The 47,948-nt window shown below is 64.9% G+C and carries 39 protein-coding genes and 1 tRNA gene; 26 read left to right on the forward strand and 14 right to left on the reverse strand.

Annotated features, from left to right (window positions below):
* Positions 1-165, reverse strand: a 165-nt coding sequence (locus tag IM784_RS16080; RefSeq protein WP_199556229.1) for a transposase, incomplete at its 3' end; no start/stop codon positions are given.
* Between IM784_RS16080 and IM784_RS16085 the strand changes: the two genes are divergently transcribed.
* Entirely contained in the window at positions 104-700 is a 597-nt protein-coding gene (locus IM784_RS16085) for a recombinase family protein (protein ID WP_199556368.1), read from the forward strand. The two genes, IM784_RS16080 and IM784_RS16085, sit on opposite strands and share 62 nt — an antisense overlap.
* 53 nt (positions 701-753) lie before the next feature.
* Here IM784_RS16085 and IM784_RS16090 read toward each other — a convergent pair whose 3' ends face one another.
* Positions 754-1,686, reverse strand: coding sequence for an AlbA family DNA-binding domain-containing protein (locus tag IM784_RS16090; protein ID WP_199556369.1), 933 nt, complete (start codon positions 1,684-1,686; stop codon positions 754-756).
* A 333-nt stretch (positions 1,687-2,019) separates the two neighbouring features.
* Positions 2,020-2,994, reverse strand: a complete 975-nt coding sequence (locus IM784_RS16095; RefSeq protein WP_199556370.1) for an NADPH:quinone oxidoreductase family protein — start codon at positions 2,992-2,994, stop codon at positions 2,020-2,022.
* A 166-nt stretch (positions 2,995-3,160) separates the two neighbouring features.
* Here IM784_RS16095 and IM784_RS16100 point away from each other — a divergent pair, with 166 nt between their 5' ends.
* Positions 3,161-3,775 carry a murein L,D-transpeptidase catalytic domain family protein gene (locus IM784_RS16100; RefSeq protein WP_199556371.1) on the forward strand — a complete coding sequence of 205 codons (615 nt, stop codon included), beginning with the start codon at positions 3,161-3,163 and terminating at the stop codon, positions 3,773-3,775.
* An 88-nt stretch (positions 3,776-3,863) separates the two neighbouring features.
* On the opposite strand, the gene IM784_RS16105 is transcribed toward IM784_RS16100, so the two are convergent.
* The 3 genes from IM784_RS16105 to mutS all read right to left on the reverse strand — a co-directional run bounded on the left by IM784_RS16105 (position 3,864) and on the right by mutS (position 8,416).
* Positions 3,864-4,615, reverse strand: a protein-coding gene (locus IM784_RS16105) for an IS5 family transposase (protein WP_199556372.1) whose coding sequence is annotated in 2 segments (ribosomal slippage) — positions 3,864-4,285 and positions 4,285-4,615 — 753 coding nt in all. Because the reading frame shifts where the segments join, the coding sequence is not laid out codon by codon here.
* A gap of 54 nt (positions 4,616-4,669) precedes the next feature.
* Positions 4,670-5,872, reverse strand: coding sequence for a L,D-transpeptidase family protein (locus tag IM784_RS16110; RefSeq protein WP_199556373.1), 1,203 nt, complete (start codon positions 5,870-5,872; stop codon positions 4,670-4,672).
* A gap of 6 nt (positions 5,873-5,878) precedes the next feature.
* Positions 5,879-8,416 carry a DNA mismatch repair protein MutS gene (gene mutS, locus IM784_RS16115; protein ID WP_199556374.1) on the reverse strand — a complete coding sequence of 846 codons (2,538 nt, stop codon included), beginning with the start codon at positions 8,414-8,416 and terminating at the stop codon, positions 5,879-5,881.
* 82 nt (positions 8,417-8,498) lie between these two features.
* Between mutS and IM784_RS16120 the strand changes: the two genes are divergently transcribed.
* The 3 genes from IM784_RS16120 to IM784_RS16130 all read left to right on the forward strand — a co-directional run bounded on the left by IM784_RS16120 (position 8,499) and on the right by IM784_RS16130 (position 12,830).
* Positions 8,499-10,775 carry an NADP-dependent malic enzyme gene (locus IM784_RS16120; RefSeq protein ID WP_199556403.1) on the forward strand — a complete coding sequence of 759 codons (2,277 nt, stop codon included), beginning with the start codon at positions 8,499-8,501 and terminating at the stop codon, positions 10,773-10,775.
* Between the two features lie 13 nt (positions 10,776-10,788).
* Positions 10,789-11,562 (forward strand): alpha/beta hydrolase, encoded by a 774-nt coding sequence (locus IM784_RS16125; protein WP_235977442.1) that lies wholly within the window; start codon positions 10,789-10,791, stop codon positions 11,560-11,562.
* A gap of 92 nt (positions 11,563-11,654) precedes the next feature.
* Positions 11,655-12,830: a pyridoxal phosphate-dependent aminotransferase gene (locus IM784_RS16130; RefSeq protein WP_235977439.1), complete on the forward strand. Its 1,176-nt coding sequence runs from the start codon at positions 11,655-11,657 to the stop codon at positions 12,828-12,830.
* A gap of 1,377 nt (positions 12,831-14,207) precedes the next feature.
* Here IM784_RS16130 and trmFO read toward each other — a convergent pair.
* Entirely contained in the window at positions 14,208-15,563 is a 1,356-nt protein-coding gene (gene trmFO, locus IM784_RS16135; protein WP_199556376.1) for a methylenetetrahydrofolate--tRNA-(uracil(54)-C(5))-methyltransferase (FADH(2)-oxidizing) TrmFO, read from the reverse strand.
* A gap of 274 nt (positions 15,564-15,837) precedes the next feature.
* Between trmFO and IM784_RS16140 the strand changes: the two genes are divergently transcribed.
* The 7 genes from IM784_RS16140 (at position 15,838) to IM784_RS16170 (ending at position 25,732) form a co-directional block, all read left to right on the forward strand.
* Positions 15,838-16,758 carry a sulfite exporter TauE/SafE family protein gene (locus tag IM784_RS16140; RefSeq protein ID WP_199556377.1) on the forward strand — a complete coding sequence of 307 codons (921 nt, stop codon included), beginning with the start codon at positions 15,838-15,840 and terminating at the stop codon, positions 16,756-16,758.
* Complete coding sequence (locus IM784_RS16145; RefSeq protein ID WP_199556378.1) at positions 16,755-17,513, forward strand: TIGR02186 family protein; 759 nt, start codon at positions 16,755-16,757, stop codon at positions 17,511-17,513. Before IM784_RS16140 ends, IM784_RS16145 begins: the two co-directional genes overlap by 4 nt.
* 41 nt (positions 17,514-17,554) lie before the next feature.
* Positions 17,555-20,131 (forward strand): aminopeptidase N, encoded by a 2,577-nt coding sequence (gene pepN / locus IM784_RS16150; RefSeq protein ID WP_199556379.1) that lies wholly within the window; start codon positions 17,555-17,557, stop codon positions 20,129-20,131.
* On the forward strand, positions 20,128-22,941 hold the full coding sequence (locus IM784_RS16155) for a M16 family metallopeptidase (protein ID WP_199556380.1): 2,814 nt from the start codon (positions 20,128-20,130) through the stop codon (positions 22,939-22,941). Before pepN ends, IM784_RS16155 begins: the two co-directional genes overlap by 4 nt.
* Positions 22,942-23,026: 85 nt before the next feature.
* On the forward strand, positions 23,027-24,916 hold the full coding sequence (locus IM784_RS16160) for a flavin-containing monooxygenase (protein ID WP_199556381.1): 1,890 nt from the start codon (positions 23,027-23,029) through the stop codon (positions 24,914-24,916).
* A gap of 265 nt (positions 24,917-25,181) precedes the next feature.
* A complete protein-coding gene (locus tag IM784_RS16165) occupies positions 25,182-25,439 on the forward strand; it encodes a type II toxin-antitoxin system ParD family antitoxin (RefSeq protein ID WP_199556382.1) in 258 nt (85 codons plus the stop codon).
* Positions 25,436-25,732, forward strand: a complete 297-nt coding sequence (locus IM784_RS16170; RefSeq protein WP_199556383.1) for a type II toxin-antitoxin system RelE/ParE family toxin — start codon at positions 25,436-25,438, stop codon at positions 25,730-25,732. The genes IM784_RS16165 and IM784_RS16170 overlap by 4 nt, the downstream gene beginning before the upstream one ends.
* A gap of 149 nt (positions 25,733-25,881) precedes the next feature.
* On the opposite strand, the gene IM784_RS16175 is transcribed toward IM784_RS16170, so the two are convergent.
* The gene (locus tag IM784_RS16175; RefSeq protein ID WP_199556384.1) at positions 25,882-28,596 is read right to left on the reverse strand and encodes a TonB-dependent receptor; all 2,715 of its coding nucleotides are present in this window, start codon (positions 28,594-28,596) and stop codon (positions 25,882-25,884) included.
* 286 nt (positions 28,597-28,882) lie between these two features.
* Between IM784_RS16175 and IM784_RS16180 the strand changes: the two genes are divergently transcribed.
* The gene (locus IM784_RS16180) at positions 28,883-29,674 is read left to right on the forward strand and encodes an SDR family oxidoreductase (RefSeq protein ID WP_199556385.1); all 792 of its coding nucleotides are present in this window, start codon (positions 28,883-28,885) and stop codon (positions 29,672-29,674) included.
* A gap of 58 nt (positions 29,675-29,732) precedes the next feature.
* Complete coding sequence (locus IM784_RS16185; RefSeq protein ID WP_199556386.1) at positions 29,733-30,245, forward strand: hypothetical protein; 513 nt, start codon at positions 29,733-29,735, stop codon at positions 30,243-30,245.
* Positions 30,246-30,330: 85 nt separating this feature from the next.
* Here the strand turns inward: IM784_RS16185 and IM784_RS16190 are convergent, their stop codons facing one another.
* Together IM784_RS16190 and IM784_RS16195 are read right to left on the reverse strand one after the other, a co-directional pair.
* On the reverse strand, positions 30,331-31,944 hold the full coding sequence (locus tag IM784_RS16190; protein ID WP_235977443.1) for an MFS transporter: 1,614 nt from the start codon (positions 31,942-31,944) through the stop codon (positions 30,331-30,333).
* Positions 31,945-32,035: 91 nt separating this feature from the next.
* Positions 32,036-33,358, reverse strand: coding sequence for an amidohydrolase family protein (locus IM784_RS16195; protein WP_235977440.1), 1,323 nt, complete (start codon positions 33,356-33,358; stop codon positions 32,036-32,038).
* 102 nt (positions 33,359-33,460) lie between these two features.
* Between IM784_RS16195 and acs the strand changes: the two genes are divergently transcribed.
* From acs to IM784_RS16210, 3 genes are all read left to right on the forward strand, one after another.
* Positions 33,461-35,401 (forward strand): acetate--CoA ligase, encoded by a 1,941-nt coding sequence (gene acs, locus IM784_RS16200; RefSeq protein WP_199556389.1) that lies wholly within the window; start codon positions 33,461-33,463, stop codon positions 35,399-35,401.
* Between the two features lie 157 nt (positions 35,402-35,558).
* Complete coding sequence (locus IM784_RS16205; protein ID WP_199556390.1) at positions 35,559-35,780, forward strand: hypothetical protein; 222 nt, start codon at positions 35,559-35,561, stop codon at positions 35,778-35,780.
* A 10-nt stretch (positions 35,781-35,790) separates the two neighbouring features.
* On the forward strand, positions 35,791-36,039 hold the full coding sequence (locus tag IM784_RS16210; protein ID WP_199556391.1) for a hypothetical protein: 249 nt from the start codon (positions 35,791-35,793) through the stop codon (positions 36,037-36,039).
* A gap of 24 nt (positions 36,040-36,063) precedes the next feature.
* On the opposite strand, the gene IM784_RS16215 is transcribed toward IM784_RS16210, so the two are convergent.
* Together IM784_RS16215 and IM784_RS16220 are read right to left on the reverse strand one after the other, a co-directional pair.
* Positions 36,064-37,179: an alcohol dehydrogenase catalytic domain-containing protein gene (locus tag IM784_RS16215; protein WP_199556392.1), complete on the reverse strand. Its 1,116-nt coding sequence runs from the start codon at positions 37,177-37,179 to the stop codon at positions 36,064-36,066.
* Positions 37,180-37,247: 68 nt separating this feature from the next.
* Positions 37,248-37,943, reverse strand: coding sequence for a glutathione S-transferase N-terminal domain-containing protein (locus IM784_RS16220; RefSeq protein WP_199556393.1), 696 nt, complete (start codon positions 37,941-37,943; stop codon positions 37,248-37,250).
* A gap of 106 nt (positions 37,944-38,049) precedes the next feature.
* On the opposite strand from IM784_RS16220, the gene IM784_RS16225 reads away from it, so the two are divergent.
* Positions 38,050-39,321: an MFS transporter gene (locus IM784_RS16225; protein ID WP_235977441.1), complete on the forward strand. Its 1,272-nt coding sequence runs from the start codon at positions 38,050-38,052 to the stop codon at positions 39,319-39,321.
* Here IM784_RS16225 and IM784_RS16230 read toward each other — a convergent pair.
* Both IM784_RS16230 and IM784_RS16235 read right to left on the reverse strand, forming a co-directional pair.
* Complete coding sequence (locus IM784_RS16230; protein WP_199556395.1) at positions 39,318-40,529, reverse strand: hydrolase; 1,212 nt, start codon at positions 40,527-40,529, stop codon at positions 39,318-39,320. The genes IM784_RS16225 and IM784_RS16230 overlap by 4 nt on opposite strands.
* Positions 40,526-42,148 (reverse strand): thiamine pyrophosphate-dependent enzyme, encoded by a 1,623-nt coding sequence (locus IM784_RS16235; RefSeq protein ID WP_199556396.1) that lies wholly within the window; start codon positions 42,146-42,148, stop codon positions 40,526-40,528. Before IM784_RS16235 ends, IM784_RS16230 begins: the two co-directional genes overlap by 4 nt.
* An 86-nt stretch (positions 42,149-42,234) precedes the next feature.
* Here IM784_RS16235 and IM784_RS16240 point away from each other — a divergent pair.
* The 8 genes from IM784_RS16240 to IM784_RS16275 form a co-directional block, all read left to right on the forward strand.
* Positions 42,235-42,325, forward strand: a tRNA-Ser gene (locus IM784_RS16240).
* 141 nt (positions 42,326-42,466) lie between these two features.
* Positions 42,467-43,690: a tyrosine-type recombinase/integrase gene (locus IM784_RS16245; RefSeq protein WP_199556397.1), complete on the forward strand. Its 1,224-nt coding sequence runs from the start codon at positions 42,467-42,469 to the stop codon at positions 43,688-43,690.
* Positions 43,691-44,286: 596 nt separating this feature from the next.
* Positions 44,287-44,469 (forward strand): helix-turn-helix domain-containing protein, encoded by a 183-nt coding sequence (locus IM784_RS16250; RefSeq protein ID WP_199556398.1) that lies wholly within the window; start codon positions 44,287-44,289, stop codon positions 44,467-44,469.
* A 94-nt stretch (positions 44,470-44,563) separates the two neighbouring features.
* Positions 44,564-45,226 carry a hypothetical protein gene (locus tag IM784_RS16255; RefSeq protein ID WP_199556399.1) on the forward strand — a complete coding sequence of 221 codons (663 nt, stop codon included), beginning with the start codon at positions 44,564-44,566 and terminating at the stop codon, positions 45,224-45,226.
* 322 nt (positions 45,227-45,548) lie between these two features.
* Positions 45,549-45,728, forward strand: coding sequence for a hypothetical protein (locus IM784_RS16260; protein WP_199556400.1), 180 nt, complete (start codon positions 45,549-45,551; stop codon positions 45,726-45,728).
* 121 nt (positions 45,729-45,849) lie between these two features.
* Positions 45,850-46,248, forward strand: coding sequence for an HK97 gp10 family phage protein (locus IM784_RS16265; RefSeq protein ID WP_199556401.1), 399 nt, complete (start codon positions 45,850-45,852; stop codon positions 46,246-46,248).
* The gene (locus tag IM784_RS16270) at positions 46,245-47,324 is read left to right on the forward strand and encodes a phage minor head protein (protein ID WP_199556402.1); all 1,080 of its coding nucleotides are present in this window, start codon (positions 46,245-46,247) and stop codon (positions 47,322-47,324) included. The genes IM784_RS16265 and IM784_RS16270 overlap by 4 nt, the downstream gene beginning before the upstream one ends.
* Positions 47,325-47,783: 459 nt before the next feature.
* Positions 47,784-47,948, forward strand: a 165-nt coding sequence (locus IM784_RS16275) for a transposase (RefSeq protein ID WP_199556405.1), incomplete at its 3' end; no start/stop codon positions are given.

Raw genomic sequence — 47,948 nt, forward strand, 5'->3', positions numbered from 1 at the left:
GCGCTCAGGCAGGTCGCACCAATGCGCTCCAGATCTCAGAACCCACAAACATCCGTTCACAAACAATCGGTTATCCGACCCCGTCCGTCCAGGATCCCCCGCCTTGCCCGGCAGCAGCAGCGCGATCCTCGCCCACTGCGCATCGTTCAACTCGTACCGCTTGATCCCCATCGTCCGCTCCGCGTTCAACACGGAGCCCTATGAATCAGCGATCAACCCGTTTGGAAATCCTGAATGTCGATCCCGCCTAGACAGGCTTTCCCGCGATGCGGAGTTCCTGCTGAGGCTCCAGAGCAGCCGCCAGCGCTTCATCGCCGCCGACAACCCCGACGTGAACGAAATGACGGTCGGCCTTCTCGCCGTCATCGCGCAGGAGGAGCGCAAGGCCATCGCCAAGCGGACGAAGGAAGCGTTGGCGGCCGCCAAGGCCCGAGGGGTGCGGCTGGGCAACCCAAGGGGTGCGGAAGTGCTGCGGAAGGCAGGGAGCGGTTACCGCAAGGGCGTGGAGAGCATCAAGACAGCCGCCGACGTCTATGCCGCCGAGCTGGCCCCCATCATCGCAGAACTTCGCGCCGACGGCTTCACATCGCTGGAGCGCCTGGCAACGGAACTGAGCGCCCGGTCAATCCAGACCCCGAGGGGCGGGCGCTGGCATGCTAGCTCCGTCCGCAACCTGCTGGCTCGGCTAGAGCGTGCCTGAAAACACTGCGCCGTCGCTTTCCCCGCGCCTCCCCGACGCCCTGCTTTGTTTTGTCACCGCATTACCTCTGACACGCGGTCTACAAAATCATCCCGCGCAAGCATGCTTCCGTAGGGCAGTTCAAAATCTTCTGTAATGCCAACCTCTGTTGCCATGCGAACCTTCAGCGAAAGCGGGGCTACCATATTATTGAAATCGTGAAGAACTTGTATAGGCCTGCCCTTAACGCCTTCTAGCGTCAAACCAATGATTATCTGACTTAGGCGCGCATCCCCCGGCAATATAGTGCGGTCGCCAATTTCAATTCCCGACGGAACTAATGTTTGAACGCTACGCTCAATTGCGGTGTCGCCCCCAAGGTTGGCATACAGAAGTGTTCTCCAATGATAAGCGGGCGCGCGACCCTCGTTAGAAATCTTGATATGGAGCCTCAGCGATATCACCGCCGCATCACCGCGCATCTCCACCCGCTCGATATCGCATAGGTGGCCGACGACCGAGAGCATAGGGCCTGTCAATCTGTTCCGAAGCAGCTCAAGGTAAAAGTGGCGCGCCGGCTGCGATTGCCCGCCAACTCGATGGTAGTAGATGCCATCACGCGCTTGGTGTGGCGCGGCTTGACTGTCACCGACGTCAATGACGCAGACAACTCTATCCAAGGGTATTTTGCTATCGACCGCTCGCGCTACGGTATGGACTCGGAAATTGGACAGAGGATAGCTTAGAAGGTCAGGAATTTTGTTTTCGAGCCAATCCTTGGTCAATTGCCTTCCCCAGCGCTCAGGAAGGCCGGTTAGTTCTCCGTCGTCCTCAGCCCCTAGAATTATGTGGCCGCCTCCAGAGTTCGCCATCGCCGACAGAATTTTCGAAAGAAAGTGAAGGTCACCCCCCTTGTCCAAGCTACGGCCGCTTTTCCTATCGAAAGCATCCGACTCCTCCAAGGATAGTGCCAGAACATCCGCCTCGGTCCAGCATTCCCTTTTCATCAACTTCTCCGCAAACGCCTGCCTTAGAACACACTCGCGCGCCCTGCTCGCATAGTCATAGCTGAACCTGCCACGAGGTCTTCTAGAGTCGTCTGCTATAAGGATTGCAGAGAGCATGAAGCGGTACGTCGCACAAACTGTTTGAGTGAGCAACCGATCGGTGCTACACAAATGTCCGCAACGAACTCGATTAAGAATTGAATTATAACGATTAAATCTCAGGAAAAAGTAGCCCGTCCCTGGGCACCATTTTCCTTCTTGTTGGCGGACTTCGCCCGCAGTTCGCGCCATTGGGCGCGGCGCGCGGTCGCGCTTGCGGCGCTTCGCGCCGTTTCAGGTCACTTTCAGAACTACCTTGCCGCGACCTTTGCCGGAGATGGCGTCTAGCAGGGCCGGGCCGAAATCCTCGAATGCGTAGACCTTGCCCAGCGGCGGATTGATCTTTCCGTTTTCCGCCAGGTCGGCCAGCGCTTTCAGGTCGGCGGGCACGCGGGCGCCTTCGAACAGGATATACTGCCGCACATCCACTCCCAGCAGGGCTGAGCCCTTCATCAGCGTTAGGTTGGCGGGCAGTGCCGGGATGGGGCCGCCGACGAAGCCCACCACCAGATGCCGGCCGCGCCAGGCCAGCGAGCGGAACGCCGGTTCGAACAGCGGGCCGCAGACGGGGTCGAAAATGACGTTCGGGCCCTTGCCGCCGGTCAGCGCCTTCAGCCGGTCGCGCCAGCCTTCCGGGTTGGTGTCGATCGCTGCGTCGGCGCCCTGTTCCCGTGCGAAGGCGCGCTTTTCCTCGGTGGACGCGGCAGCGATCACCTGCGCCCCCAGCGCCTTTGCCAGCTGCACCGCCGCCGAGCCGACGCCGCCTGCTGCGCCGAACACCAGCACCGTCTCTCCGGCTTGCAGCGCCCCACGGTCTTTCAGGCCGTGCCAGACGGTCAGGTAGTTAAGTGGCAGGCTCGCGGCTGCTTCGAAGCCCATGGACGCCGGAATGCGCACCGTCAGCGCCGCAGGCGCCACCGCCAGTTCGGCGAAGCCGCGCGCCCCCATCGCCATCACCCGGTCGCCCGGTGCCAGCCCCTGCACATTGGCGCCTGCCGCCTCCACCACACCGGAAACCTCCTGCCCCGGTACATGCGGCAGCGGCGGCTTCACCTGATAGCGGCCCAGCGCGACAAGCGAATCGACATAGCCCACCCCACAGGCGGCAACGCGGATCAGCACGCCGTCCGGCCCCGGCTCCGGCGCGGGCACATCCGTCATCCGATAACTTTCAAGGCTTTCCAGCGTATCGGCGACAATGGCTTTCATGAGTCTTTTTCCTGACCTGCTGTTGCGCGGCGCAGCCTAGAGACTGGCAACTCCGCTGCCGCCTGCCAAAAGTTCCATGGCCTGGGCTCGGTTCACCGAAATTGGCCCACGCCCTGCCGCTGGGGGGCTGTGGATAAATGAAAGCCGTTCCTATCCTGCAGGCCCAATGACTGGTCGCACCCTATCCGCCCTTGCCCTCAGCCGCCGCAGCCTGATCGCCGGCGCCGCAACGCTTGCCGCCGCACCGGCGCTGGCGTCGTCTCGGTCGCCGGCCGATGTCGCACGCGAGGGGTTGTTCAGGGCAGGCAACGCCATTTCCCATCGCGATGTCGTGGGCGTGGCGGATTTTACCGCGCCTTCGCGGGCGCCGCGCTTCTTCCTGGTCGATCTGGCCAGCGGCCGGACGACGACGCATTTGGTCTCGCACGGACGCGGCTCCGATCCCGATCATTCCGGCTATGTCGAGCGCTTCTCCAACGACGAGGGCTCCAACGCGTCTTCCGCCGGCACCTATCGCACGGAAGACTATTATGTCGGCAAGCACGGCCGATCGCAGCGGCTGGAAGGGCTGGAGCCGGGCAACAGCAACGCGCTGGCCCGGGCCATCGTCATCCACGGCGCCTGGTATGTCTCCGACGCGATAGCCGCGCAGCATGGCAAGATCGGCCGCTCCGAGGGCTGCTTTGCCTTCGATGAAACCAATGGCAGCCTGGACGAAGTGCTGACACGGCTGGGGCCGGGGCGGCTGTTGTATGCTGGACGGTTTGGCCTGAGCGTTTAGCCCCCCGGGCGAAGCCCGCAAGCGCGACTGCGCGCCCGCGCAATGCGCGGAACCGGCCGGAGGCCGGCCAACTAAGGCCTGTGGGGATTCATCGTGAATTGATGACGGCCGCGGCGAGGTAGATGATAGCTTCGAAGCTGCGGTCGGTTTTGCATGCGCGCATGGCGATGCGCTTGAACTCTTTGAGTTTACAGAAGAAGTTTTCGATGAGGTGACGCCATTTGTACATCTCGGCATCGAGCGGGATGGGAATGGCGCGGCGCGGGTGCTGCGAGATGACGATCTTCGCGCCACGCTCGTTGAGTTCGGCGATGATGTCGTTGCTGTCGAACGCCTTGTCGGCAAGCAAGGCGCCGAATTCGACGCCCTCGATCAGCGGGGCGACGCCGACGGTGTCGAAGCGATGGCCCGGCAGCAGGCGGAAACGCACGAGGTTGCCCAAGGCGTCGGTCAGCGCCAGAATCTTGGTCGTCATGCCGCCTTTGGAACGGCCAATGGCCTGGCTCTGAGTCCCCCTTTTGCGCCTTGGCCGTGCCGGTGAACCTTGACAATGGTGGCATCGACCATGGCGTATTCCATGTCGGGTTCCTCCGACAAGGCATCGAAAATCCGCTTGAAGACATCGGCTTCTCGCCAATCGCGGAACCGCCGAAACGCCGTGCTCCAATTTCCGAACACGGCCGGAAGATCGCGCCACGGACTGCCCGTTCGGACAATCCACAGCACCGCCTCCAGGAACAGCCGATTGTTCCGCCCACTCCGTCCAGGGTCGCTCGCCTTGCCCAGACAGTGCGGCTCCATCTTCGCCCACTGGGCGTCAGTCAGTACAAAGCGGTCCATCCAAAGCGTGAATCACATCTGCGACACAATGGGAATCCCAAATCCCCACACGCCTTAGAGAGCCGCGATTACCGCCGCGTCGCGTCCATATACGTCCGGATACTCGGTCAGCGTTCCGCCCTTCGCCGGGACGAGCGTCAGATAGGCGATGTGGACCGGGATCTGCACCGTCAGCGGAACCTGCGTCGTTTCGTTGGTGGCGGCCACGGCATCGATCCGTGCGGCGGTCCATTCCGGCTGGTCTTCCAGCAGCCGCAGCGCCAGCCCCAATATCCCCTGCGTGCGCATGCACCCGTGGGAGAGCGCCAGATTCTGGCTGTTGAACAGCTGTTTCGCAGGTGTGTCGTGGAAGAAGATCGCCCATTCGTTGGGCATCTCGATCTTCAGCGTGCCCAGGGAATTGCGGTGGCCGGGCAGCTGCGTGACCTGATATCCGTCGGCGGTCGAAACCCAGCGATAGCCGCGCGCCCGCGCCGCCGACGGGCTGCGGCGGATAAGGGCGCCGACCGATTCATCGACAATGCTCTTCGGCAGCATCCACGGCGGGTTTATGGTGATGGCGGTCGCGACGGCCGAGAATTGCGGCGTTGGCGTTTTCTTCGCGCCGACGATGATCTTGTGCCGGGCCACCGGAATTCCGGCATCGACGAGGTCCACCGTGAAGCCCGGGATGTTGGCAAACAGGTGCCGCTCGCCCAGCTGGCGCGGCATCCAGCGCCAGCGGTCCATATTGGCGCGGATCCTGGCGCGCATCGCCTTGTCTGTCGTGTTGGGAAGCGCCGTGCGCAGCGCCCGATAGCGATAGTCGGTGGGCAGCAATCCGCGCAACGTTGCGCCGACATCGCCGGCCGCCAGCGCTTCCGCAAGTTTAGCCCGCAGAAACTCGGGATCGGAGCGCGGCGGCGGCGATTTCCAGCCGAGGCGGGACGCAACCGGGGTGTGGCCGGCGGCGTAATCCTTTGCCAGCGCCATCCAGCTTGCCTCTGCGGCGGCGGCAATGGCGGCCTCGTCTCCGGATTGCAGCGCGGCCTCCAGAGCGGCCGGCGCGTAGTTTGCCGGGTTCAGACCCTCCTTCGCAGAGGCCTGTACTTCGGCCAGCGTTTCGCGGGCTGCGGTGTCGGTCCAGACCAGCGGCGCGATGGGTGCGGGCGCGGCGATGGGCGCGGCTGCCGGCGGCGCCTCGGGTGGCGAGACGGCCTCCTGAGCGGCGAGCGGGCCGGCGATAGCCAGCAACAGGGCGGAGAAAAACAGGCGCATGCGTTCCTAATCTTCGGCGATTGCCTTCAGTTCGTAAAGCAGGTCCAGCGCGGCGCGCGGGGTGAGGCTGTCAGGCAGGATTTCGGACAGACGGGCGCGGAGCCTGTCGGCGGCGGGTGGAGCAACCGGAACGGCGGCAAACAGCGGAAGTTCCGAGAGCGCATCGCGGGCGCCCTTGCCGGCGTCGCCGGTTTCAAGCCGGGCGAGGATTTCACCTGCGCGCGCCAGCACATCGGCGGGGACGCCGGCCAGCCGCGCCACGTCGAGGCCGAAGCTGCCGGGGGCCGCCCCCTCTCCCACCTCGTGCAGGAACAGCAGGTCGCCCTTCCACTGCCGGGCCTTCATCGTGCGCAGTGCGAGGGCGTCCAGCCGGGCCTTCAGGGCTGCCAGCTCGTGATAGTGGCTGGCGAACAGGCAGCGCGCGCCGAGCTTGTCGTGGATCGATTCGAGGATCGCCCAGGCCAGTGCGAGACCGTCCCAGGTGGCGGTGCCGCGCCCGACTTCATCCAGCAGCAGCAGCGATCGCGCCGTTGCGCCGTTCAGGATGGCCGCCGTTTCGACCATCTCGACCATGAAGGTGGAGCGCCCCTCTGCCAGGCTGTCGGAGGCGCCGACGCGGCTGTAGAGCCGGTCGACGAGGCCGACCGTTGCCTCGGCTGCGGGAACGAAGCTGCCGGCCTGCGCCAGCACCGCGATCAGCGCGTTCTGGCGGAGGAAGGTGGACTTGCCGCCCATGTTGGGGCCGGTCACCAGCCAGACGCGGGCGTCGCCTTCCAGCGCGCAGTCGTTGGGGACGAAGGCCTCGCCCTTGGCCGCGAGCGCGGCCTCCACCACCGGATGGCGCCCGGCGACGATGTGGAAATCGCCACCTGTGGTGAGCCTGGGGCGGGTCCAGCCGTGCCGGGCGGCGAGTTCCGCGAGCGCTGCGGAACGGTCCAGCGTCGCGAGTGCGTCGGCGATGCGGCCGATGCTGCGGGCCTCCGCCAGCGCCGCTTCGCGCATCGCCTCCAGATGCGCCGCTTCTGCCACCAGCCCGTGCGCCTGCGCCTGCACGATGCGGGTGGCGAGGCTGCGCAGTTCCTCGGTGTCGAAGCGCATCGCCGTGCCGAGCGTCTGCCGGTGCACGAAGGCCGGGTTTGCCAGCAGCGGATCGGCGGCGCGCATCGGCACTTCCAGATGATAGCCGAGCACATTGTTGTGCTTCACCTTCAGCGCGGACACCCCGGTCGTTGCCTTCAGCCGTCCTTCCAGCTCGGCGAGCGCGGTGCGGGTGTCGTTTGCCAGCAGCCGCAATTCGTCGAGCGCGGCATCGAAGCCCGGCGCGATCACGCCGCCGTCGCCGGCATTCAGCGGCGGGCTTTCCACCAGCGCGGCCTGCAGCAATTGCTGCAGCATGGCGGGCGCCTCCAGCCCGGAACGCAGCGGATCGAGCGCGGCAGGCGCGCCACCGCCGGCAGCTGCATCGAGCATGGCGCCAAGGTCGGCCGCCGCCGCCATGCCGTCGCGCAGCGACGCCAGATCGCGCGGGGAGCCGCGCCCCACCGCAATCCGCCCCAGCGCGCGGGCGAGGTCCGGAGTCCGCTTCAGCAGCGCCCTTGCGCTGGCGCGCAGGTCTGTATCGGCGGCGAACCACTGCACCAGATCCAGCCGCCCCTCGATTGCAGCAAGGTCGCACAAAGGCGCAGCAAGTTCCGCCGCCAGCAGGCGGGCGCCGGCGCCCGTGACGCTGAGGTCGATGGCTGAGAGCAGGCTGGTCGGCCCCTCCACCAGCTCCAGGCTGCGCCGGGTGGAGGCGTCGATCGCCATCACCCCTTCGGAAAGGTGCAGGCGCGGCGGTTTCAGCAGCACGGTTGCGCCGCGCGCCGTCGCCTCCAGATGCGCCAGCAGCCCGCCGGCTGCCGCCAGTGCCGCGCGGGGAAATTGCCCGAAGCCGTCGAGCGTTTCCACACCGAAGCGTTCGGCCAGCCGCCGTGCTGCCACCGCGCTGTCGAAGCGGGCGCGGGGAATGTTGCCGCCCTCGCCTTCGGGTTTCAGCGTTTCGGCGGGCGCTATCCGCGCCACTTCATCCGCCAGCAGCGCTGCCGGCACACTGGCGAGAAACAGGTCGCCGGTGGAAATATCGGCCCAGGCCAGCCCGGCTTCCGTGGTGCCGGGAAACAGGCTGAGCAGCCAGTTCGCCCGCCGCCCTTCCAGCAGCCGCTCCTCTGTAAGTGTGCCCGGCGTGATCACCCGCACGATGGCGCGCGAGACGATGGACTTTGAACCGCGCTTCTTCGCTGCCGCCGGATCTTCGGTCTGCTCAGCGATGGCGACCGCGTGCCCGGCCTTCACCAGCCGCGCCACATAGGCTTCGTGCGCATGGATCGGCACGCCGCACATCGGCAGCGGCTTGCCCAGATGCTCTCCGCGGTGTGTCAGCGCGATGTCCAGCGCTGCCGCAGCAACCGCCGCATCCTCCAGAAACAGTTCGTAGAAATCGCCCATGCGAAACAGCAGCAGGGCGGCAGGCACTTCGGCCTTGAGACCCATATACTGCTGCATCATGGGTGTTGCACCCGAACTGGCAATTGCCGACGTCATCATCCCCGCCTATCACCCGGAGAGGGACGCGGTTCAAGAGCGAGGGATGCCGGTGAGCGAGACTGACGGAGAGCGGCCACAATTTTCCGATCGGGAGGCTCTGCTCTTCCATTCCGCACGGCGTCCGGGGAAGATCGAGATCATCGCCTCCAAGCCGATGGCGACCCAGCGCGACCTGAGCCTTGCCTATTCGCCCGGCGTTGCCGTGCCGGTGCAGGCGATCGCCGACGATCCGGCCTGTGCCTATGATTATACGGTGAAGGGCAATCTGGTTGCCGTCATTTCCAACGGCACCGCCATCCTGGGCATGGGGAATCTGGGGGCGCTGGCGTCGAAGCCGGTGATGGAAGGCAAGGCAGTGCTGTTCAAGCGCTTCGCCGATGTCGATTCCATCGATATCGAGCTGAAGACCGAGGATGTGAACCGCTTCATCGACGCCGTGGAGCTGATGGAGCCGACCTTTGGCGGCATCAATCTGGAGGATATCAAGGCCCCGGAATGCTTCATCATCGAGCAGACCCTGCGCGAGCGGATGAACATCCCCGTCTTCCATGACGACCAGCACGGCACCGCCATCATCACCGCCGCCGGCCTCATCAACGCCTGCCTGGTGACGGGGCGTGCGCTGCGCGACGTGAAGGTGGTGGTGAACGGTGCGGGGGCCGCCGCCATCGCCTGCACCGAGCTGATCAAGGCGATGGGCGTGCCGCACGACCATGTCATCATGTGCGACCGCGAGGGGGTGATCTGGCAGGGCCGCGAAAAGGGCCTGGACCAGTGGAAATCGGCGCATGCCTCCACCACCAAGGCGCGCACGCTGAAAGAGGCGCTGGTCGGCGCCGACGTGTTCCTGGGGCTGTCCGCCGCGAAGGCGCTGTCGGCAGAGGATGTGCTGGCGATGGCGCCGCAGCCGATCATCTTCGCGATGGCCAACCCCGAGCCTGAAATCCGCCCGGAAATCGCCAAGGCGGCGCGGCCCGACGCGATCATCGCCACCGGACGTTCGGATTATCCCAATCAGGTCAACAACGTCATCGGCTTCCCCTTCATCTTCCGCGGCGCGCTGGATGTGCGCGCCACCAAGATCAACGAGGAAATGAAGGTGGCCGCCGCGCAGGCCATCGCCGAGCTGGCGCGGGAATCGGTGCCCGATGAAGTGGCGGCTGCCTATGGCGTCAACCAGGTGTTCGGGCCGGACTATATCATCCCTGCACCCTTCGATCCGCGCCTGATCGAGCGGGTGCCGGCGGCCGTCGCGCAGGCGGCGATGGATTCGGGGGTCGCGAAGAAGCCGATCTTCGACATGGAGGCCTATAAGGGCGAGCTGCGCGCCCGCCTGAACCCCTCCTCGTCGGCGCTGGCTGCGATGTTCGAGCAGGCGCGGGAAAAGGCCCGGCGCGTGGTCTTTGCCGAGGGCGAACAGGAAGTGGTGCTGCGCGCCGCGGTTTCCTTCCGCACGTCTGGCTATGGCGTGCCGCTTCTGGTGGGGCGCGAGGACCCCATCCGCGAAGGCTTCCAGCGCATCGGTGTCACCGATCCGGAAAACTATCCGGTGCACAACAGCGCCAACTCGCCGCTGGTGCCGGAAATGGTGGATCGTCTCTACAGTCGGCTGCAGCGGCAGGGCTATCTGCGCCGCGACGTGCAACGGATGGTGAACAACGAACGCAACGTCTTTGCCGCGCTGCTGGTGGAGATGGGCGAGGCGGACGCCATGGTTTCGGGCGTGACGCGCCACTTCAACCAGGTGATGAACCAGGTGCGGCTGGTGATCGATCCGGTGGAGGGGGTGAGCCCGTTCGGCTTCCACATCTTCGCCGGCCGCGCCGGCACCTTCCTGATTGCCGATACGACGGTGAACGAGCGGCCCTCTGGCGCGACGCTGGCGGATACCGCGATAAAGACCGCAGCCGCAGCACGGCGGCTGGGGATGGAACCGCGGGTCGCCTTCCTTTCCTATTCCAACTTCGGCAACCCGCCGGGCAGCTATCTGGGCGCGCTGCACGAAGCGGTGCGAATCCTGGATGAAGCAAGGCCCGGCTTTGAGTATGAAGGGGAAATGTCGGTCGATGTGGCGCTGAACCGCGAGATGTCGGCCAATTATCCGTTCAACCGGCTGACCGGCCCCGCAAATGTCCTTGTCATGCCCGGCCTGCAATCGGCCAACATCGCCGCCAAGCTGCTGAAGGAGCTGGGCGGTGGACGGGTGATCGGCCCGGTGCTGATGAACATGCAGCGTTCGGTGCAGATCGCGCCGATGACGGCGGGCGCAACCGAGCTGGTGACGCTGGCGGCGTTGGCCGCCGCCGGGGTGGTGAAGTGAAGGGCACAGCGTGATGCCACCGATCCTGATGATCCATGGCATGTGGAGCCGCCCCTCCACCTTTGCCACGCTGCGCATGGAGCTGGAGGCGAGCGGCATCCTGAGTGCCGCCATCACCCTGCCGTTTCACGACATCGCCCCCGGGGCAGAGCCGCCCCCGGCGCTGGCGAAGGCGAAGATCGCCGACTATGTCGCCGCCATCGAACGGGCGGTGACCGAGCTGGGAGAGCCCTGCGTGCTGCTGGGCCATTCGATGGGCGGGCTGCTGGTGCAGCGGGCAGCGGAAAAGGTGCAGCCGCGCGGGCTGATCCTGCTGTCCACCGCGCCTTCGGCGCAGGCCTCCGCGCTGTCGGGCGCGGCACTGAAGACGGTGTGGAGCGTCACCAACCGCTGGGGCTGGTGGAACGAGCCGACGCTGCTGGGCGAGGAGGCCGCGCGCGCGGGCGTCTTTAACCATGTGCCCGAGGCGGAAATCCGCCCCGCGCTTGCCGAACTGACGTGGGACAGCGGCCGGGTGCTGGCGCAGATGGCCGCCCCCTGGGCCGACAGCGAAAAGGGCAGCCGGGTGGACTATGGCCGGCTGAAGCAGCCGACGCTGGTGATCACCGGCCGCGACGACCGCATCGTTCCGCCCGATACCTCGCGCAAGACGGCGCGGCTGCTGGGCAAGGCGGGCGCACAGGTCGACTATGAGGAGTGGCCGAGCGTTGGCCACTGGCTGTTCCACGATGCGGTCCGGCCGAAACTGGCGGCCTCGATTTCGCGGTTCATGTCCTCGCTTGCCTGAATCGCCCGGTTGACGATTTCCCGCGGCGATTTTAGCCTCTGTTGCACCAGCCGCAGAGCTGAAACGAGCATGGGGGTTCGAAGGCGTTGAGCATGTCGGCGCTTGCTTGCGCCGAAAAGGAAAACGCCATGGGTCTTGATGTTTCGCGCCGCAATCTGTTCGCCGCTGCCGGGGCAGGCGGGGCGGCGCTGCTGCTGCCGGCCACAGCCCGCGCCTCCATCACGCCGCCGCCGGTGCTGCCCTTCGCACCGAAACCCGGCACGGCGCTGCTGGCGCGCAACGAAAACCCCTATGGCCCCGGCCCTGCCGCATTGAAGGCGATCGCAGAGGCAGCCTCCAGCGGCTGCTATTACGCCCACGGCGGCGAGGCGAAGCTGAAAGCGATGATCGCCGAGCGAAACGGCCTGACGCCGGAGCATATCATGATCGGCGCCGGCTCTGCCGAGGTGCTGAACTGCGCGGTGATTGCGCTGGGCGCCGCAAGCACGGGCGCGGGCGGACATGTGCTGGCGGCAGACCTTACCTTCGATGCGCCGGTGAAATGGGCAGAGGAGAAGGGCATCGCCGTCAAGCGGGTTGCGATGACCCCCGGCCTCGAAGTCGATCTCGCGGCAATGGCAAAGGCAGTCGGCCCCGACACGAAGCTGATCCACCTGTGCAACCCGAACAACCCCACAGGCCGCCTGCTGAGCCCCGCCGCCGTCCGCGCATTTGCCGCGCAGGTGATGCCAAAGGCCACGCTGCTTCTGGACGAGGCCTATAACGAACTGACCGACGATCCCACCGCCAACACGCTGGTGGATCGCGTCCGCGCCGGCGACAACCTGATCGTCGCCCGCACCTTCTCCAAGGTCTATGGCCTCGCCGGCATGCGCGTCGGCTATGCGATGGGCCGCCCCGACCTGATCGCCAGAATGGAACCCTGGGGCATGAGCTTCGGCGGCAACACGGCGGGCATTGCGGCGGCCATCGCCAGCTATACCGACGAGGATTTCATCCGCAGTTCGCGCGAGCGGATCTTCGAAGCGCGCGGGATGATCGAAGCGGCAGCAAAGAAGGCGGGGCTGGAAACGCTGCCGTCAGCCGGCAATTTCGTCTTCGTGAAGGTCGCCGACGCCGAGACCGTGCGAAAGGGCATGGAGGCGAAGAACATCCTGATCCGCGGCGCCTATGGCCCGCAATGGACGAATTGGAGCCGGGTTTCGTGCGGGAAGATTGACGATGTGAAGCGCTATGCGGCGGTGTTGCCGGAGGTTGTGCGGGCTTAGCGGGGCGATCGAAGGGGCTCCGCCCCTTCACCCCGGCCAAGGAAATGATTTCCCTGGCAATCCTCTTTTGTCTGGAATTGGGCGGTGTATGGACCATCGCATTTTGGCAGCGCGAGCAGCCACCGCTTTGACAATTAGTATACTGTCCCCGGAATTACTGTCCCCGGAATTAGTGAACGAATAAGATGTCTATTTGATCAATTCTTCAAATTTCTTACTTGCGATTTGAAAAATGTATACAATGTATATGATCATTAGGATAGTAAGAATACTTACATTGAACAGATTTTGTTCAATTTTTACGATATAAAATACTATAGAAGGTATTGTGAAATAGAAAAACCACTTAATTGGCTCAAGCCATCTATAATTTGACTTTAATTCGATCGATCTCCAATCTCCAATATTATTAGAAACTGATAAAATTAGGAACATATGCCGCCACATTGCCCTGTCGACTAGGGACATAAAAGGTGTTCCGAACAAAATGAACACTGCGTATTCCATTATTTTGCCTCTGACGCCGCACAGATCCCATTTTCCACAATCTGTCCTGCGACCATCCCAGCGCCCTCACCCACAATCCCTCTCGCCGGGGTCATTGCCGGTCCTCCGTAACGAGCCACGACGGCTTGACCTTTGATAAGTCCCGATGGAACGGCAAACCCAACTGCAATACTGGCTGCAGTAGCCCCCGCACCGACGTAATCGCCCCTCGTACCTTGTGAAAATGCTTTTAGAGTATTCGCACCCATCGACACCAACCTTGATCCGCCGGCTAATGCACCGAAACCAGCACCCCCGATCACGGTGGGAGAAAACCCTACAGCCGCCCCCGCAAAGCCCAACGTTGCGACGTCTGCTCCAGCCGCGATGTTGACCATCCTATTCTCAAACGGGGTTAAGCCACAAGGAGTATGCGGGATAGTAGGAGACGTAGAATTAGGTGAGCGAAGCGGGATACTTACTTGCCATTGGCGGCAGTCCCGCCTTGCGGTCCTCCTCTGCCGGGAGAGTTAGGTAATATAGGCTGCTGCAACAGAGGGAAATATAGTACGGGCGGCCTTTGAGCCAGAATTCCGGGGACAGTATACTTAACCCGGGTGGGGCTTCGACAAGCTCAGCCTGAGCGGGTTTTGAGGTGGGTTTTGGGGTGGTTTTGAGGCGGGGCTTGGTCGGCGTTCATGGCTGACATGTCGCGCGAAGCAGTCGATTTTCGAGGGTGCAGGGAAATCATTTCCCTGCCGGGTTGCAAGGGCAGAGCCCTTGGCTATTCTTGCCATAGCCTCACGGCGCCGGATGGCAGAGCCCCTGGTTTTTCGTGCCATCGCCTGACGGCGCCGGAGGGCAGCGCCCTTGGCCGCCGGGGGCGAAAACCTACGCGGCTTTCACCGTCGATAGCCACCCGCCCAGCGCTTCCGCTGCGCGCGCCGACAGGGCTGCCTTGCGGTCGCGGCCCTTGGCGGCGCCGGCGATGTCGGGGAACAGGCCGAAGTTGATGTTCATTGGCTGGAAGCTTTCGGCGACGGCTTCTCCGGTGATGTGGGCCAGCAGCGAGCCCAGTGCCGTTTCGCGGGGTGGCGGCAGCGGGCGGCGGCCGTGGACGCGTTCGGTCAGGAAGATGCCCGCCATCAGCCCGACCGCCGAGGATTCGACATAGCCTTCGCAGCCGGTGATCTGGCCGGCGAAGCTGATGCGCAGGTCTGCGCCGAGGCGGAGGGTCGGGTCCAGCAGGATGGGGGAGCGGATGAAGCTGTTGCGGTGCAGGCCGCCCAGGCGCGCGAATTCGGCGTTCTGAAGGCCGGGGATGGTGCGGAAGATGCGCACCTGCTCGGCGTGCTTCAGCTTGGTCTGGAAGCCGACCATGTTCATCAGCGTGCCCGACGCGTTGTCCTGCCTGAGCTGCACCACCGCCCAGGCACCGCGTTCCTTGCGCGGATCCTTCAGCCCGATCGGCTTCATCGGGCCAAAGCGCAGCGTGTTCAGCCCGCGCTCGGCCATCACCTCGATCGGCATGCAGCCTTCGAAATAGGGGGTGTCGCGCTCCCACTCCTTGAACTCGCCCTTTTCGCCATCCAGCAGCGCCTGCACGAAGGCGTTGTAGTCGGGCTTGTCCATCGGGCAGTTGATATAGTCGCCTTCGCCCGGCGGCAGCAGGCTGCCATCGGCGCGCTTGTCGTAGCGGGATTGCCGCCAGGCCACCCCCATGTCGATCGAATCGCTGTGCACGATGGGCGCGATTGCATCGAAAAAGGCGAGATGCTCTTCGCCGGTCAGCTGCTGGATGAAGCCGGCGAGCGGCGCCGAGGTGAGCGGCCCGGTGGCGATCAGGATATGCTTCCAGTCCGGGTCGGGCGCGTGGATTTCCTCGCGGCGGATCGTCACCAGCGGGTGCTCGGTCAGGGCCTTCGTCACCGCTTCCGAAAAGACATCCCGGTCCACCGCCAGTGCCGAGCCGGCCGGCACCTGCGCGGCATCGGCGGCGCGCATCACCAGCGAACCGAGCGCCCGCATTTCCCGGTGCAGGAGCCCGACGGCGTTGTGCAGGGCGTCGTCGGACCGGAAGCTGTTGGAGCAGACCAGTTCCGCCAGCCCGTCTGTCTGGTGCGCCGGCGTCATCCCGCCGCCGCCGCGCATTTCGTGCAGCACCACCGGCACGCCGCGCTGTGCGAGCTGCCAGGCTGCTTCCGATCCGGCGAGTCCGCCGCCGATGATATGCACCGTATCTGTCATCCGGCCGCTCTTGCACGGGGCAGGGTGGGCGGCGCAAGCGGCGGCGTACCGATGAAATCCGGCAACACCAGTGCCGAAAAATGAACCGACTCGACGTAACACACTTGTAACGCGGAAGAATCGGGACGATAGCGGGGGCGCCCGGCATGGCCGGGTTGAAAGCGACCCGACTGGCCGGCAGGAGCAATCCTCCGGCCCTCTTTTTATCCGCCATTTTGGCTGGTCGGGCCAAGTTCCGCTTCAGGACGCGGTTGCGAAGTGCTTTAAGCAGGCCGTGGATCTGTACCTGCCCATCGCCGAAATGTCCGTGAACGCGCTCGTCATCATCGCGCTGGGCGGGCTGGTGGGCTTTCTCTCCGGCATGTTCGGCGTCGGCGGCGGTTTCCTCACCACCCCGCTGCTCATCTTTTACGGCATTCCGCCGGCCATTGCCGTTGCCTCGTCGGCGACGCAGGTGACCGGCTCCAGCGTCTCCGGCGCGCTCAGTTACTACCGGCGCGGCCAGGTGGACATGAAGATGGGCGCGGTGCTGGTGGCGGGCGGCCTGCTCGGCTCGGTGATCGGCTCGTTCGTGTTTCGCTGGCTGAAGTCGCTGGGGCAGGTCGATGTCACCATCGCCCTCATCTATGTCGTCTTCCTGGGCACCGTCGGTGCACTGATGCTGAAGGAGGCGGTGGGCGTGCTGCTGGAGCAGCGGCGCGGTGTCGTCGCCCCGCGCAAGGCGCGGCATCACCATCCGCTGATCGCCTCGCTGCCGATGAAGATGCGCTTTCCGAAATCGGGCGTCTATATCTCGCCGCTGGCGCCCTTTGCGGTGGGCGCGGGGGTCGGCGTGCTTACCGTCATCATGGGCGTCGGCGGCGGCTTCATCATGGTGCCGGCCATGCTTTACCTGCTGGGAATGGCGGCCTCGGTGGTGGTGGGCACCAGCCTGTTCCAGATCGTCTTTGTGACCGCGGTCGCCACGCTGCTGCACGCCACCCAGTCGCAATCGGTGGATATCCTGCTGGCGCTGCTGCTGCTGCTGGGCGGCGTTGCCGGTGCGCAGTTCGGGGCGCGCGCCGCACAGCAGCTGCAGCCGGAGCGGCTGCGCCTGCTGCTGGCGCTGATCGTGCTGGGGGTCGCCATCCGTCTTGCCATCGGCCTCACCTGGACGCCGAAGGAGCTTTTCTCGATCCAGCTGGCGCTGGGATGAAACGGCTGCTTCTCCTGCTGCTGTTCCTCGCCGCCCCGCTGCAGGCAGAGCCGCGGCTCGTCACCGACATGTCGCAGAGCCGGATCGACATTTCCTATCGTTTTGCCGGTGCCGAGCTGCTGATCTTTGGCGCGATCCAGTATCCGGGCGGGATCGCCCCCGAAGAAGCCCCCGGAATCGCCGTCGTGCTGCGCGGGCCGATGGAACCGCTGACTGTCCGCAAGAAGGCCCGCGTTGCCGGCATCTGGGTAAATACGGAGGCGGTGCGCTTTGAATCCGCGCCCGGCTTCTATGCGGTCGCCACCACCAAGCCGGTGCGCGACCTGCTGGATGAGCGCAATGCCGCCATCTATGAAATCGGCCTGCAGCATCTGCAGCTGTCGCCGGCCACGGCGACGGATCCGGAAACCACCGGCACCTTCCAGGACGGGCTGGTGGCGTTGCGCACCAGCGAAAACCTGTTCGTCGAGCAGCCCTATGGCGTGCTGGTGACCGACCGTGTGCTGTATCGCGCCCGGCTGCCGATTCCGTCGGCGGTCCCGGTCGGCAACTATCAGGCGGAAATCTACCTGATCCTCGACGGCAAGGTGCGGGCGCGTTCCACCGCGCCCGTCATCATCGACAAGACCGGCTTTGAGCGCGACCTGTTCGTCTTCGCGCACAAGCACAGCTTTTTCTATGGGTTGCTGGCGGTGATGCTGGCGCTGCTGATGGGATGGGTTGCGGGCGAGATCGGGCGTCGCAGCCAGCCCTAGGGCTGTTGCGAAGCCGCCTCGCTCGCCCTAGCTTCGGGGGCATGCAATCCCCCGCTCCGTTGCCGCCGCTGAAGAAGCTTGCCGACTATCAGCCGCCCGATTGGCTGGTGCCGGAAATCGCCCTCGACTTCGATCTGGACCCGGTTCGCACGCTGGTGCGCGCGACGCTGAAGATCGAGCGCAACGGCGCGCACCGCCGCCCGCTCTGTCTCGACGGCGAGGAGCTGGAGATGCTGGAGATGAAGATCGACGGGGTTTCGCAGCCGCTGCCGAATAGCGCGGCGGACGGGCTGGAGCTTGCCATCGGCCCGGATGCCGCCACGGTCGAAACTCTCGTCGCCATCCGCCCCGCTGCCAACAGCCGGCTGATGGGGCTCTACGCCTCGGGCGGCAATCTGTGCACCCAGTGCGAGGCGGAGGGCTTCCGCCGCATCACCTTCTTCCCGGATCGCCCGGATGTGCTCAGCCGCTATCATGTGCGGATGGAGGCGGATGCGCAGCGCTTTCCGGTGCTTCTGGCCAATGGCAACCCCGGCGCTGCGGGCAGCCTTCCCGATGGCCGCCACTTCGCCGAGTGGGACGATCCCTTCCCCAAGCCCAGCTACCTGTTCGCGCTTGTCGCCGGAAATCTTGCGGCGCTGCGCGATGCGTTCACCACCCGCTCTGGCCGGCATGTCGCGCTTGCCATCTGGGTTGCGGCTGCCGACGTGCCGCGCTGCGCCCATGCGATGGAAAGCCTGAAGGCCAGCATGGCCTGGGACGAGGAGGTCTATGGGCGCGAATATGACCTCGACCAGTTCAACATCGTTGCCGTGCATGATTTCAACTTCGGCGCGATGGAGAACAAGGGGCTCAACATCTTCAACGCCAAATATGTGCTGGCCGATCCGGACACTGCGACCGACTGGGATTTCGACGCCATCGCGGGGATCGTCGCGCACGAATATTTCCACAACTGGTCGGGCAACCGGGTCACCTGCCGCGACTGGTTCCAGCTGAGCCTGAAGGAAGGCTTCACCGTCTTCCGCGACCAGCAATTCTCCGCCAGCCGCGGCTCGCCGGCGGTGAAGCGGATCGAGGCCGTCCGCCAGCTGCGCGCGGCGCAGTTCCCCGAGGATGCCGGGCCGCTGGCGCACCCGGTTCGCCCCGACAGCTATATGGAGATTTCCAACTTCTATACCGCGACCGTCTATGATAAGGGCGCCGAGCTGATCCGGATGATGGCGCGCCTGCTGGGGCCTGAGAAGTTCCGCCGCGCGACCGACCGCTATTTCGATGCGAACGACGGCCGGGCCGCGACGGTCGAGGATTTCCTGGCCGCGATGCAGTCCGAGGGGCTCGATTCCGCCCGCTTCAAACATTGGTACGAGCAGCCAGGGACGCCGCAGGTGGAGGTTTCCGCCAGCCACGACGCCCGCGCCAAGACCGTGCGGCTGTCGCTGCGCCAGTCCAACCCCAAGGCCGCCGAAGGGGCGCCGCCGCTGCCCATTCCGTTCAACTTCGCCGCCTTTGCCCGCGACGGCCGCAAGCTGAGCGAAACCCGCGACCTGCTGCTGACGGCGCCGGAGACCGATCTGCTGCTGGAAGGGCTGGACGAACCGCCGATCCTGTCGCTGAACCGGGGCTTTGCTGCCCCGATCGTCGCCCGCCCGGCCCCGGCGCGCGCCGAGCTGATGCTGCTTGCTGCGCATGAGGACGATGAATTTGCCCGCTATGAAGCGATCCAGCAGCTGATGCTGTCGGCGCTGGTGGAATCGGTGCACGACGGCAAGCTGTGCGGCGCCGAGGATGTGGCGCAGGCGCTTTCAGCCCTGCTCGACGGCTGGGAGGCGGACCCGGCCTTTGTCGCCGAAACCCTGTTGATCCCCTCCGAGCCGCTGGTCGGCGACCAGATGCAGAGCGTCGATCCGGCGGCGATCCACGCCGCCCGCGAAGCGCTGCGCGGTGCCATCCTCGACGCGCTTGGCCCGCGTTTGTGGGAGATCTGGCGGGCGACCGGCACCGACGGCGCCGATCTTTCCGCCCGGGCAAAAGGGCTGCGGCGGCTGAAGGGCATCACCCTGTCGCTGCTGCTCGCCCGCGACGGCGCGGAGGCTGCTGCCGCTGCGCTTGCCCAATATGCGCAGGCCGATTGCATGACCGACCGGATGTCGGCGCTGACGGCGCTCAGCCATTCGATGCGCCCTGAGCGCGACACGGCGCTGGCGGCCTTCCGCGAGCGCTATGCCGCGCTGCCGGAAGTATTCGACAAATGGTTCCTCGCGCAGGCCGCCTCCACCCGCGCAGACACGCTGGGGCAGGTGCAGGCGCTGGCGGCGGACCGCGATTTCGATCCGCGAAACCCGAACCGGCTGCGTGCGCTGGTGCTGGGCTTTGCCGGAAACCAGCCGCGCTTCCACGATGCAGGCGGGCAGGGCTATGCCTTCCTGGGGCGGCAGGTGCTGGATGCGGACCGCATCAACCCGCAATCCGCCGCGCGGCTGATCCAGCCGCTGACCCGCTGGCGACGGTTTGCGGCGCCGTGGGGCGTTCAGATGCAGGAAACGCTGCAGCGCGTAGCCGATACCCCCGGCATCTCCCGCGACCTCACCGAGGTCGTCACGACAGGACTGAAATGATCCGCACACTTCTGGTTGCCCTGCTTGCAACAGCCGCAATCCCCGCATTTGCAGACCCCGCGCCTCTTGCCGAACTGGTGAAGCAGGTGGACATCCCCTACGAGCAGTTCACCCTGCCCAACGGCTTGCGCGTGGTCGTCCACACCGATCGCAAGGCGCCGCTGGTGCAGGTGGGGGTCTGGTACGATGTCGGCTCCGTGGACGAGCCGGTCGGCCGATCGGGCTTTGCGCACCTGTTCGAGCATCTGATGTTCTATGGCAGCCAGCACCATGACGCCGAACATTTCCAGCCGCTGGAGGCGATCGGCGCCACCGATTTCAACGGCACCACCAGCTTTGACCGCACCAACTATTTCCAGACGGTGCCGACCCCGGCGCTGGATCTGGCGCTGTTCCTGGAATCCGATCGGATGGGCTGGCTGCTGCCGGCGCTGACCCAGCAGAAGCTGGATGCGCAGCGCAAAGTGGTGCTGAACGAGAAGCGGCAGGGCGACAATGAGCCCGGCGGGCTGGTGCAGTATGAAATGCTGAAGTCGCTGTTCCCGGCCGATCATCCGATGAGCGTTTCCACCATCGGCAAGGTGGAGGATCTGAACGCCGCCACGCTGCAGGATGCAAAGGGCTGGTTCCAGAGCCACTATGGTCCGAACAACGCGGTGCTGGTGCTGGCGGGAGATATCGATGCTGCCACCGCCAGGCCGCTGGTAGAGAAATGGTTCGGCCAGATTCCGGCCGGCCCGACGCCTGCCCGCATGGCCGGCTGGGTGCCGCTTCGCACCGAGACCACCCGCACGGTTATGCACGACAAGGTGGCGACGCCGCAGGTGAGCCGCATGTGGGCGGTGCCGGGCCGCGGCGATGCCGCCGAAATCGCCGACCTGCAGGTGGGGATGGCAATCCTCGCCGGCGGCTCCACCTCGCGCCTGTATGAGAAGCTGGTTCGCGACGAGCGGCTGGCGGTTTCCGTTGGCGGCTCCGTCAGTGCGCAGGGCATGGCCGGCATCGCCAGCATTTCCGCCGACGTCGCGCCGGGCGTGGACCCGGCCAGGGTGGAGGCCCGGATCGACGAGCTGCTGGCCGAGTTTCTGGAGCATGGCCCCACGGCGGACGAGGTGGATCGGGTTGCGATGCGGGTCGTCTCCGGCACGGTGCGCGGCCTTGAAAAGGTCGGCGGCTTTGGCGGCAAGGGCGTCGTACTGGCGGAGGGGCTGCTCTATGCCGACAACGCCGCCGACTATCGCGACGATCTTGCCAACTTCGCTTCGGCGACGCCGGGCACCGTCCGCGCTGCCGCCCGCCAGTGGCTGCGACAGGGCGACCACCGGCTGACGCTGCTGCCCGGCGACCGCGACCCCAAGGAGGTGGCGCTGCCGCCTTCCGTGCGGATTCCGGCGTCGGTTGCCGAACCTGCGGTGAAGAGCGCGTCTGTGGGCACGCCGGCTGACCGCAGCAAGCTGCCCGAGGCCGGTGCCGCCACCAGCTTCAACCTGCCGGCCGTGGAGCGCACGACGCTGTCGAACGGCATGAAGCTGATCTTTGCCCGCCGCGATGCGGTGCCCGTTGTTCGCATGATGATCTCGCTGCCCGGCGGCATCAGCGCCGACAGCCGCGACAAGCCGGGCACGCAGATGCTGATGCTGGGCCTGCTGGACGAGGGCATCGACGGCAGCCTGGGGCCGATGGACGGCCCCGCCATCGCCCGGATGGAGGAGCGGCTCGGCACCGGAATCGGCGCTTCGGCGTCGCTGGATCGCACCCGCTTTTCGCTGAACGCGCTGACCCCGAACCTGGCCGAATCCGTGGCGCTGTTTGCCGATATCGTCCGGGCGCCCACCTTCCCGAGCGACCAGCTGGAGCGCGGGCGGGTGCAGGCCCTGACCGGGCTGAAGCGGGAGGCGACCGATCCGACCGGCCTTGCCTATCGGGCGCTGCCGAAGCTGGTTTACGGCGATACCCACCCTTACGGCTTCAGCTTCACCGGCAGCGGCACCGAGGCCGGATTGAAATCGATCAGCCGTGACGACCTGATTGCCTTCCACGCCGCGCTCCGGCCCGAACAGGGCACCATCCTGGTGGTTGGCGATACCGACATGGCGACGCTGAAGCCGCTGCTGGAGCAGGCCTTCGGCGACTGGAAATCGACCACGCCGCCGCCGATGAGCCTGACGGTGATGCCGCAGGTGCAGCCCGCCGCACCGGGGAAGATCATCCTCATCGATCGCCCGGATTCGCCGCAATCGGTCATCATCGCGGCCTCCGCCATGCCGATGACGGGCCGCGACGACATGCTGGCGGCGAGCCTTGCCAACGATGTGTTCGGCGGCCTTGCGTCGGCCCGGCTGAACCAGGAGCTGCGGGAGAAGAAGAACTGGAGCTACGGCGCCTATTCCAGCCTGTCGCCCACGCGTTTCGACATGCCCTTCATCCTCTCCGCGCCCGTCGAGACCGCGGCTACGGGTGAGAGCATTACCGCCATCCGCACCCTGCTGGCCGATGTGCATGGCAGGCAGCCGCCCAGCCCGGCCGAGATTTCAAATGCGCGGGCGAACCTGATCCGTTCGCTGCCGGGCGATTTCGAGACGGCGGGCGCCTTGCTGTCGGCGCTGGAGCGGTCGGAAAATCTGGGACGGCCCGATGATTATCTGCAGACCCTGCCCGGCAAGATCGCCGGCGTGACCGACAAATCGGTTGCCGCAGCACCCCTGCCGACTGCGGACCAGCTGGTTTGGGTGGTCGTCGGCGACAAGGCGCAGGTGCTGCCGCAGCTGAAGGGGCTGAACATGCCTGTTGAAATTCGCAGCGCGGAGTGATTCCCGTCACAAGCGCGGGGTTGCCGCGCGCGGCCTCAGGGGCTTCATGATCCGGTGAGCGCGACAGCGCTTGAGGGAGAAGACCATGGCAAAGCTGAGCCGCGCGGATTTCGAAGCCGCGCTTGTCACCACGCACCTGCCGACGCTGGCGGTCTGTGTCGCGCAGGCGAGCGGCGACGACAGCCTGCTGCAGGGGCCTATCCCCGTCTATGACTTCTTTGGCGACGGCATGGGCGATTTTCCCGAAGACTGGCAGGCGAAGATCCGCGCCGAGGCCGACCGGGTCTTGTGGCCGATACTCACCGGCGAGCGACAGCCTGCCACGATTCCCTCGCCCGAGCGCATCCACCGCATGATCAGCTGGATTGCCGGCGGCGACGTGCCGGCCGACTATCTGCCCTTCCTGATGGAAGAGCTGATGCTGGATGGCGTCGACCGGCGGGTGCCGTCCCCCGTGCCGGCGCAGCTTTCGGCCATCGTCATCGGCGCGGGCATGTCTGGCCTGCTCGCGGCGCTGCGGCTGCGGCAGGCGGGCGTTGCCGTCACCATCCTGGAGGCGAACGAGGATGTCGGCGGCACCTGGCTGCTGAACCGCTATCCGGGCGTGCGCGTCGATACGCCGAACCATCTCTACAGCTATTCCTTTGAGCCGAACCACGACTGGCCGGAATTCTACAGCCAGGGCGATGTGCTGCTGCAGTATTTCCGGCGCTTTGCCAGCCACCATGGGCTGCGCGAGCTGACCCGTTTCGGCACCCGCGTGGAAGAGGCGAAGTGGGACGGCGCCCGCGGCAAGTGGAGCGTCCGCGCGAACGGCGGCGCGGTGAAGCTGGAGGCCGATATGCTGGTCTCTGCCGTGGGCCAGCTGAACGAGCCGCGCTATCCCGACATTCCCGGCCGCGACAGCTTCGCCGGCCCTGCCTTCCATTCGGCGCGGTGGCGGCATGATGTGGATCTGGCGGGCAAGCGTGTCGCGGTGATCGGCACCGGCGCCTCGGCCTTCCAGTTCGTGCCCGAAATAGCCCCGCAAGTAGCCCATATGGACGTGTTCCAGCGCACCCCGCCGTGGCTTGGGCCGACCGACAATTACCACGATCCCGTTCCCGACGCCTTCCAGTGGGCGGTCGAGCACATCCCCAACTACGACAAATGGTATCGCTTCTGGCTGTTCTGGATGCTGACCGACGGGGTGATCCCGCAGGTGACCGCCGACGAGGGCTGGAACGGCCCGGCCGGCACCATCGGTGCCGCCAACGCCGAGCTGCGTGCCGCGCTGGTGGAAAAGATCGCCGCGCAGGTGGAAGCGAACCCGCAGCTGCTGGGGCATGTGGTTCCGCAATATCCGTTCGGCGGCAAGCGGTCCTTGCGCGACAACGGCGTCTGGCTGAAGGCGCTGCAGCGGGACAATGTCGATCTCGTCACGAAGTCCATCGCCCGCATCGAGCCGGACGCGGTGGTGACGGAGGATGGCGAACGCCACCCCGCCGACGTGCTGATCTATGGCACCGGCTTCCACGCCTCGGACTTCCTGAAGAGCTTCAAGGTGATTGGCGAGGACGGCGCCGACCTGCACCAGCGCTGGCAGGGCGACGCGCGCGCCTATCTGGGCATGTGCGTGCCGGGCTTCCCCAATTTCTTCATGATCTATGGGCCGAACACCAATATCGTCGTCAACGGCTCGATCATCTTCTTCTCGGAATGCGCGGTGAACTATATCGCCGAAGCCGCGCGCCTGATCGCCGAGCAGGGGCCGATTTCCGTGAAGGCCGAGGTGCATGACAGCTTCAATGCGCGGGTCGACGCCGAGAACGCCAAGATGGCCTGGGGCCAGCCGGGCGTGACGAGCTGGTACAAGAACGCCCGAGGCCGGGTGAGCCAGAACTGGCCGTTTGCGCTGGTGGACTACTGGCAGGCGACGCGGAAGCCGAACCCGGACGAGTTCGAGGCGCCGCGGCGGAATCGGGCTGCGGCTTAGGGGGACCCGGCAGGGGGAACTGCCCCCTGCACCCCGGTTCCGGGGGCGAAACTTCCCAAACTTTACGCTGACTCGTGCGTATGGGCGCGGGTGCGCGCGTAGCGTGGGACTTGTTTGTAGGACAGGGAAAAATGCGGGTTGGCTTGACGCCTGCACGGGGGTGTTTCTGGCATGGATTGGGGTTTGTAGGACAGATCAAGTGATATCGATTCCGCTTTATCAACTGTTGATAACAAGCTAGAATCTGCCTGGCAGGAGTTGGATCATGATTAGCGCCGATCTCGGACAACAGCTTGAGACATTTGTCTCCAACCTCGTTTCGACGGGGCGCTACAACTCGAAAAGCGAGGTCTTGCGGGAAGGCGTGCGGCTGATTCAGGATCGGGAAGCGAGGCTGGCTGCTCTGGACGCTTCGATCGCACGGGGACTGGCGGACGCGGAAGCCGGGCGCACGGCCCCTGCCGACATGGTGTTCGACCGCCTGGAGGCGAAGTATCGGGCGATGGGTGCTGACGGGGAATGATCGTCCATCTATCGGCTGAGGCTGAGTATGATCTGGAGACGATCGGGGACTATATCGCGCGCGACAACCCGGCGCGGGCGTTGGGTTTCTTGCAGGAGCTTCGCTCAAAATGCCTGGGGCTGGCCGATATGCCGGAGCGGTTCCCGCTTGTGCCGCGCTTTGAAGCCGCTGGCGTGCGGCGGCGTGTTCATGGAGACTATCTGATCTTCTATCGGGTTGAGGCGGAGAAGGTGGTGGTGCTGCATATCTTGCACGGTGCGCAGGATTATGGGGCGATTCTCTTTCCTCTGTAGCTTGCGGAGAGGATGCCCTGTGGATCCCAGCGTTGGCTCCGCCAGTCCTTCGGACCGCTGGGATGACGTATATGTGTTGAGGGTGCAGGGAAATCATTTCCCTGCCGGGGGTGCAGGGGGCAGAGCCCCCTGCTTTTGGTTCCCTCAGATCAGAACTTCGTCCGCACCGTCACCCCGAACGTGCGCGGTTCGGCCAGGAAGGCGCCGAACAGCTGGTTGGCCGCCGGGCCGCCGCGGGCGGTTTGCGCGATGGTGCCGCTGCCCAGCAGCGGGGCGTTGAAGCCGACCTGCTGGTAGTCGGTGTCGAGCAGATTCTGGGCCCAGGCTTCGACCGACCATTTGCGGTCCGGGCCGGAGAGGCCGATGCGGCCGTTCACGACCATCACCGCTTCCTGATACTTTTCCGGATAGAGGTCGGAGCCGGTGTTGATGCCGGACTGGAAGCGATAATCGAGGTAGAACAGCGCCGAGAGCGTGTCGGTGACGGGCGGGGTGAAGGTGACGGCGCCGGTCATCACATATTCCGGCGCGTTGGAGAGCTGGTTGCCCGGCAGGTTGAAGAAGGCGGTGCCGAGCGGCTTGCCGCCGACGCCCGTCAGATTGTTGCGATAGCGGGTGTCGGCGTAGGTCATGCCGAGATTGAACATCAGGTTGGGCGCCGGATAGACGGCCGCTTCGATTTCAAGCCCGGTGGAGGTGACGCCTGCCTTCACGTCTTCGGCATCGCAGCGGCCGCTGGCGGCGGCCTGTGCCTGGGTGAGGGGGACGCCGTTCACCGGCAGGCCGGCGAAGTCGCGGTCGCCGCCGTTCAGGTCCTTGCTGCAGGCCTGGATGTTGTCGACCACGAAGTTGACGCCGTTGAAGGCGTTCAGCTGGAACTGGTCGAACACCGAGCGGAAGGCGGCGATGTTCAGCGTGAAGCCGCGGGTGTCGAACTTGGCGCCGACTTCGAAGCTGTCGACGGTTTCCGCGCCGAACTGCAGGTCGGTCATCTGGACGTTCGCGGCGTTCAGCGAGCTGCGGTCCATGTTGAAGCCGCCCGACTTGTAGCCCTTCGCATAGCTTGCGTAGGTCATCAGGTTTTCGAAGGGCTTGTAGGAAAGCACGACGGTGCCGGTCCACTGGTCTTCGGAGCGCCTGGAGGTGCCGGCAAAGTCGAACGAGCTGATGACGCAGGGCGCCGTCGCCAGCGAGGCGAGCGCCGAGGCAGCGATCGCCGCGCACAGCGTGTTGTCGCTGTCGAGGTTGGCGGTCAGCTTCTTGGTTTCGTTGGTGTAGCGGGCGCCGAGCGTCAGCGAGAGCTTGTCGGGGACGATCTCGAAGACGTTGTGGGTGAAGAAGGCATAGTTGGTGCTGGACTGCTTGTAGCGGTCCTCGACGATGCCGGTGTTGGAGAGCGTCTTGCCCGGCTGGCCGACGATGGCGGCGACGGCATCATAGCCATAGACGCCGGGCACCGCGAAGCCGCCGAAGATGGCGACGGGGGTGCGCAGTGCGGCCGGGAGGTTCGGATTGGAGACGATTGCCGCGGCCAGCGTCGGGTTGAGGCAGCCGTTGGAGGTGGGGGACAGCAGGCCCGGAACCGAAGCGTTCAGGCTGTTGGCGACGAGGCAGTTCGCATAGCGGGTATAGTCCGCGCCGTAGCGGGTGTGCGAGGTGTAATCGAGGGTTTCATTGGCGTAGTAGCCGCCGACGAGCCAGTCGAGCCGATCGTCGAACAGGGTGCCGTTCAGGCGAAGTTCCTGGCTGAAGGTACGGAAGCGGGTCTCGTTGCCGGTGATCTGCAGAATGTCGAGGCTGGTGAAGTCCGCGTCCTGGTTGCGGAGCGTCTTCCAGTCGCGCCAGGCGGTGATGGAGGTGAGGCCGCCGAAGCCGAGATCCCAGTTGAGCTCGCCGGAGATGCCCCAATCCTTGACATCGTTGTCGTAGTTGCGGCCCGGCGTGATGGCGGTCTTGCGGCCATAGGTGTCGTCGCTGATGACGCCGCCCAGCCCGCGCAGGATGTTCACGATGCTGTTGTTGGGGCTGATGCTGGTGCTCTGCGTCGCCTGGTTGAAGGTGACGGTGCGGAACGGCTGGAAGGTGCCGGCGCAGCAGCTTTCCTCGCGCTTGGAATAGTCGCCGATGAGGCGGAATTCGATGTCGTCGTTGGGGGTGAACAGCAGCTGGCCGCGGAGCATCCAGCGGTCGCGGTCGTTCATCTTGTCGCCCGAGATCACGTCGGTGATGAAGCCGTCGCGCTTCACATAGACGCCGTCTACGCGGGCGGCGAGGATGTTGTCGATGATGCCGCCGGTGAAGCCGCCGGCGAGGCGCCAGTAATCATAGTTGCCGTAGGTGACTTCGGCGGTGCCGCCGACTTCGAACTTGGGCTTGGCGGTGACGACGTTGATGAGGCCGGCCGACGCGTTGCGGCCGAAGAGGGTGCCCTGGGGGCCGCGCAGCACTTCGATCCGCTCGATCTCGCCCAGTTCGGTGAGGCCGGCGCCGGTGCGGCTGCGATAGACGCCGTCGACGAAGACCGCGACCGAGGCTTCGAGGCCGGCGTTGTCGCCGACGGTGCCGATGCCGCGGATGCGGGCGGCGCCGCCCGAGGTTTCGGAAGAGGAGGAGGAGACCAGCAGCGAGGGGCTGAGCTGGTTCAGCTGGCGGATGTCGCTGGCGCCGGAATTCTGCAGGCTTTCGGCGGTGACGGCGCTGATGGCGATCGGCACGTCGGACAGCGCCTGCGAACGCTTGGTGGCGGTGACGATGATGTCACCCTGCATCAGACCGTCGTCTGCGGTGGCTTCGGTGGCGACTTCCTGCGCGAAGGCGGGAAGGGCGGCAAACAGCACGGCGGACGCAAGCAGAACGGATTTCATGGAAACTCCCGGGGAACTTTGTGGGGTGGCGCTTCGACCGGTCGGCGGCGCTCTTGTGGCGGCTGCTAGGGTAAGTGCCGGCTGCGGTTCAACCTTTGTTGCAATGCAGCATCGGTCGTTCTGCATCGCATGTGGCCGAACTGCCACAAATGCGGGGCTGAACGCGCGGTTACGGCCGGATTGCGACCATTTACCCGCCTGTTCCGAAGTCTATCCTCGCATTGCGGCCAGTCTGGCGGGCCGGCCGTGACTGGCCTAGCGTCGGAGTCGGGAGGACTGCACGGACATGGCAGACAGGTTGCAGGGCAAGATCGCGCTGATCACCGGCGCGGCGTCGGGGCTGGGCAAGCGGATGGCAGAGCGCTTTGTCGACGAAGGCGCGCGGGTGCTGCTGACCGATATCGACGGCCAGGGTGCGGCGCGGGCGGCGGCTGCGATCAATGCGGTGCGGGCCGGTTCGGCGGCGAGTTTCGCGCATGATGTGACCAGCGAAGCCCAGTGGACGGCGGCGGTCGCCGAAGCCGAACGGGTGTTTGGCGGGCTGCATATATTGGTGAACAATGCCGGGATCGGCACGCCGGGCAGCGTGGAAAGCACCAGCCTGGAGGACTGGCGGCTGGTGCATGCGATCGACCTGGATGGCGTGTTCCTGGGGTGCAAGCATGCGCTGTCGCTGATCCGTACTACAACGCGGCGCGAGGGGAGCCGGGGGAGTATTCTGAATATTTCGTCGATCGCGGGCGTGATCGCCTCGGGGCGGATGGCGGCCTACAACAGCGCCAAGGCCGGGGTTCGGCACCTGTCCAAGTCGGTGGCGCTGCACTGCGCCTCGAACAAGGACCCGATCACCTGCAATTCGATCCACCCCACCTTCATGGACACGCCGATCCTGGACAATTTCCAGCGCGAAGGTGTGAGCAAGGACGAGGTGAAGGCAAAGCTGGGGCGGCAGGTGCCGATCGGCACCATTGGCGAGCCGGACGATGTGGCCTGGGGGGCGGTCTATCTGTGCTCGGACGAGGCGAAGTTCGTGACGGGGTCGGAGCTGTATATCGACGGGGGTATTTCGGCGATGTGAGGGTCACCAAATGCAAATAAACTCAAAGAACGTGGGTAGAATCGCCGAAAGAATTGCGATGAATGAATTTGAATCGCGCGGATTTCATATAATTGATCTCGCGTATATGTCAAAATCTTCAGCAAACGTTGACTTTATCGCATCAAAGAATGGAAGCTCGTTCAATATTCAGGTGAAAGGCGCAAGTAATGTCTTTCGTGGCGCCAGAGAGAGATGGTGGGTGCAGTACGGATACTGTGACGAAGATAGCGTAAGCAGAACTACGCCGATTTTCAACAAGAAGGATGATTTTGCACTCAAAGCTAATTTCATTGTATTGATTGCTGTAAATTCTCCTTCAAAATATCGTGTATTGGTCTTGCCTGTCAAAGTGGCAGAGCAACTCGCGCAACTGAATATGGATAGCTACTATAGACAAAAGAATAGGAACGGATTGGATAGAAAACCAAATAAATTGTGGATCTATCTTGATGCAACAGTAAATCCTAGAGTCCATTGTTCAATCAAAGACGAAGAGCGAGAAATATTGCTTAAGTACCAAAATCAATGGAATTTAGACTTAGAAACTTAAAGAGTTGTGGTGCATCAATCTTCAATCGGACTGATTTGTTGCGCTGAATTTGTGTGCTAGATGGGTTCTCTTCTCGGCAGCAGCCCTAATGTTCGATCTTGCGGCGAAAGGTCTCCGGTAGCCAGATCATGCCGATGACGAAGGTCAGGCCGGCGACGAGGATGGGATACCAGAGGCCGAAGCTGATGTCTCCGGTGGCTGCCACCATGGCGAAGGCTATTGTCGGCAGGAAGCCGCCGAACCAGCCGTTGCCTATGTGGTAGGGGAGGCTCATCGAGGTGTAGCGGATGCGGCTGGGGAAGAGTTCGACCAGCAGGGCGGCGATGGGGCCATAGACCATCGTTACGTAGAGGACGAGGATGGTGAGGATTGCGACCACCATCGGCTTGTTGATGCGGGCGGGGTCTGCCTTGTCCGGGTAGCCTGCTGCCTGCAGCGTCAGGGCTGCGGATTTGCCGAAGTTGCGGATGAGGGCTGCCCGTTCGGCGTCGGAGAGGCCGGTGGGATCGGCGATCTCCAGCGTTTTCCAGCCCACCGATATGGTGGCGCCGCTGCCGACACCGGGGGTGTGGATGTTGCTGTAGGAGACGCCTGCCTTTGCCAGGAACGACTTGGCGATGTCGCAGCCGGTGCCGTCGAACCTTGTCTTGCCGATGGGATCGAACTGGACGCTGCAGGTTTTCGGGTCTGCCGAGACGGTTACCGGCGCATGTTCCTGCGCCTCGAACTGGGCCGGGTTGGCGAAGTGCTGCAGGGCGTTGAACAGCGGGAAATAGGTGATCGCCGCCAGCAGCAGCCCGGCCATGATGATCGGCTTGCGGCCGATCCTGTCGGACAGCCAGCCGAAGAACAGGAAGCCGGGGGTGGCGATGGCGAGGGCGATGGCGATCAGGATGTTGGTGGTGGCGCCGTCCACGCGCAGCATCTTTTCCAGATAGAAGAGCGCGTAGAACTGGCCCGTGTACCAGACGACGGCCTGGCCGGTGACGGCCCCGAACAGGGCGATCAGCACGATCTTCAGGTTGCTCCATTGGCCGAAGGCTTCGGTGAGCGGCTTTTTCGAGGTGGTGCCCTCTGCCTTCATCTTCTTGAAGACCGGGCTTTCCTCCAGCTGCATGCGGATCCAGAGCGAGACGCCGAGCAGCAGCACGGAGACGAGGAAGGGGATGCGCCAGCCCCAGTCCCTGAAGGCCTCTTCGCCGACCGCCAGCCGGGTGCCGATGACGATGAGGAGGGCGAGGAAGAGGCCGAGTGTCGCCGTGGTCTGGATGAAGCTGGTGTGGAAGCCGCGCTTTCCGTCTGGCGCGTGCTCGGCGACATAGGTGGCGGCGCCGCCATATTCGCCGCCGAGCGCGAGGCCCTGCAGCATCCGCAGCAGCACCAGCAGGATGGGGGCTGCAACGCCGATCGCTGCATAGCCGGGCAGCAGGCCGACCGCGAAGGTGGCAGCGCCCATCAGCCCCATGGTGACGAGGAAGGTGTATTTGCGGCCCACCATGTCGCCCAGCCTGCCGAACACCAGGGCGCCGAACGGGCGGACGGCAAAGCCCGCAGCGAAGGCGGCGAGTGCCAGGATGAAACCGGTGGTTTCGTTGACGCCGGAGAAGAACTGGACGGTGATGATGGTGGCGAGGAGGCCGTAGAGGTAGAAATCATACCATTCGAACACGGTTCCCAGCGACGAGGCCAGTATCACCATCCGTTCGCCGCGCTTGCCCGTTTCCACCCGCAAACTCTCCGCTGTTCTACCGGCCGTATGGCTCGCAGAAACGGCGGCGCTTGGCCAGTGGTCAGTCGCGGGAAAGTTCTGCGGGGCTGACAGGCACATAGTCGGCGCGCGGATAGGCGCGGCCGCGCTTCACCACCGTTTCGACGCTGCGGATATTCGCCATGTCCTGCAGCGGATCGGCCTTCAGCACCACGAAGTCGGCGAGCTTGCCCGGTTCGATACTGCCGCGTTCCTTCTGCTGGCCGGCGGCGACTGCCCCCATCAGCGTGGCCGAGCGGATCACCTGCAGTGGCGGCATCTTCACATCGCGGACGAGGAACAGCAGCTCTTCATGCACTTCCGGGAAGGCATCGGTGGCCGGCAGGGTGAAATCGGTGCCGGTGGAGATCGGCACGCCCATGGCCGCGGCCTGCTTCGTGAAGTCGATCACGGCCTTGCCGGTGCAGCGAAGCGGCTTGGCCTTCGGGTCCTTCCTGCGCGGGCCTTCCTCGCGCACGAACAGGCTGCCGGTGGCGTCGATCAGGATCTTGTTGGCGAGGATGTCGCGGAAGAGGCCCGCCATCACCGGGTCGTTCGGCTTCAGCAGGCGTTCGTCGACCGGGGTGCGGTCCTCGTAGGAGGGGTGGACGTCGGGCTCCACCTGATAGGCGAGGTAGCAGATGTGGCTGACGCTATCGACGCGCGCGGCGATGCCATCGGCCGGACGGGCGGGGAATACCGCGCTGTGCGCCCAGACCATCAGCCCCTGCCTGTGCGCCTCTGCCGTCAGTTTGGCGACGAGATCTGCGGACAGGTCGGCGTAGATCTTGATCGCGGTGGCCGACGTGCCGCGCACCAGCGTGATGACCTCGGCGATGTTGCTGTTGTTGTCGATGGCGTGCGCCCATGGGGCGGTGCCGACGGGGACGCCGGCGCTGATCGCGGCGACGCGCGGGTCCTTGAAGAAATCCGTGCCGGCGACGACGGCGGCGTAGTAGATGTCGGGTGCGGGAATCTCGCCGACGCGGGCTTCGCGGGCGAGTTCGCCGACCGAGCGGAGATCGTCGGCCATGTCGCGCACCATCGTGACGCCGCCATAGAGATTGCGACGGAGCAGCGCCCGCGCGCGCGTGCTGTTCGGCGGGGTTGCCAGGTGGACGTGGCTGTCGACGAGGCCGGGGATGATGGTACGGCCGCTCACGTCGATGCGCTTTGCGCCGTCTGCCTTCAGCGTGCCGGCGGGGCCTGTGGCGACGATGCGTTCGCCGTCTATCAGCAGATCCTGCCTTGCCCGTGCCGGGGCGCCGGTGCCGTCGATGAGGGTGGCACCCGAATAGAGGACGGGTGCGGCGGTGGCGGGGATGGCGGCCAGCCCGGCGAGCAGGGCGGAGAGAATTCGGATCATGGCCGGTTGCATAGGAAAGCGCCGACTGCCGGGCAACTGTTCGGGGTTTCGCGGCCGCCACCAATCGCGCTAGGGAGCGGCGCAGATGGGAGAGACGACCGTATGAGCAATGCCCTGTACCCCGTTCCAGCCGAGTGGGCCGCGCGCGCGAAGATCAATGCCGAGCGCTATGCCACGCTGTATCGGGAATCGCTGGAGGCGCCGGAGGATTTCTGGCGGCGCGAGGCGGGCAGGCTGGACTGGTCGAAGCCCTTTACGGAGGTCTCGAAATCCTCGTTCGACGAAGCCGATTTCGGGATCAGCTGGTTTGCCGATGGGGAGCTGAATGTCGCCGCCAATTGCATCGACCGGCATCTGGCGGAACGTGGTGAGCAGACGGCGATCCTGTGGGAGCCGGATTCACCGGGGGAAGGCCGGGCGCTTAGCTATCGCCAGCTGCATGAGGCCGTGTGCCGGCTGGCGAACGGGCTGCTCTCGCTGGGGGTTCGCAAGGGCGACCGGGTGACCATCTATCTGCCGATGATCCCGGAGGCCGCGATTGCGATGCTGGCCTGTGCGCGGATCGGGGCGATCCATTCGGTGGTGTTTGGCGGCTTTTCGCCGGACAGCATCGCCGGGCGCATCCAGGATTGCGACAGCCGGATTGTGATTACCGCCGACGAGGGCCTGCGCGGCGGCAAGACGGTGCCGCTGAAGGCGAATGTGGACGAGGCGCTGAAGCGCTGCAACGGCGTGGAAAAGGTGATCGTGGTTGCCCGGACCGGCAACGGCGTGTGGATGGAGGAGGGCCGCGACCTTGCGTATGAAACGCTGGTTGCGGCGCAAAGCCCCGATTGCCCGGCGCTGCCCATGAACGCCGAGGATCCGTTGTTCATCCTCTATACCTCGGGCTCCACGGGGAAGCCGAAGGGGGTTTTGCATACGTCTGGCGGGTATCTGACCTGGGTTTCGATGACGCACGACTATGTGTTCGATTATCGGCCCGGGGAGATTTTCTGGTGCGCGGCCGATGTGGGCTGGGTGACCGGGCACAGCTATGTCGTTTATGGCGCGCTGGCGAACGGGGCGACGACGCTGATGTATGAGGGCGTGCCGAACTTCCCCGATTTCAGCCGCTTCTGGCAGATCATCGACAAGTATCAGGTGGACATCTTCTACGCTGCGCCGACGGCGTTGCGGGCGCTGATGCGCGAGGGCGACGCGTGGGTTTCAAAGACCTCGCGGGCGTCGCTGAAGCTGCTGGGGAGCGTGGGCGAGCCGATCAATCCCGAGGCTTGGGACTGGTATCATCGCGTGGTGGGCGAGGGGCGCTGCCCCATCGTAGATACCTGGTGGCAGACGGAGACCGGCGGGGCGATGATCACGCCTTTGCCGGGCGCGCATGCGCTGAAGCCGGGTTCGGCGAGCTTTCCGATGTTTGGCGTGGAGCCGCAGCTGCTGGACAGCGAGGGCGGGCTGCTGACGGGCGCGGCCGAAGGCAATCTGGTGCTGGCGCGGAGCTGGCCGGGGCAGATGCGCACCGTGTGGGGCGATCATGGGCGCTTTTTCCAGACCTATTTCTCGACCTACAAGGGGAAGTATTTTACCGGCGACGGCTGCCGGCGGGATGCCGACGGCTATTACTGGATCACCGGGCGCGTTGACGATGTCATCAATGTGTCGGGGCACCGGATGGGGACGGCGGAGGTGGAATCCGCGCTGGTGGCGCATGGCAAGGTTGCCGAGGCTGCCGTGGTCGGCTTTCCGCACGACATCAAGGGGCAGGGCATCTATGCCTATGTGACGCTGAACGCGCATGAGGCGCCTTCCGAGGCGCTGCGCCGCGAGCTGGTGGCCTGGGTGCGCAAGGAAATCGGCCCCATCGCGACGCCGGACGTGATCCAGTTCGCGCCGGGGCTTCCGAAGACGCGGTCGGGGAAGATCATGCGCCGGATCCTGCGCAAGATCGCCGAGAACGACATCGGAAGTCTGGGCGATACGACGACGCTGGCCGATCCGTCGGTGGTGGCGGACCTGGTGGCGAACCGGGCGGGGGCGCAATAGGGCGCCACCCGCGCTGCAATCGGCAGGTCCGCGTAATGCAGGGCCTTATAAAGCGGGCGCATCGTCCCCATATGGAGGGGATCGCGCGAGACGGTTCCGTAGGCAGGCGCGACAGAGAGACCATGCTTGTGCTCCCGCTTACAGACAGGAGCAGAATTTGGATCTCAACCAGCTGTATTTCGATCACCAGCTCCTGCTGATGCAGGCGCGCGGAGCCGCATCCGAGGACACACGCCTGCGGCTTGGCTACAATGCCTCGGTCGTCGCGGGATCCATCGAACGCCTGAACAGCGTATCCGGTGCGCCGCGGCTTCGTCACTGGAAGGGTGGCAGTTCCGGACGGTCCGGGCAGCTGCAACTGAAACCTTCAGCCAAGTAAGGATCGCGCCATGGCACAGACATCGACATTCTGCCGCGCACAGCAGGCCGATCATTTGAAGCGCGCTGCAAACGCCAGCCTGGAGAATGTGCGGGCGATCGCCACCACGGCTGCCGCCGCCTGGGGGCATGAAGCCGAACTGGCGCTGGTGCGCGAAGCGAAACGCGATCGTGAAAGCCTGCCGGCGGCCGCATCCGCCGAAGAGGAAGGCGACGACCTGACCTTCAGCGAGAACCCGGACCGGGGCCTCGCGTCCTGATCTTGCGGCAATAGCCTCGGCGGCTCAGCCGATCGAGGGATCTATCAGATATTTCTCGCCGGTCGCCTTGCGCTCGTAGGCGCGCAGGACATCCGGCTGCAGCGCTTCGGCCAGCCCGATCACCTTGGTGTAGTTGCTGACGAAGGTGGTCTTGATTTCGTCCAGCACGCGCTGGCGCATGCGGCCGGAAATCTCCGGGCCGGCCTTCTTCATGAACGGGAACAGCAGCCAGCCCGACACGCTCCAGTCGAAGCCGAAGGCGAGGCGGTTGAGGACGGTGGGGGAGAGATCGAGCGCGCCGTAGATGTAGAGCTGCTTGAACTCTTCCGAGCCGTAGCGGCTGAACGCAGTCATGCGGCTGACGGCGGCGCGCTCCATCGCCTGCACGATGTCGCTGCCCAGCGTGCCGCCGCCGATGGCGTCGAAGGCGATGGTGGCGCCGGTTTCCTTGACCGCCTTCAGCAGTGCGCCCCGGAAATCGCCGTCGGTGCTGTTGAGGACATGGGTGGCGCCGATGCCGCGCAGGATATCCGCCTGCGCCTGTGACCGGACGATGTTCACCAGCGGCACGCCGTCGGCGAGGCAGATCTTCTGCAGCATCTGCCCGAGGTTGGAGGCAGCTGCCGTGTGGATGATGGCCTTGTGGCCTTCCAGCTTTGCCGTTTCCACGAAGCCGAGCGCGGTCAATGGATTGACGAACAGCGAGGCGCCTTCTGCCGAGGTCACGCCATCGGGCAGGGGTACGACCTCGCGCGCCTTTATCTTGCGATAGTCGGCATACATGCCGCCGCCGACCATGGCGACGCGCTTGCCCTGCAGCGCGCGGACGCCGGCGCCGGCTGCCACCACGACCCCGGCGCCTTCGTTGCCGACGGGCATGGATTGGCCGAGCCGCCCCTGCACGCTGGGAAGGCGGGCGGGCGGAATGGTGAAGCGGAGGCCGCCGGAAGTGGTTTCAACGGAGGCGATGTCGGCGGGCCCGACCAGCAGCCCCAGGTCGCTGGGGTTGATGGGGGCGGCTTCCACCCGGACGATCACCTCGTCGTCGGCCGGGTCTCCCAGCGCGACCGTTTCCAGCAGGATGGAGAGGCTGCCGTCCTCTCCTACCAGCGACCGTAGTTCGCGGCCTTCGAATGCCATTTTCCGTCTCCCCAAGATGCAAACCGTCGTTGCCGTCATCCTTGCACCCTGGGGGAGGTGAGGGAAAGCTATCGCTTCACGGTGCTGGCGCCCTGCTGGAACAGCATCTTCTTCTGCTCTTCCGTCATGTCCGCATTCTGCACGTCGGGCCGGTCGGCGATGGCATAGGCGCGCGCCGTTGCCGCGCGTTCGTTGATGGTGTCCACCCAGCGCTGCAGGTTGGGGAGCGGCACCTCGGAACCGGCGATCTGCGCGCCCAGCTTTGCCCAGGGGAAGCTGGCCATGTCGGCGATGCTGTAGGCGCCGCCGGCCAGGAACGGCCGGTCTGCCAGCCGCTTGTCCATCACGTTGAGCAGGCGCAGCGTCTCGTTGGTGTAGCGCTCGATGGCATAGGGGACCTGTTCCGGTGCGTAGTTCCGGAAATGGCCGGCCTGCCCCATCATCGGCCCCAGCCCCGCCATCTGCCAGAACAGCCACTGCAGCACTTCGGCGCGGCCGCCCATATGGCTGAGCGAGGGGATGAACATGTCGTGCTTGTCGGCGAGATAGAGGAGGATCGCGCCGGATTCGAACAGGCTGATGCCGGTGTCGGTATCGACCAGCGCCGGCATGCGGTTGTTGGGCGAGATTTTCAGGAAATCCGGCTGGAACTGCGCGCCTTCGCGGATGTTCACGGGCACGATCTCGTAGGGGAGGCCCGATTCCTCGAGGAAGAGCGTAACCTTGTGGCCGTTCGGGGTGGGCCAATAGTGCAGCTGATACATGCGATTCCTTTCGGGGGGTGCAATTCCAACCGGCCCGTCCTAGCAAGGAAGGGTGACGGCGACACCATCCCTTCCACGCAACCATTTTGCACTGGTCTTTGTTGCATTGCTGGTAACCGCGGCCGGCAATACCGCGCTGCAATCGGTGCTTCCGGTGATCGGCCGGGAGATCCGGATCCCGGACATGGCGATTGCGGTGATCTTCTCGCTGTCGGCGCTGTTCTGGACCTTCAGCGCGCCTTACTGGGCGCGCCGTTCCGACATAGAGGGCAGGCGGCGGCTGATGCAGGTGGGGGTGATCGGCTTCGGCATCTCCATGCTGCTGTGCGCCATCGTCATCCTTTCGGGCATCCACGGGCTGATACCGCCGCTTGTCACCTTCGCGCTCTTCACCGTGGCGCGCAGTCTGTTCGGCGTGTTCGGGGCGGCCGCCAACCCCGCGGCGCAGGCCTATGTGGCCGGGCGCACCAGCAAGGCGGAGCGCACCTCGGCGCTTGCCATCCTCGCATCTGCCTTTGGAATGGGCACCATCCTTGGCCCGGCAATCGCGCCGATCTTCATCCTGCCCATTGTCGAGCTTTCGGGGCCGATGTTCGCCTTTGCCGGCATCGCGCTGTTCGTGGTGATCGCGCTGCAGATGGGCCTGCCCGACGATACGCCGGGGCGTGGCGAAGCGCTGCAGCCGGGGCGGGGCGCTGCCTCCACCATGCCCACCATCGGCGGCATGTCGACGGGGGCGAGCGCCATGGCGGCGGAGGAAACCACCGCCACGGGTGTGCGCGGGCGGATGCGGATCACCGATCGGCGCATCAAGCCCTTCATGATCTTCGGCTTTTGCGCCGGATCGCTGCAGGCGGCGACGGGGCAGGCAATCGGATTTTTCATCATCGATCGCATGGCAGGCGAGTTGAGCGTGCATCCCACGCAGCTCATCTCCATCGCCTTCATGGCGGGGGCCGGGGCGACGCTGCTGGCGCAATGGGGCATCATCCGCCTTCTTGACCTTTCCCCGTCGCAGCTGATGCGCTGGGGCACGCTGATCGCTGCGGTGGGGGTGGCGGGGATCGCCTTTGCTCCGAATTTCCACGCGCTGATCCTGGCGTTTGCGGTGGCTTCGGCCGGCTTCGGCTTTGCCCGGCCGGGGTTCACCGCCGGCTCGTCGCTGGCGGTTTCGCGGGCCGAGCAGGGCGGGGTGGCAGGCGCGGTGACGGCGACCAACGGCGCCTGCTTCATTCTGGCGCCTGCCATCGGCATCGGGCTCTATGAGCTGAAGCCGGAACTGCCCTATTGGCTGAGCGCGATCGGGCTGTTGGCTCTGGCCGTCTATGCCTGGCGCAATCCAGGCCTCCGGAAGAGCGAGGTGGACGTGGCTTCCTAGGAACGCCGGCGGAAGCCTGACTGCGCCATCCGCATCAGCAACAGTGCCGCCAGTTCGGCGCGTTCCTTCAGGCTTTCCACCAGCAGATATTCGTCTGCGGAATGGATGGCGCCGCCGCGCGCGCCCAGCGTGTCCACCACGGCAAGGCCCGTCGCTGCCAGATTATTGCCATCGCAGACGCCGCCGGCGTCGCGCCAGCCTATGCCCAGCCCGAGGTCGGCGCCGGTCGCCTTCACCAGCTCGAACAGGCGCAGCTGGTTGGCGTCCAGCGGCTTTGGCGGGCGGCCGAAGCTGCCGTGGCGGTGGATGGACACCTCGCGCCCGGCGGACACGGCTGCCACCGCTGCATCGAGCGACGCCAGCGCCCGCGCCTCGGCCTCTGGTGTCGAGGGGCGCATGTTCACGCGCAACACTGCTGAATCCGGGACGACATTGTTTGGACCGCCGCCTTCGATTCTGGCGACGTTGACCTTGAGGTCGGGTGCGACCAGTGCAGCGAGCCGAAGCCCCAGATCGGCGGCGGCGAGCACGGCGTTGCGGCCCTTTTCGGGCTCGCGGCCGGCATGGGCGGCGCGGCCCGCCACATGCAGCGCGAAATTGCCGCTTCCGGGGCGGGCGCCGGCCAGCGTGCCGTCGGGCAGGCTCGGCTCGAACGTGAGGCCGGCGTCGACCCGCCGGGCGCATTCCATCAGCAGCGGCGCGGAGCCGGGGGAGGAGACTTCCTCGTCGGAGTTCAGCACCACCTCATAGCCGAGGTCGGCCGCCCAGGGGCTCGCTTCCAGCGCCTTCAGCGCCGCCAGCAGGATGGCGATGCCGCCCTTCATGTCGGCAGCGCCCGGCGCGTTGAGCACGCCGGGTTCGCGCCAGTGGAGCGACTGGAACGGGTGATCGGCGGGGAAAACCGTATCGTAGTGGCCGGTCAGCAGCACGCGCGTCGGCGCTTGCGGCCGGACGACCAGATGCAGGTTGCGGCCGTGCTGGAGCGGCACGACCTCGCCGTCGGCGCGCATCTGGCTTGCCTCGGCTGGTTCCAGCGCCTGCACGTCGCCGAGCGCTGCGAAGGCTTCTGCCAGCAGGGTCGCGGTCGCCTCCAGTCCGGCGAGGTTACGGCTGCCGGAGTTCACCGCGCACCAGCTCTCGACCTGTGCCAGCATTGCCGCCGGGTCTATGGTGCCGAGCGCTGCCTGTTCGGCGGGTTGCAGGCTCATGCGCCGGGTTCCAGCCGCCGGCCTGGCGAGATCTCCTGCGGATCGACCAGCACATGGATCAGCGCGGCGCGGCCCCGGCAACGCCTTAGCGCGGGGGCGAAATCCGCCGTTTCGCGCACCGTCTCGCCGTGCAGGCCGAAGCTGCGGGCGAAGGCGGCGAAATCCGGATTGGTGAGGCGCGTGGCGCTGGGGCGGCCCGGGAAATCGCGCGCCTGGTGCATGCGGATGGTGCCATATTGCGCATTGTCCATCACCACGAACAGGGTGGTTGCGCCTTCGTGCGCCACGGTTGCCAGCTCTTGCCCGGACATCAGGAAATCGCCGTCTCCGGCGACCACTACCACCTGCCGATCCGGGTGCAGGATGGAGGCGGCGATGCCTGCGGGCACGCCATAGCCCATGGCGCCCGATGTCGGTGCGAGCTGGGTGTGGGCGTGGCGGTGCAGGTGGAAACGGTGCAGCCAGGCGGCGAAATTGCCGGCGCCGTTGCAGAAGATGGTATCCGCCGGGAGAGTGGAGAGGGCGCCGATGACGGCTGCGGGGTTTACGCCCTGTTGGACTGCGGTGGGCTGTGCCCAGTTGCGGTGCAGGGCGGCGCATTGCGCCACCCACTCGGAGCGTTCCTGCGCCGGTAACTCGGCGAGTGCCTGCAGTGTCGGTCCGGCCGCTGCATGCACGGCGAGGCGCGGCTGCCAGCAGCGGCCCAGCGCGCCGGCGTCGCCGCATATGTGGACCAGCGTTTGCGAGGCGAATTGCTGGTCGAACAGGCCATAGCCCTGTGTTGCATTCTCGGTGAGGCGGGCGCCGACGACGAGCAGAAGGTCGGAGGACTTCACCGCCGCCAGCAGCGCCGGATTGGCGCCGAGGCCCAGCTCGCCGGCATAATGTGGGTGCGTGTTGTCGAAGCGGTCCTTGCGGCGCCAGCTGGTCACTACCGGAACACCCAGCCGCACGGCGATTTCTTCGGCCAGCGCCTTGTCCGTGGCGGTCCACAGCGGCCCGCCGAGCATCAGCATGGGCCGCTTGGCGGACGCGAGCAGGTGGGCGATTGTCTCCATGGCGTCAGGGGAAGGTGCGGGTGCGGATACCGGCGCCGGGGGAACGGCGCGGCTTTCGGAAGGAAGCCCCAGCTTGTCGTCGGGGAGCACCACCACGACCGGGCCGGGCCGGCCGGAGATTGCCGTTGCCAGTGCTGCCGCCATCTGTTCGCCGACGCGATCCGGCTCGCGCAGCACCACCACCTGCTTGGCGATGCTGCCGAAGAATTGCGCGTAGTCGACCTCCTGAAAGGCTTCGCGGCCGAGCATGTCGTCGCCGACCTGCCCTACCAGCAGCAGCATCGGCGTCGAATCCTGCTGCGCGGTATGCAGCCCGATCGAGGCCTGCGTGGCGCCGGGGCCGCGCGTGACCATGGCGATGCCGGGCCTGCCGCTGAGCTTTGCCGCCGCCTCGGCCATGTTGGCCGCCGCTGCTTCATGCCGGCAGGTGACGAGGCGCACGTCGACATCGCGCATGGCATCGAGCAGCGCGAGGTAGGATTCGCCCGGAACGGCGAAGGCGTGGGTGATACCGGCGGCGGAGAGACTTTGGGCGATGACGGTGGCAACGGTTTTCGACATGCCGTCGAAAGAGCGCGTCGACCCCGCTCTTGTCAACAATGCCCCCCGCCTGCTAGGGCCGCGCCTCCCGCAAAGGGAGCCGCGACGGAGCGGTGGCCGAGTGGTCGAAGGCGCACGCCTGGAAAGTGTGTATAGGTCAAAAGCCTATCGTGGGTTCGAATCCCACCCGCTCCGCCAAAACGGCCTTTCTTGGCTTATCTCGACATCTCACAAATTGGAATTTCTCTAAGAAACGCAAAGAGTTTTTGCGTCGGTTCGCTTCTTGGCATATCCTGACTTCTCTGCCTGCATGTGGGACAGAATGAGGGAACGTGGGACATGGGCAAGCTTTCTGCCACCGGCATTCAAGCGCTGAAGGAGCCGGGGCGCTATGGCGACGGCGACGGCCTTTTCTTCTGGGTTCGGCCCAGCTCCAAGAAGGAATCGGCCGGCAAGGCGGTGTCAAAAAGCTGGATTGTGAGGGTCCAGAAGGCGGGAAAGCGTCGAGATATCGGCCTTGGCGGATATCCGAAGGTCAGCCTAGCGCGCGCTCGGGAGCGAGCTGGAGAGATACGTTCTCAGGTCGAAGATGGGCTAGATCCGGTTGCGGAGCGCAAGAAGTCGGCGGGCATGCCGACGTTCAAAGAGGCTGCCGGGCTCGTCTACGCGGAGCATGAGAAGGGCTGGCGCAACGCGAAGCACGCGGCACAGTGGATGCGAACGCTTGAGAGCTATGTGTTCCCCGCCATCGGCGACAAACCTATCAGCGCCGTTGAACATGGGCAGGTTCGCGATATCCTGGCGCCGATCTGGCTTACGAAGGCGGAGACGGCCCGCCGGGTGCTGCAACGCATCGCCACTGTCTGCGATTGGGGTTTCAGCAAGGGGTATCGGCCTGCAGAGCTGCCGCGCCGCTCGATAGTGAAGGGTCTTCCGCGGCAGCCCAAACGGGACGGCCACTTCGCCGCGATGCCCTTCGAAGGGGTGCCGGCCTTCGTTGAGCGGTTGAGGGAACGCGAGGGCATTTCGCGCCTGGCGCTTGAAGCGGTAATCCTGACCGCCGTTGGCAGTGGGGAAATCCGCGGCGCCGTGTGGGACGAAGTCGACCTTGAAGCGGCTTTATGGACCATCCCCGCGGCGCGGATGAAGGCCGGCAAAGAACATGTCGTGCCCCTCTCTCCGGCCGCCGTCGATGCGTTCCGGCGCGCCATTCCGTATCGCAAGCGCCAGGTGAAGAGCCGACCCGATCTCGTGTTCCCAGGCCAGAACAAGGGAATGCCACTCAGCGATATGGCATTGACGAAACTGTTGCGCGACATGGACATCAAGGTCACGGCACATGGCTTCCGCTCGAGCTTCCGCGATTGGGTTGCGGAGAAGACGAGCTTCGCCGGCGAGGTCGCCGAAATGGCGTTGGCGCACGCGATCGGCTCCAAGGTTGAGGCTGCCTATCGGCGCGGCAATCTGCTGGAGAAGCGGCGCCAGCTGATGGACGCTTGGGGGCGGTTCGTCACCTCGGAGAACGGCAAGGTCGTGCAGATCGCGAGCGGGGTGGCGGCGTGAGCGGCAGGCGCACCACAATCAGGGTCTGCCGTGAATGTCACCAACAGCTGCCGGCTGATGATTTGCCCGCCAGAGCACATCGCGTCCAATCAGCGCTACTAACGCACGGCATTGGCCTAGAGCGGCTGATAAGGACGGCAGTGCGGGCAAGTGCAGACGAAAGCGTAGAGGTAACCACGGCTACGCTCGCCGCAGCGTTGCGCGTGATTTCGGAGCGGGGAAGCGCCGGCGAGATTAGGGCGGCGCTGCGATTGATGGAACAGGCGCTTGATCGCCGAGACGGAGTAGTCACCTTGCAGTTGGTCGGTAAACGACCGGGCCGGCGGCGAGGAGGCACCGCTCAGCGTAACGCAGATATCGCTTTGTTTGTGGAAGAGCAGGCGCGGGCGTTGGGGAACGTGGAGCCTGCCATTGCCGCTGCAGAAGCTCGTTTCGGGCTAAAGCGCGACATGATATTCAAGGCGATTAGGCCATTTCGGGAAAAGCCGCCGGCCCCGGTAGAATAATTATCGCCTAAATGTTCTACCGGGACTTGCTTGCCCCGCGGACCAATGCGGCATGAATAGGAGGCCTCACCAGTCAGGAGGCCTTGGGTAATGTCCGAACTCATCACGGTGCAGGAACTGGCGCAAGAGAAGCGCATCAGCATCCCAACCATCTATCGCCTGCACGCTCGCGGCGAGATTCCGTTCGTTAAGATTGGCCGCGCCACGCGCATTCGTCGGTCAGATGTTGACGCCTGGGCAGCGGGCCTGCCCGTGACTGGCAAGGCGGCCTAAGCCGCGCAAATACGCCGGCAATACGCCGGGGAGGCCGTTCCAGCCGGGCAATCCCGGCAAGCCACCTGGAACGCGCCATCGCATTTCACGAGCAGTGGAAGAGCTGCTCGCTGGCGAGCACGAGAAGTTGAGCCGAAAGGCTATCGACTTGGCACTTGCAGGTGACACTGTAGCGCTTCGACTGTGCCTCGATCGCATTGCGCCGGCTCGCCGGGATGCGCCGATATCGATTGCACTTCCCAGCGTTCGGGATGCCGCTGGGCTAGTCGAGGCGGGAGCAGTCGTTGCCGCTGCATTAGCCGCCGGCGAAATCACCCCCGAAGAGGCCGCCCGCTGCATGGCGGTGCTGCATGCCCAGCGGCAAATCATCGAAACTGGCCAGTTCGCGGAGAGGCTCGCGGCGCTGGAGGCTGGGCACGTGGAACTACAGCCTCATTGGCCAGTGTCGGCGCAGCCGGCGATCGAACCCTCGCATGATAGCCCGGCGACCATTGTAGATGAAGTCGGGCCGGCAACTGCGTGGCGTGCCCCATCGCCAGCAGAAGCGGACGTAATGGGGCGCATATCCCTCCTGCCTCACGACGCCGCCATTGGCGGCCCTTGGGGACAAGTACGGCAAGATCTAGCGCCGACGGCGACACTTCTCGCGCTCGAAAAAGAATGCCGAATGCTAGAAGTGCTTTCGCATCGCGACGGCCATATCCGCGTGCGGTGGACCGACCTGGGCGCAAACTGGCGGAGGCAAGCAAATGGCTAACCTCAGCTTCAAGCTGGGGCGGCTGGAGCGGCTGGAGCGGTCGAAGCGCGCACCCAGCACACCCGCCTTAGACCTAATCGGCTTCCTGGAGGGCTTTGTGCCCACCGCACGGCGAAGCCCTCAGCACGAGTTCAGCGCGAGAGACCTGCTATCCACGATGGGTCTGTCTCTCGAGGGCGCCGAAGCAACCCTCGGCATTGAAATTGGAGGCGACGCTTGATCGCGCTCCACCATCACCGCGGACCTCATCCCACCCGCGTAGAGCCGGGGGATGGCTTCCATTCCTTCACCTCCCCCGGTTCGCCATTGAGGAGAAATCGAGATGCACAGCGGATTGCGCGCAACTCTGGCGCGGCTCGAACGCGCTGCCGACGCCCGGCGTCCGAAGAATATCTTGATGCTCTTTCGGGACGAGCACGGCGTCTATCGCACGCTCGAAGGCAAGATACCGATCAGGGGGGCGATGGTGACCCACTGCATTCCTGGCGACGAGCGCCTCTGAAGGCCAGAGGCGGAGGTTTTGTCCGCCTAACCTGCCCTTCTCCAACGAGTTCCAATGGGCATAGCTTCCCACATTCCGTCACCGTCGTGACGACGCAGCCGAGCCGAAAGCGGAGAAATCCATGAGCACGGGAATATCCAATCTGAGCGAATTTCGCGCAGGGATCGCACAGGACAAGCGCGACCTCGCCGACCTCATCAACCGGGAAACCCGCGCAATTGCGCTCGGCATCCTGGCTCGTCTGGTCGACATGTCACCGGTCGACACGGGCCGCTTCCGCGGAAACTGGCAGGTCGATATCGGCCGAGCGCCGGAAGACGAGTTGGATACCACCGACAAGTCTGGCGCGGCGACGAAGGCGAAAGGCTCCGCAACGATTGCCGGCGCGGCGCCATTCGAACCGATCTATCTCGTCAACAACCTGCCGTATGCCGGCGCGCTCAATGACGGGCATTCGCGACAGGCCCCTGCCGGGTTTGTGGAAGCCGCAGTTGATCAGGTCGCCGGAGCCTTCAGATGAGCACGGCAAATGAGAAGCTGCTGAATGCATCGATCCGACACGCCATTTTCCTTGAGACGTTCAAGGGCGGCGAAGCGAAGCGCCTGGTCGCGCTTTACAAGCAGCTCGATGGTGACCTGGTCGCGCAACTGGCCCGACGTGACCCGTCGAGCGCCAAAGGGCGCTATCGGACCGTGCGGCTTCAGCTGCTGCTCGAGGACGTAAAAGACATCCTGCACGCATTTGGCGGCAAGCTTCGGGCCGAGACGTTGGCGACGCTGGAAGAGTTGGGCGACATCGAGGCGGATTTCGGCGTCAAGGCGATCAGTGCCGCGCTGCCGATCTCTGTCGAGGTCGTGCGGCCATCGTCTGCCCAAGTGAGGGCAGCCATGATTGCCCGTCCGTTCCAAGGCAGTCTCTTGAAGGAATATTATGCCAGTCTTGAGGCGCTGGCACAGACCAGATTCCGGGCCGCTATTCGCATGGGCGTCATTCAGGGCGAAACGATCGATCAAATTGGCCAGCGACTGCGGAATGCCACCGCATTCAGCCGACGCGGCGCGGAGATGGTGGCGCGGACCGCCATAAGCCACGTCTCGGCCGTTGCCCGCCAGATGACCTATGCTGACAATGCCGACATCCTGAAAGGTCTGCGCTGGGTCGCGACGCTCGATGGTCGTACCTCCGCGGTTTGCCGAGCGCGGGACGGCGAGGTCTATCCGCTGGGCAGCGAAGGCCTCATTCCAGCCCATTGGGGCTGCCGGAGCTCGTTTAGCCCGATCCTGAAAAGCTGGCGCGAAATGGGCATTGATGCGGAAGACGCGCCAGAGGGCACCCGCGCTTCGCTGGATGGGCAAGTTCCAGCGTCCACGACCTATGGTGAATGGCTCAAGGGAACGCTCCGCAATTTCCGGTGCCCCAACGGCACGTTGCCTTTCACGTTCCTGGGCGATGGTCGCGACTGTGACCGAGCGACTGAGGCGGCATCCATTGCAACCGCCTTGTCATCGTTCCTGCGAACGGATGAAGGTGCTGCTATCAATCCGAACATCATCGCCAAGGGCGCTGGACGGGATTTCATCGCTGCTGTGGCTTAGCCATTTCGGGGAGTCGGGCATGTCTCTGGCGCGTTGGAGCGCGCAATGAGCGCTGCCTGCAATATTGGGTGTCGCCCATGCAATCGGGTATGCGCAGCCGTTATGCGCTCGCCAGCCTTTTACTCTCGCGAGCTGGAGGCGGCGAAGGAAGCCATGCAGAGGGGGGAAGAAGGCGCGGCAAGGCGTATCGAGGTTGCTCAAAATCTGATCGAATACTCGCTTCGGCAGGTCGCTGAACTTCGGGCTCAGAAACTCGCCCCTTTCGATGCTCAGACGTTTGCCCGCCCCGGCATCATGGTTTCAACCCACAGTGGCAATTGTTGAGGTGGAACCTTGGGGCGGCTTTCGGGCCGCCCCTACTCTCGAGAGAGAACTAGGCGGGATCGACATTCAGGATTTCCAAACGGGCTGATCGCTGATTCATAGGGCTCCGTGTTGAACGCGGAGCGGACGATGGGGATCAAGCGGTACGAGTTGAACGATGCGCAGTGGGCGAAGATCGCGCTGCTGCTGCCGGGCAAGGCGGGGGATCCTGGACGGACGGGGTCGGATAACCGATTGTTTGTGAACGGATGTTTGTGGGTTCTGAGATCTGGAGCGCATTGGTGCGACCTGCCTGAGCGC

Origin of the sequence: Sandaracinobacteroides hominis (genome assembly GCF_016464365.1) — a bacterium.
In the GTDB taxonomy this organism is placed as follows: Bacteria; Pseudomonadota; Alphaproteobacteria; order Sphingomonadales; family Sphingomonadaceae; genus Sandaracinobacteroides; species Sandaracinobacteroides hominis.

Coding starts and splice junctions, on each gene's coding strand:
- IM784_RS16090 (WP_199556369.1), bottom strand. CDS start 1,686: ATGAAAAGGGAATGCTGGACCGAGGCGGATGTTCTGGCACTATCCTTG.
- IM784_RS16095 (WP_199556370.1), bottom strand. CDS start 2,994: ATGAAAGCCATTGTCGCCGATACGCTGGAAAGCCTTGAAAGTTATCGG.
- IM784_RS16100 (WP_199556371.1), top strand. CDS start 3,161: ATGACTGGTCGCACCCTATCCGCCCTTGCCCTCAGCCGCCGCAGCCTG.
- IM784_RS16110 (WP_199556373.1), bottom strand. CDS start 5,872: ATGCGCCTGTTTTTCTCCGCCCTGTTGCTGGCTATCGCCGGCCCGCTC.
- mutS (WP_199556374.1), bottom strand. CDS start 8,416: ATGATGCAGCAGTATATGGGTCTCAAGGCCGAAGTGCCTGCCGCCCTG.
- IM784_RS16120 (WP_199556403.1), top strand. CDS start 8,499: ATGCCGGTGAGCGAGACTGACGGAGAGCGGCCACAATTTTCCGATCGG.
- IM784_RS16125 (WP_235977442.1), top strand. CDS start 10,789: ATGCCACCGATCCTGATGATCCATGGCATGTGGAGCCGCCCCTCCACC.
- IM784_RS16130 (WP_235977439.1), top strand. CDS start 11,655: ATGTCGGCGCTTGCTTGCGCCGAAAAGGAAAACGCCATGGGTCTTGAT.
- trmFO (WP_199556376.1), bottom strand. CDS start 15,563: ATGACAGATACGGTGCATATCATCGGCGGCGGACTCGCCGGATCGGAA.
- IM784_RS16145 (WP_199556378.1), top strand. CDS start 16,755: ATGAAACGGCTGCTTCTCCTGCTGCTGTTCCTCGCCGCCCCGCTGCAG.
- pepN (WP_199556379.1), top strand. CDS start 17,555: ATGCAATCCCCCGCTCCGTTGCCGCCGCTGAAGAAGCTTGCCGACTAT.
- IM784_RS16155 (WP_199556380.1), top strand. CDS start 20,128: ATGATCCGCACACTTCTGGTTGCCCTGCTTGCAACAGCCGCAATCCCC.
- IM784_RS16160 (WP_199556381.1), top strand. CDS start 23,027: ATGGCAAAGCTGAGCCGCGCGGATTTCGAAGCCGCGCTTGTCACCACG.
- IM784_RS16165 (WP_199556382.1), top strand. CDS start 25,182: ATGATTAGCGCCGATCTCGGACAACAGCTTGAGACATTTGTCTCCAAC.
- IM784_RS16170 (WP_199556383.1), top strand. CDS start 25,436: ATGATCGTCCATCTATCGGCTGAGGCTGAGTATGATCTGGAGACGATC.
- IM784_RS16175 (WP_199556384.1), bottom strand. CDS start 28,596: ATGAAATCCGTTCTGCTTGCGTCCGCCGTGCTGTTTGCCGCCCTTCCC.
- IM784_RS16180 (WP_199556385.1), top strand. CDS start 28,883: ATGGCAGACAGGTTGCAGGGCAAGATCGCGCTGATCACCGGCGCGGCG.
- IM784_RS16185 (WP_199556386.1), top strand. CDS start 29,733: ATGAATGAATTTGAATCGCGCGGATTTCATATAATTGATCTCGCGTAT.
- IM784_RS16190 (WP_235977443.1), bottom strand. CDS start 31,944: ATGGTGATACTGGCCTCGTCGCTGGGAACCGTGTTCGAATGGTATGAT.
- IM784_RS16195 (WP_235977440.1), bottom strand. CDS start 33,358: ATGATCCGAATTCTCTCCGCCCTGCTCGCCGGGCTGGCCGCCATCCCC.
- acs (WP_199556389.1), top strand. CDS start 33,461: ATGAGCAATGCCCTGTACCCCGTTCCAGCCGAGTGGGCCGCGCGCGCG.
- IM784_RS16210 (WP_199556391.1), top strand. CDS start 35,791: ATGGCACAGACATCGACATTCTGCCGCGCACAGCAGGCCGATCATTTG.
- IM784_RS16215 (WP_199556392.1), bottom strand. CDS start 37,179: ATGGCATTCGAAGGCCGCGAACTACGGTCGCTGGTAGGAGAGGACGGC.
- IM784_RS16220 (WP_199556393.1), bottom strand. CDS start 37,943: ATGTATCAGCTGCACTATTGGCCCACCCCGAACGGCCACAAGGTTACG.
- IM784_RS16230 (WP_199556395.1), bottom strand. CDS start 40,529: ATGAGCCTGCAACCCGCCGAACAGGCAGCGCTCGGCACCATAGACCCG.
- IM784_RS16235 (WP_199556396.1), bottom strand. CDS start 42,148: ATGTCGAAAACCGTTGCCACCGTCATCGCCCAAAGTCTCTCCGCCGCC.
- IM784_RS16245 (WP_199556397.1), top strand. CDS start 42,467: ATGGGCAAGCTTTCTGCCACCGGCATTCAAGCGCTGAAGGAGCCGGGG.
- IM784_RS16250 (WP_199556398.1), top strand. CDS start 44,287: ATGTCCGAACTCATCACGGTGCAGGAACTGGCGCAAGAGAAGCGCATC.
- IM784_RS16260 (WP_199556400.1), top strand. CDS start 45,549: ATGCACAGCGGATTGCGCGCAACTCTGGCGCGGCTCGAACGCGCTGCC.
- IM784_RS16265 (WP_199556401.1), top strand. CDS start 45,850: ATGAGCACGGGAATATCCAATCTGAGCGAATTTCGCGCAGGGATCGCA.
- IM784_RS16270 (WP_199556402.1), top strand. CDS start 46,245: ATGAGCACGGCAAATGAGAAGCTGCTGAATGCATCGATCCGACACGCC.